Annotated in this window: 46 protein-coding genes and 1 pseudogene (1 of these 47 running past the window's edge); 28 read left to right on the top strand and 19 right to left on the bottom strand. The window is 73.5% G+C overall.

Annotated elements, in window-relative coordinates; genetic code table 11:
- Positions 1 to 112: 112 nt before the first annotated feature.
- Complete coding sequence (locus tag ABZ449_RS00005; RefSeq protein WP_360337439.1) at positions 113 to 1,429, top strand: hypothetical protein; 1,317 nt, start codon at positions 113 to 115, stop codon at positions 1,427 to 1,429.
- A gap of 148 nt (positions 1,430 to 1,577) precedes the next feature.
- Positions 1,578 to 3,629: an NB-ARC domain-containing protein gene (locus ABZ449_RS00010; RefSeq protein WP_360337442.1), complete on the top strand. Its 2,052-nt coding sequence runs from the start codon at positions 1,578 to 1,580 to the stop codon at positions 3,627 to 3,629.
- Between the two features lie 58 nt (positions 3,630 to 3,687).
- On the opposite strand, the gene ABZ449_RS00015 is transcribed toward ABZ449_RS00010, so the two are convergent.
- Together ABZ449_RS00015 and ABZ449_RS00020 are read right to left on the bottom strand one after the other, a co-directional pair.
- A complete protein-coding gene (locus tag ABZ449_RS00015; RefSeq protein ID WP_360337445.1) occupies positions 3,688 to 5,310 on the bottom strand; it encodes a translation initiation factor 2 in 1,623 nt (540 codons plus the stop codon).
- 306 nt (positions 5,311 to 5,616) lie between these two features.
- Positions 5,617 to 6,531, bottom strand: a complete 915-nt coding sequence (locus ABZ449_RS00020; RefSeq protein WP_360337448.1) for a LysR substrate-binding domain-containing protein — start codon at positions 6,529 to 6,531, stop codon at positions 5,617 to 5,619.
- 102 nt (positions 6,532 to 6,633) lie between these two features.
- Here ABZ449_RS00020 and ABZ449_RS00025 point away from each other — a divergent pair, with 102 nt between their 5' ends.
- The 4 genes from ABZ449_RS00025 (at position 6,634) to ABZ449_RS00040 (ending at position 10,037) form a co-directional block, all read left to right on the top strand.
- The gene (locus ABZ449_RS00025; RefSeq protein WP_360337451.1) at positions 6,634 to 7,581 is read left to right on the top strand and encodes a DMT family transporter; all 948 of its coding nucleotides are present in this window, start codon (positions 6,634 to 6,636) and stop codon (positions 7,579 to 7,581) included.
- Between the two features lie 127 nt (positions 7,582 to 7,708).
- Entirely contained in the window at positions 7,709 to 8,965 is a 1,257-nt protein-coding gene (locus tag ABZ449_RS00030) for a sensor domain-containing protein (protein ID WP_360338724.1), read from the top strand.
- Positions 8,950 to 9,606 carry a response regulator transcription factor gene (locus tag ABZ449_RS00035; protein WP_360337454.1) on the top strand — a complete coding sequence of 219 codons (657 nt, stop codon included), beginning with the start codon at positions 8,950 to 8,952 and terminating at the stop codon, positions 9,604 to 9,606. Before ABZ449_RS00030 ends, ABZ449_RS00035 begins: the two co-directional genes overlap by 16 nt.
- A gap of 68 nt (positions 9,607 to 9,674) precedes the next feature.
- Positions 9,675 to 10,037, top strand: a complete 363-nt coding sequence (locus tag ABZ449_RS00040; protein WP_360337457.1) for a hypothetical protein — start codon at positions 9,675 to 9,677, stop codon at positions 10,035 to 10,037.
- Here ABZ449_RS00040 and ABZ449_RS00045 read toward each other — a convergent pair.
- Positions 10,009 to 11,184: a glycosyltransferase family 4 protein gene (locus ABZ449_RS00045; protein WP_360338727.1), complete on the bottom strand. Its 1,176-nt coding sequence runs from the start codon at positions 11,182 to 11,184 to the stop codon at positions 10,009 to 10,011. The two genes, ABZ449_RS00040 and ABZ449_RS00045, sit on opposite strands and share 29 nt — an antisense overlap.
- Complete coding sequence (locus tag ABZ449_RS00050) at positions 11,091 to 12,095, bottom strand: hypothetical protein (RefSeq protein WP_360337460.1); 1,005 nt, start codon at positions 12,093 to 12,095, stop codon at positions 11,091 to 11,093. The genes ABZ449_RS00045 and ABZ449_RS00050 overlap by 94 nt, the downstream gene beginning before the upstream one ends.
- A 398-nt stretch (positions 12,096 to 12,493) precedes the next feature.
- Here ABZ449_RS00050 and ABZ449_RS00055 point away from each other — a divergent pair, with 398 nt between their 5' ends.
- The 5 genes from ABZ449_RS00055 (at position 12,494) to ABZ449_RS00075 (ending at position 19,402) form a co-directional block, all read left to right on the top strand.
- A complete protein-coding gene (locus ABZ449_RS00055; RefSeq protein WP_360337462.1) occupies positions 12,494 to 13,537 on the top strand; it encodes a GNAT family N-acetyltransferase in 1,044 nt (347 codons plus the stop codon).
- Positions 13,530 to 14,324 carry an aminotransferase class IV gene (locus ABZ449_RS00060; protein ID WP_360337465.1) on the top strand — a complete coding sequence of 265 codons (795 nt, stop codon included), beginning with the start codon at positions 13,530 to 13,532 and terminating at the stop codon, positions 14,322 to 14,324. Before ABZ449_RS00055 ends, ABZ449_RS00060 begins: the two co-directional genes overlap by 8 nt.
- A gap of 113 nt (positions 14,325 to 14,437) precedes the next feature.
- The gene (locus ABZ449_RS00065) at positions 14,438 to 15,283 is read left to right on the top strand and encodes an ABC transporter ATP-binding protein (protein WP_360337468.1); all 846 of its coding nucleotides are present in this window, start codon (positions 14,438 to 14,440) and stop codon (positions 15,281 to 15,283) included.
- Positions 15,280 to 17,805 (top strand): FtsX-like permease family protein, encoded by a 2,526-nt coding sequence (locus tag ABZ449_RS00070; RefSeq protein ID WP_360337471.1) that lies wholly within the window; start codon positions 15,280 to 15,282, stop codon positions 17,803 to 17,805. Before ABZ449_RS00065 ends, ABZ449_RS00070 begins: the two co-directional genes overlap by 4 nt.
- 238 nt (positions 17,806 to 18,043) lie before the next feature.
- The gene (locus ABZ449_RS00075; RefSeq protein ID WP_360337474.1) at positions 18,044 to 19,402 is read left to right on the top strand and encodes a DUF2252 domain-containing protein; all 1,359 of its coding nucleotides are present in this window, start codon (positions 18,044 to 18,046) and stop codon (positions 19,400 to 19,402) included.
- 227 nt (positions 19,403 to 19,629) lie between these two features.
- Here the strand turns inward: ABZ449_RS00075 and ABZ449_RS00080 are convergent, their stop codons facing one another.
- Entirely contained in the window at positions 19,630 to 20,778 is a 1,149-nt protein-coding gene (locus ABZ449_RS00080) for a Cmx/CmrA family chloramphenicol efflux MFS transporter (RefSeq protein ID WP_360337477.1), read from the bottom strand.
- Between the two features lie 538 nt (positions 20,779 to 21,316).
- On the opposite strand from ABZ449_RS00080, the gene ABZ449_RS00085 reads away from it, so the two are divergent.
- The 3 genes from ABZ449_RS00085 (at position 21,317) to ABZ449_RS00095 (ending at position 22,583) form a co-directional block, all read left to right on the top strand.
- Positions 21,317 to 21,616: a DUF6342 family protein gene (locus ABZ449_RS00085; protein WP_360337480.1), complete on the top strand. Its 300-nt coding sequence runs from the start codon at positions 21,317 to 21,319 to the stop codon at positions 21,614 to 21,616.
- Between the two features lie 160 nt (positions 21,617 to 21,776).
- The gene (locus tag ABZ449_RS00090; protein ID WP_360337483.1) at positions 21,777 to 22,079 is read left to right on the top strand and encodes a DUF6342 family protein; all 303 of its coding nucleotides are present in this window, start codon (positions 21,777 to 21,779) and stop codon (positions 22,077 to 22,079) included.
- A 198-nt stretch (positions 22,080 to 22,277) separates the two neighbouring features.
- The gene (locus tag ABZ449_RS00095; RefSeq protein ID WP_360337486.1) at positions 22,278 to 22,583 is read left to right on the top strand and encodes a DUF6342 family protein; all 306 of its coding nucleotides are present in this window, start codon (positions 22,278 to 22,280) and stop codon (positions 22,581 to 22,583) included.
- Between the two features lie 96 nt (positions 22,584 to 22,679).
- Here the strand turns inward: ABZ449_RS00095 and ABZ449_RS00100 are convergent, their stop codons facing one another.
- On the bottom strand, positions 22,680 to 23,588 hold the full coding sequence (locus ABZ449_RS00100) for a diacylglycerol kinase (RefSeq protein WP_360337489.1): 909 nt from the start codon (positions 23,586 to 23,588) through the stop codon (positions 22,680 to 22,682).
- Positions 23,585 to 25,153, bottom strand: a complete 1,569-nt coding sequence (locus ABZ449_RS00105) for an FAD-binding oxidoreductase (protein WP_360337491.1) — start codon at positions 25,151 to 25,153, stop codon at positions 23,585 to 23,587. The genes ABZ449_RS00100 and ABZ449_RS00105 overlap by 4 nt, the downstream gene beginning before the upstream one ends.
- Before the next feature lie 74 nt (positions 25,154 to 25,227).
- Here ABZ449_RS00105 and ABZ449_RS00110 point away from each other — a divergent pair, with 74 nt between their 5' ends.
- On the top strand, positions 25,228 to 25,833 hold the full coding sequence (locus ABZ449_RS00110) for a TetR/AcrR family transcriptional regulator (protein ID WP_360337494.1): 606 nt from the start codon (positions 25,228 to 25,230) through the stop codon (positions 25,831 to 25,833).
- The gene (locus ABZ449_RS00115; RefSeq protein WP_360337497.1) at positions 25,830 to 27,422 is read left to right on the top strand and encodes a glycerol-3-phosphate dehydrogenase/oxidase; all 1,593 of its coding nucleotides are present in this window, start codon (positions 25,830 to 25,832) and stop codon (positions 27,420 to 27,422) included. Before ABZ449_RS00110 ends, ABZ449_RS00115 begins: the two co-directional genes overlap by 4 nt.
- A 38-nt stretch (positions 27,423 to 27,460) precedes the next feature.
- Here ABZ449_RS00115 and ABZ449_RS00120 read toward each other — a convergent pair whose 3' ends face one another.
- The gene (locus ABZ449_RS00120; protein WP_360337500.1) at positions 27,461 to 27,898 is read right to left on the bottom strand and encodes a hypothetical protein; all 438 of its coding nucleotides are present in this window, start codon (positions 27,896 to 27,898) and stop codon (positions 27,461 to 27,463) included.
- A 107-nt stretch (positions 27,899 to 28,005) separates the two neighbouring features.
- A complete protein-coding gene (locus ABZ449_RS00125) occupies positions 28,006 to 28,308 on the bottom strand; it encodes a hypothetical protein (RefSeq protein WP_360337503.1) in 303 nt (100 codons plus the stop codon).
- A 114-nt stretch (positions 28,309 to 28,422) separates the two neighbouring features.
- Between ABZ449_RS00125 and ABZ449_RS00130 the strand changes: the two genes are divergently transcribed.
- Both ABZ449_RS00130 and ABZ449_RS00135 read left to right on the top strand, forming a co-directional pair.
- On the top strand, positions 28,423 to 28,839 hold the full coding sequence (locus ABZ449_RS00130; RefSeq protein WP_360337506.1) for a hypothetical protein: 417 nt from the start codon (positions 28,423 to 28,425) through the stop codon (positions 28,837 to 28,839).
- Positions 28,840 to 28,969: 130 nt separating this feature from the next.
- Positions 28,970 to 29,545, top strand: coding sequence for a TerD family protein (locus tag ABZ449_RS00135; protein ID WP_360337509.1), 576 nt, complete (start codon positions 28,970 to 28,972; stop codon positions 29,543 to 29,545).
- A gap of 108 nt (positions 29,546 to 29,653) precedes the next feature.
- Here ABZ449_RS00135 and ABZ449_RS00140 read toward each other — a convergent pair whose 3' ends face one another.
- Positions 29,654 to 30,892 (bottom strand): FAD-dependent monooxygenase, encoded by a 1,239-nt coding sequence (locus tag ABZ449_RS00140; protein ID WP_360337512.1) that lies wholly within the window; start codon positions 30,890 to 30,892, stop codon positions 29,654 to 29,656.
- A 276-nt stretch (positions 30,893 to 31,168) separates the two neighbouring features.
- On the opposite strand from ABZ449_RS00140, the gene ABZ449_RS00145 reads away from it, so the two are divergent.
- From ABZ449_RS00145 to ABZ449_RS00155, 3 genes and pseudogenes are all read left to right on the top strand, one after another.
- Positions 31,169 to 33,211, top strand: a complete 2,043-nt coding sequence (locus ABZ449_RS00145) for an NADPH-dependent 2,4-dienoyl-CoA reductase (protein WP_360337515.1) — start codon at positions 31,169 to 31,171, stop codon at positions 33,209 to 33,211.
- A gap of 29 nt (positions 33,212 to 33,240) precedes the next feature.
- Positions 33,241 to 33,753, top strand: a pseudogene (locus ABZ449_RS00150) (PadR family transcriptional regulator); the annotation flags it as partial.
- Between the two features lie 219 nt (positions 33,754 to 33,972).
- Positions 33,973 to 34,713 carry a hypothetical protein gene (locus ABZ449_RS00155; protein ID WP_360337518.1) on the top strand — a complete coding sequence of 247 codons (741 nt, stop codon included), beginning with the start codon at positions 33,973 to 33,975 and terminating at the stop codon, positions 34,711 to 34,713.
- 91 nt (positions 34,714 to 34,804) lie between these two features.
- Here the strand turns inward: ABZ449_RS00155 and ABZ449_RS00160 are convergent, their stop codons facing one another.
- A complete protein-coding gene (locus tag ABZ449_RS00160; RefSeq protein ID WP_360337521.1) occupies positions 34,805 to 39,085 on the bottom strand; it encodes a LamG-like jellyroll fold domain-containing protein in 4,281 nt (1,426 codons plus the stop codon).
- A 581-nt stretch (positions 39,086 to 39,666) separates the two neighbouring features.
- Between ABZ449_RS00160 and ABZ449_RS00165 the strand changes: the two genes are divergently transcribed.
- The 3 genes from ABZ449_RS00165 (at position 39,667) to ABZ449_RS00175 (ending at position 47,995) form a co-directional block, all read left to right on the top strand.
- Positions 39,667 to 46,677: an RHS repeat-associated core domain-containing protein gene (locus ABZ449_RS00165; RefSeq protein WP_360337524.1), complete on the top strand. Its 7,011-nt coding sequence runs from the start codon at positions 39,667 to 39,669 to the stop codon at positions 46,675 to 46,677.
- Positions 46,678 to 46,710: 33 nt separating this feature from the next.
- Entirely contained in the window at positions 46,711 to 47,139 is a 429-nt protein-coding gene (locus ABZ449_RS00170; RefSeq protein ID WP_360337527.1) for a hypothetical protein, read from the top strand.
- Positions 47,140 to 47,491: 352 nt separating this feature from the next.
- The gene (locus tag ABZ449_RS00175; RefSeq protein WP_360337529.1) at positions 47,492 to 47,995 is read left to right on the top strand and encodes a hypothetical protein; all 504 of its coding nucleotides are present in this window, start codon (positions 47,492 to 47,494) and stop codon (positions 47,993 to 47,995) included.
- Between the two features lie 230 nt (positions 47,996 to 48,225).
- On the opposite strand, the gene ABZ449_RS00180 is transcribed toward ABZ449_RS00175, so the two are convergent.
- Together ABZ449_RS00180 and ABZ449_RS00185 are read right to left on the bottom strand one after the other, a co-directional pair.
- Positions 48,226 to 49,485, bottom strand: a complete 1,260-nt coding sequence (locus ABZ449_RS00180; RefSeq protein WP_360337532.1) for an acetylhydrolase — start codon at positions 49,483 to 49,485, stop codon at positions 48,226 to 48,228.
- Positions 49,486 to 49,642: 157 nt separating this feature from the next.
- Positions 49,643 to 50,599: a phosphatidylinositol-specific phospholipase C gene (locus ABZ449_RS00185; RefSeq protein WP_360337535.1), complete on the bottom strand. Its 957-nt coding sequence runs from the start codon at positions 50,597 to 50,599 to the stop codon at positions 49,643 to 49,645.
- Between the two features lie 198 nt (positions 50,600 to 50,797).
- Between ABZ449_RS00185 and ABZ449_RS00190 the strand changes: the two genes are divergently transcribed.
- Complete coding sequence (locus ABZ449_RS00190) at positions 50,798 to 51,160, top strand: hypothetical protein (RefSeq protein WP_360337538.1); 363 nt, start codon at positions 50,798 to 50,800, stop codon at positions 51,158 to 51,160.
- 93 nt (positions 51,161 to 51,253) lie between these two features.
- Positions 51,254 to 51,520, top strand: a complete 267-nt coding sequence (locus tag ABZ449_RS00195) for a hypothetical protein (RefSeq protein WP_360337541.1) — start codon at positions 51,254 to 51,256, stop codon at positions 51,518 to 51,520.
- A 64-nt stretch (positions 51,521 to 51,584) separates the two neighbouring features.
- On the opposite strand, the gene ABZ449_RS00200 is transcribed toward ABZ449_RS00195, so the two are convergent.
- The 4 genes from ABZ449_RS00200 to ABZ449_RS00215 all read right to left on the bottom strand — a co-directional run bounded on the left by ABZ449_RS00200 (position 51,585) and on the right by ABZ449_RS00215 (position 54,371).
- On the bottom strand, positions 51,585 to 52,097 hold the full coding sequence (locus ABZ449_RS00200) for a DUF6584 family protein (RefSeq protein WP_360337544.1): 513 nt from the start codon (positions 52,095 to 52,097) through the stop codon (positions 51,585 to 51,587).
- A 40-nt stretch (positions 52,098 to 52,137) separates the two neighbouring features.
- Positions 52,138 to 53,004, bottom strand: coding sequence for a methyltransferase domain-containing protein (locus tag ABZ449_RS00205; RefSeq protein ID WP_360337547.1), 867 nt, complete (start codon positions 53,002 to 53,004; stop codon positions 52,138 to 52,140).
- Between the two features lie 69 nt (positions 53,005 to 53,073).
- On the bottom strand, positions 53,074 to 53,763 hold the full coding sequence (locus ABZ449_RS00210; protein ID WP_360337549.1) for a hypothetical protein: 690 nt from the start codon (positions 53,761 to 53,763) through the stop codon (positions 53,074 to 53,076).
- Between the two features lie 146 nt (positions 53,764 to 53,909).
- On the bottom strand, positions 53,910 to 54,371 hold the full coding sequence (locus ABZ449_RS00215; RefSeq protein ID WP_360337552.1) for a ferredoxin: 462 nt from the start codon (positions 54,369 to 54,371) through the stop codon (positions 53,910 to 53,912).
- 125 nt (positions 54,372 to 54,496) lie between these two features.
- On the opposite strand from ABZ449_RS00215, the gene ABZ449_RS00220 reads away from it, so the two are divergent.
- A complete protein-coding gene (locus ABZ449_RS00220; protein ID WP_360337555.1) occupies positions 54,497 to 54,898 on the top strand; it encodes a VOC family protein in 402 nt (133 codons plus the stop codon).
- A gap of 232 nt (positions 54,899 to 55,130) precedes the next feature.
- Complete coding sequence (locus ABZ449_RS00225; protein WP_360337558.1) at positions 55,131 to 55,610, top strand: RICIN domain-containing protein; 480 nt, start codon at positions 55,131 to 55,133, stop codon at positions 55,608 to 55,610.
- Positions 55,611 to 55,677: 67 nt separating this feature from the next.
- Here ABZ449_RS00225 and ABZ449_RS00230 read toward each other — a convergent pair whose 3' ends face one another.
- The gene (locus ABZ449_RS00230; protein ID WP_360337561.1) at positions 55,678 to 56,556 is read right to left on the bottom strand and encodes a DUF3592 domain-containing protein; all 879 of its coding nucleotides are present in this window, start codon (positions 56,554 to 56,556) and stop codon (positions 55,678 to 55,680) included.
- A gap of 22 nt (positions 56,557 to 56,578) precedes the next feature.
- Positions 56,579 to 57,671, bottom strand: partial view of a hypothetical protein gene (locus tag ABZ449_RS00235; RefSeq protein WP_360337564.1) — the 3' portion only. 77 nt of this gene lie beyond the right edge of the window; 1,093 of the gene's 1,170 nt are visible here — the last part of the coding sequence; the start codon falls outside the window, past its right edge; it ends in the stop codon at positions 56,579 to 56,581.

Here is a 57,671-nt window from a genome sequence, read left to right on the forward strand (position 1 = left end):
TGGCCGACCTCGGCCGGGCCGGGTCCGGGGTGGGCGTCGAGGTGGTCGCGGAGCCGTGCGGCCTGGGCGCGCAGCGCTTCGGCGGTGCGTCCGGAACGACGACTACCTGATCGTGCTGCAGACCCGCGCCTACGCCGCCCACCACGACCTGGTCGAGGCACTGCCCGAGCCCGCCGACGAGGTGGCCGAGCGCTTCGAGACGGCCGTCGGCGCCTACCGCCGGACGGCCGTGGAGCTCGGCTCCGAGCGACGGGCCGCCACCTCCCGGCAGTACACCGCCGACGTCGCCGCCCGGAAGGGGCTGCTGGCCGAGGCGGAGGCCGAACTGCGCGAGGTGCTCGCCCGGTTGGACGCCGCCGAGCTGGCCTGGCACACCCCGCGGGTGCTCGGGCTGCTGGGCCAGGTGCTGCTGCAGAGCAGCGAGCCGGGCCAGGCGGTCGAGGTGTTCCACCGGGCGCTGGCGGAGGCCGTGCGCTGGGGCGACGACTCCTACCCGTACGCGCCGACGTACATGATGCTCGGCCACTCCTGCCTCCAGGTGGGGGACCTCGGCGGTGCCGTCCGCGCGCTGTCGGAGGCGGCCGCGCGCTACGACCGCAAGGGCGCCGAGGCGGTCGAGGAGGCCGCCCAGGTGCGCCTGCAGCTGGCCGACGTGCTGCGCGACACCGGGCGGGCGGCGGACGCGGTGGCCGTGCTGGAGTCGGTGCTGCTGGACGCGTCGGCGGCCCGGCTGGACGTCCGGATGCTCGCCCAGACCCGACTGGACCTCGCCCGGGGCCTGTCCGAGCTGGAGGAGCACCGGGACGCCGCCGAGGAGTACCTGCGGCTGGCCGACCAGGTGGCCGGCTGGGAGGACCAGGCGACCCACACCATGGTCGCCTGCGAGGCCACCCTGGCGCTCGCCCGGGCGGAGCGCGGGGACGCCGCCGAGGCGGCGCTGGACCGGGCCCGCGAGGCGCACGGCAAGGCCCCGCAGGTGGACCAGCTGGCCGCCACCCTGCGGGAGCTGGCCCGGCTGACGATGCGGGAACAGGGCGAGGAGGGGCTGGCGGCGGCGCTCGCCCTGCTGGCCGAGGCGGACGCGGTCGGCGAGGCCGCCGAGCGGCGCGGCGACGAGTACAACTCCTGGTACCTGCGCGGCGGTTCGCACTACGAGCGGGCGCGCTCGCTGGCCGTCGCCGGGCGGTACGAGGAGGCGCTGGCCGAGGCCGAGCGGGCCGTCCCGGAGTACGAGGCGGGCGGCGAGCGGGCCGAGTCGCCGCGGGCGGAGTCCGTCCGGCTGGCCGCGCTGATCGAGGGCAGCGACCTCGGTCGCCCCGAGGCGGCGGTGGCCCGGCTGACCGCCGCCGTCGCGCGCTGCGAGGCGGCCGGGCTGACGGAGGCGGCGGAGGTGCTGCTGGAGCTGCGGGAGCGGTTCACCGGGGAGTGACCCGCGCCGTGCCCGCGCGCGGGGCGCCACGAGCGCCCCACGCGCGGCGGTGGTGCCGCGGCCCCGCTGGTGCAAGCACCCGCTGGTACCGCGGCCCCGCTGGGGCAAGCTCCCGCACAGCCGGACGGACAGCCCCTAGAGTTGACGGGTGGCCAAGGAGAACACGAACCGTGTGGACGGGCAGGTGCGCGCCGGAGCCGTCGTTCAGGCGCACACCATCGAGCAGCTGAACCTGACCCACCAGGCGCCGCCCGCCGTCCCCTGGCAGCTGCCGCCCGAGCTTCCCCACTTCGCCGACCGGACCGACGAGCAGGAACAGGTCCTCGTCGCCACCTCCGAGGAGCCGACGGCCGGCGGCCCGCTGGTGTTCACCCTCATCGGCATGGGCGGCATCGGCAAGACCGCCCTCGGCTTCCAGCTCGCCCGCTCCCTGCGCCGGCTCGGCCGCTGCCCGGACGGCATCCTCCACCTCGACCTGGACGACCTGCGGCGCGAGGGCGCCGTCGACCCCGCCGACGCCCTCGGCGAGCTGACCCTCGGCCTCGACCCCGACGCGGTGCTCCCGCCCGGCTACGCCGACCGGCGGCGCCGCTACTGGACCGCCAGTCAGGACAAGCGCCTGGTGCTCGTCCTGGACAACGCCCGCACCGGCGCCGAGGTGCTGCCGCTGCTGCCCTCCTCGGCCGGCGGCATCGTCATCGTCACCAGCCGCGGCCCCCTCCACGACCTCGACACCGCCCGCGCCGTCGAACTGCCGCTCGGCCCGCTCGACGGCGAGGACGCCACCGGTCTGCTGCGGGCCACCGTCTCCGACCCCCGGCTCGCCGCCGACCCGGAGGCTGCCGCCGAACTCGCCCGCCGCTGCGCCGGGCTGCCCGCCGCGCTGCACGTCGCCGGGCGCTGGCTTCGCCGCTACCGTCACCGCGAACTGCGCAGGCTCATCGACGAGTTGACCGTCGAGCTGGACCGGGAGGGGGTGCCCGTGGTGGAGGCCGTCTGGGACGCCGCGTACGCGAGCCTGAGCCCCGGAGCCGCCCGACTGTACCGGCTGCTGCCGCACCACCCCGGGCCGGTGGTCACGGTCGGGGCCGCCGCCGCGCTGCTGGGCGGAGGCGCGGGCGACGCCGAGGACGCGCTGGAGGAACTGTACGAGGCGGGGCTGCTGCTCCCGCGGCCGGACGGGCGGGGGCTGCACGACCTGATCCGCGGGCACGCGGCGCGGCGGGCCGAGGGCGCCGCCGAGGACGTCCCGGCCGCCCGGCGACGGCTGGTCCGCTGGTACCGCCGGCAGGCCGCCCGCGCGGACCTGGTCGCGGCCGGGCCGCGCCTGGTGGTGGCCCGGCCGGTCGTCGAGGAGCCGGGGCTCGCCGAGGCGCCCGACGTGCCGTTCGCCGCCGCGCACGAGGCCCTGCACTGGCTGGAGCGCGAGCACCTCGCCCTGTACGGCTGCGTGCGGATCGCGTACGAGGACGGCCTGGACTCCGACGCCGTCGCCCTGTGCGAACCGCTCTGGACGCACTTCCTCGACCACCAGCACTACACCGACGTGATCGACGCCTTCGGCCTCGGCGTCGCCGGTGCCGACCGCTCCGAGGACCCGCTCGCCGCCGTCCGGATGCGCTGCCAGCTCGCCCGCCCGCTCTGGGAGCAGCGCCGCTACGCGGAGGCCGCCGAGACGCTGCGGGTCGCCGTGAACCGGGCCGAGCTGCTCGGCGCGACCGAGCAGGAGCGCAAACTCCGCGCCTCCGCCGTCGAGTTCCGCGGCAAGCTGGCCTCCGTCCAGGGCGACTGGGCCGCTGCCGTGCCCGACTTCGAGGCGGCCCGGGCCGAGCACCTCGCCATCGGCAACACCTACGGCGCGATGCTCCAGACCTACCTGCTCGGCCGCGCGGCCCTCGCCCTGGGCGATCCGGGCCGCGCCGTCGCGCTGCTCACCGAGGCGCACCAGGTCGCCGCCGATCTCGGCCGGGAGCGCATGACGTCCCGCACCGCCTTCGAACTCGCCGCCGCCCTGCGGGCCGCCGACCGGGCGGACGAGGCCGTGCCGCTGTACCGGGCCGCCCTCGACGGCGCCCGGGCGCGGAAGTCGGCCGCCGACGAGCTGCGGGTGCTGGACGCCCTGGCGGACTTCCACCGGGAGCTCGGCGAGGACGCCGCGGCGGCCGGCTACCGGGCGGAGGCGGACCGCCTGCGGGGGTGAGGGCGGGGGAGCCGCGGGGCCGGCAGGGGTGGCCCGCCGGGCGGCGGGCCCGAGCCGGTCAGACCGGGAGCTCGGCCTCGGCCTCGGTGGGGACCGCCAGCCGGATGCGGTGGGTCGTGCTGCCGAAACGGGCGGTCAGCGTGGCGGGGAGCGTGCCCGGGGCGTCCGGGTGGGCGCCGAGCCAGGCGTGCACGGCGGACAGGGCGGCGGCCGGGTCGGTGCGGCGGACGCGCCCGCCGGAGCGGTCGGGGGCCACGTGGACGGCGACCGGGGCGCCGCCGTCACGGCGCAGCAGGGCGGTGGTGGGGGAGAGGACCACCGCGGCCGTGCGGCAGTTCGGGTACTCCTCGAAGGCCTCGGCCGTCCAGTCGGCGGCGGTCCGGCACTCGTGGTGCCAACCGGTCTCCGCCGGGGTGCCGGCGCGGTGGTAGAGCAGGGCGGAGCTCCGGAGCGCGCGGGTGCCGGCCCGGCCGCACTCGGCGGCGAGGTGGTGGAAGGGCAGCTCCGTCCAGGGCGGGAGCCGCTCGACGGCGACCTCCCCGCCGGCCACCGACGCCCGGACGGCGAACGCGGCCGGGGCGTACGGCGCGCGTTCGGGCAGCGGAAGCGGGCGCGGCCGTACGGGGTAGGGAGGCGGGACGAGGCCGAGGAGCTTGTACAGCTCCGGGCGCAGCGTCTCCAGGCACCGCCCGGTGAGCGCGAAGGCCTGCCCGGCGAACCGGCGGGTGCCGCCCGGGCGCTCCGGCAGGACCGGCGCCGCCGGGTCCAGGCGCGGTACGGCGGCCAGCAGGCGGTCCATCGGGCTGCCGGGGATCAGTTCGTCCGTGCCGTCGCAGGCCGCCACCACCGGCAGGTCCAGGGCGGCGGCGTAGAGCGCCACCGAGCCGTGGTCGGTGACCAGCGCGTCCGCCGCGACCAGCAGCGCCGCCCACTCCTCGTACGGCGCCGCGAGCAGCAGGCCCGCGTCCAGCGCGGGGCGCAGCCGCCGGGCGAGGTCGAAGGCGCCGGTCCGGCTGTACTCGTTGGGGTGGACGATCAGCGCCAGCTGGTACCCGTCGTACGGCAGCCGGGCGGCGAGCTCGGCGGGCAGGTCGGGGTGGCGGGAGAGCAGCGACTGCGGCCCCCAGGTGGAGGAGAGCACCACCAGCCGCCGGCCGCCGGTGCCGAGGGCGGCGCGGACGGCGTCGCGCCGGTCCAGGGACTCCAGGATCCGGTCGAGCGTAGGGTCCCCGGCGACGACGGCGTGCCGCCGGGCGCCGGGCACCCGGGCGGCGAGCTGCTCGACCTGGTCGGGGTGGGCGAGGGCGTGCAGGGCGGCGGTGGGGCGGCCGTCGCTGACCAGGAACGCCGGGTCGAGGCCGGACGGGAGCCCGGGTGAGCCCTCCCGGGCCAGCGCCTTGTTGAAGCCCGCGCCGTGCGGGAGCAGCACCCGCCGGCCGCGCAGGCCGTCGAGCGCGCCCTTGGGGCTGGCGGTGAGGATCAGGTCGTGCGTGGTGGCGAGGGCCTCGGTCCACGGGATGGAGCGGGCCCCGGCGGCGTCCACGGCCGCGAGCGCGTCGGCGGCGAAGTCGGAGCCGGGCACCAGGGTGAAGCGGCAGCGGACCCGGTCGTCACCCTCGAAGACGGGCAGCAGGTCGAGCAGCCGGTGCAGCGCGGCGGCCGAGCGCACGGCGAACAGCACCTCGGCGGGGGAGTCCGGCCCGCGCGCGGGCGTGGCTGGCTGGCTGGCTGGCTGGCTGGCTGGCTGGCTGGCTGGCTGGACCGAGGGTCCGGTAGCACACCTCAGCACCCCCCGTCGAGGGTGCGGCGGCACCGGCTCGGCGTGGTCGGGGTGGTCCTGCGGGGGCATAGGGGCGATGGTAACGGCCGGGGCGCGGAAACGGCGTGGACCAGCGCATTCCGCCCCACCGCTCTCGCTCCCTCCCGCCGGACGCCCCGTCAGCCGCAGCTGAATCTACGTGATCGACTCCGGAGGCATCGCGGCAGGTCAGGCCCCGTCGACGGCGCCCGCCCCGTCGACGGCGCCCGCGCCGGCCCCGGTCGCCACCCCGGCCAGCAGTCCGCCGACCGCGGGGGACCAGGGGCGGCCGGTCGGCCCGGTCAGCGACAGCGTCCGGTGGACGGCGGGCCGGATCGGGACCAGCACGCAGTCGGCCGGAAGCATGGTCAGCGCCAGCGCGGGCATGACCGAGACCCCGACGCCCGCGTTCACCATGCCGATCAGGGTGTTCAGGTCGCGGATGCGGTGCCGGGGCGTGAAGCGGGTGCCGGCCCGCCGGTAGGCCTCGCGGATCCGCCGCTCGCAGCCGCCCTCCGAGAGCAGGAAGTCGTCGTCCTCCAACTCGGCCACGTGGATGGTCGGTTGACCCGCGAGCGGGTGGTCGCGGCGCAGCAGCGCGTGCATCGAGTCGGCGCCGAGCGCGACCGCCCCGGGAGGCAGCGGTCCGGCGTCCACCAGGACGGCGGCGTCCACCGTGCCCGCCTCCAGCCAGGCCGCCAGCTCCTCGTCCTCGCCCTCGAAGACCCGGACGGTCAGCTGGGGGTGCGCCGCCCGCCAGTCCTTCAGCAGCCCTGGCAGCAGTGCCTGGCAGACGGTGGTCGGCGCCGCGAGCCGTACGGTGCCGGTCAGGCCGCCCGAGTGCCGGGCGGCGATCGTGCGGACGGCGAGGGCCGAGGCGACGGCCGTCCGGGCGTGCGGGAGGACCTGCTCGCCGAGCGGGGTGGGGCGGCACGGGCTGCCGCGCCGCAGCACGGGTGCGCCGAGGCTGCGCTCCAGCGCGGCGACGGCGTGCGAGACGGCGGACTGGCTGATGCCCAGCTCGTCGGCGGCCGCGCCGAAGCCGCCGGTGTCGGCGACCGCGACCAGTGCCCTGAGCTGGGCCAGGTTGACGTCCGATGCCATGAGACTTCCTCATCACGAGCGCACTGCCACTTGTTGGACTCATGCTGCGCCGCCGGGTCACGCTCTGTCCAGGAACGCGACAGGAGGACGGAGGTGGTCGGGGTGCGGCGCTGGTTGCCGGGCTTCGTGGCGCTGTCGGCGATCTGGGGCGCGAGCTTCGCCCTGATCAAGGTGGCGGTCGACGCGGGGACGCCGCCGGTGTGGGTGGCGCTGTGGCGCTGCCTGCTCGGTGCCGTCACGCTCTGGGCGGTCCTGCTGCTGCGGGGCGAGCGGGCCCCGCGCGACCGGGCACTGTGGGGGCATTCGGCGGTGGTCGCGGTGCTGCTCAACACCGTGCCGTTCACCCTGTTCTCCTTCGGCGAGACCAGGGTCAGCTCGGTGCTGGCCGGGGTGATGAACGCGACCACCCCGCTGTTCACCCTGCTGTTCGCGGCGCTGACCGTCCCCGAGGAGCGCCGTCCGGACGCCCGTCGGCTCTCCGGTCTCGCGCTCGGCTTCGTCGGTGTGCTCGTCGTGCTCGGGGTCTGGCGCGGCCTCGGCGCCGGGGCGACCACCGGCGCGCTGGCCTGCCTGGCCGCCACCTGCTGCTACGGCGCCGGCTTCGCCTACCTGCGCCGCTTCCTGTCCGGCCGCCCGGAGTCGGTGACCACCCTCTCCGCGCTCCAGATCGGCTGCGCCGCGGCCGAGCTGGCCCTGATCGCGCCGCTCGCCGCGGGTGCCCCGCACTGGCCCGGCCCGGCCGCGGCCGCCGCCCTGCTGGTGCTCGGCGCGCTCGGTACGGGCCTGGCCTACCTGCTCAACCTGGGCCTGGTCCGGTCGGCCGGCGCGACGGTCGCCTCCGCGGTCACCTATGTGACGCCGCTGTGGTCCACCGCGTTCGGCGCCGCCTTCCTCACCGAGCCGGTCGGCTGGAACGCCCTGGGCGGCGGCGCGCTGGTGATCGCGGCCGTCGCCCTCACCAGGCCGCGCCGGGCCCCGGCCACGGCCTCGGCCGAGGGGCCTGCCGAGGGGCCGACGCAGGCCCCGAAGGGCCGTCAGCCGGTCGGTTAGGGTGGACCGGGTGAGCGAGGGGAGCGGTGGCGAGGGGGCCGGCGAGGGGCCCGGTGGCGGCGCCGCTGACGGTGCCGGCGAGGGGAGCCGCGCGGGCGAGCCGCAGCCGACGGCCGTGCGCGAGGCGCTGTGGGCGCACCCGCTGCGCTTCCCGTTCACCCACTGGGTGCCGCGCTGCTGGGCGTACCTGCTGAGCGGCGCGCTGCTCGGGCCGCTGCTGCTGGTGGTCCTCGCGGTGCTGCTGGTGCTCGGTGCGGGCCTGTCGGTGGTCGGCGTCGGGTTGCCGGTGCTGCTCGCCCTGGCGTTGGCGGGCATCCCGACCGCCACCGTGACCCGGTGGCGGCTGCGGCTGGTCGAGCCGGTCCCGCTGCCCGACCCGCACCGCGGCCTGCCCGGGGCGGGCCGCCGGGCCCGGGTCCGCACCCGGCTGCGCGAGCGGGCCACCTGGCGCGAACTCGCCCACGCCGTACTCGCCTCGACGGTGCTGGCCGCCGCCTCGCTGGGCTTCACCGCGCTGCTGGTGTTCTCCGTCCTGTACGTGCTCTCCCCGTTGGTGGTCTGGGCGCTGGCACCGGAGACCGTGATGCTGATCCCCGGGCACGCCGTGCCCGGGCCGCTCGCCGCCCTGCCGTTCAGCGCCGCCGGGCTGGCCGGCCTGCTGCTCTGCGCGTACGGCGGGGCGCTGCTGACCGCCGCCGAGGTCGCGCTGGCCCGCCTCCTACTCGGGCCCCGGGAAGACGACCTCGGGCGTCAGGTGCTCGAACTCACCCGCTCCCGGGCCAGGTTGGCCGACGCCTTCGAGGCCGAGCGGCGCCGGATCGAGCGTGACCTGCACGACGGGGCGCAGCAGCAGCTGGTCGTGCTCAGCATGACCCTCGGGCTCGCCGAGTACGAGCTGCGCGCGCAGGAGGGCCGGGCCGCCGAACTCGTCACCCGGGCGCGCGGCGAGGCCCGGCAGGCGCTGGAGCAGCTGCGCGCACTGGTGCGCGGCATCCACCCGCAGGTGCTCACCGACCACGGGCTCGCCGCCGCCGTCGCCGAGGTCGCGCTGCGGCACCCGATCCCGGTGACCGCCGACATCGAGCTCCCGCAGCGGCTGCACCCCGCCGTGGAGACCACCGCCTACTTCACCGTCACCGAGGCGCTCACCAACGCCGCCAAGCACAGCGGCGCCACCGCGATCACCGTCCACGGGCGGGTCGCGGGCGGCCGGCTGGTCGTCCAGGTGACCGACGACGGCCGCGGCGGGGCGGACCCGGCGGCCGGGGCCGGACTGGCGGGACTCGCCGACCGGGTGGCACTGCTGAGAGGACGACTGATGGTGACGAGCCCGACGGGCGGCCCGACGACGCTGCGGCTGGAGGTCCCGTGCTCAGGGTGGTGATCGCCGAGGACGCGGTGCTGCTGCGCGCCGGACTGGTCGAACTCCTCGCCCTGGGCGGCCACCGGGTGACCGCCGCCGTCGGCGACGCCGAGGCGCTGATCGCGGCCGTCGACGCCGCCCGGCCGGACATCGTGGTCACCGACGTCCGGATGCCCCCCGACCACACCGACGAGGGCCTGCGCGCCGCCCTCGCCCTGCGCGAGCGCCACGCCGGCCTGCCCGTCCTGGTGCTGTCCCAGTACGTGGCCACCCCGTACGCGACCCGGCTGCTCGCCGCCGCCGGTGCCCAACCGGCCGGTCTGGGCTACCTGTTGAAGGACCGGGTCGGTGACGTCGCGGACTTCCTGGACGCGCTGCGGCGGGTCGCCGACGGGGAGACGGTGATCGACCCCGATGTGGTCCGGGTTCTGCTGCGGGCCCAGTCGGCCGACCGCCCGCTGGCCCGCCTCACCCCGCGCGAGCGCGAGGTGCTCGCGCTGATGGCCGAGGGCCTCAACAACCAGGCCGTGGCAGGCCGGTTGAGCATCACCGAGGCCTCGGTGGTGAAGCACTGTGGGAACATCTTCATGAAGCTGGACCTGGACCCGACCGAGGGCAACCGGCGGGTGCTCGCGGTGCTGGCACACCTGCGCGGGCAGTGACCGCAGGGCCGGCCCGTGGGCGATCGACCCCCTTGTCACGGCGGTCGCGGTGCCGGAACGATGGCGTCATGGCAAGGACACGGGAACCGCAGAGCGCGCTCGTCAACCGACTGCTCAAGGGCGAGGCGACCAGGGACGACACCACGACGGCCCAGACCAACTTCCTGCTGTGGCTGCGGCAGGAGTGGTCCGGGGACGGGGACTCGGCGCTGGCGGAGTGCCAGGACGTGCTGACGGCGGCCGGGGGCGAGGAGTGGCGCGGCATGCCGGAGCGTGATCTGTCCGCCCACGTCTGGCTGTTCAGCTTCTCCTGCCCGAGCCGCGACGACCTGTCGGGTCAGGCACGGAACTGGGTGGCGGCGGTGCGCGCCAACGGCGGAGCGGCGGCCATCGCCCGGCTGGTCAGGCACCTGCGGGGGCAGCCGGACTGACGCCGACGACCGCGTCGGGCAGCGGCACGGCCGGGTCGAGCAACTCGGTGAGCCGGCGCGCCGAAGCCTCCCAGGTCCAGTGCTCCTCGACCCGGCGCCGCCCCGCCGCCCCCATCCGGGCACGTTCGGCGGGCGGGGCCAGCAGGAGGCGGGTCAGGGCGGTGGCCACCTCGGCGGGGGCGCGGCCGTCGACGACCGTGCCGGTGACGCCGTCGAGGACGGTGTCCGGGGCGCCGCCGGAGCGGCCGGCCAGCACCGGGAGGCCGGCGGCGGCCGCCTCCAGGAAGACGATGCCCAGGCCTTCGGCCTCCAGGCCCAGCCGACGGGTGCGGCAGGGCATCGCGAAGACGTCCGCGCCGGCGTAGTGGACGGCCGTTCCGGCGTGGTCCAGGCCGCCGGTGAACACCACGCTGCCCGGTTCGGTCAGCCGGCGGGCCAGGCCCCGCAGCCGCTCCTCGTCCGGGCCCCGGCCGACCAGGACCAGGGTGGTCCCGGGCACGGCCCGGCGGATCGCGGGCAGCGCGCGGATCAGCACGTCCTGCCCCTTGCGCGGGACCAGCCGCGCCACGCAGAGCACCACCGGGGCGGCGGACGCGTCCCGGGTGGAGCCTTCGGTGGCTGCGGAGCCTTCGGTGGCCGCGGAGCCCTCGGGGTCCGGCCGGACGTCGGAGGCCGGCATGACGTCGGCGGCCGGGCGGAAGACCGACGGGTCGACCCCCGGCACCAGGCGAACCAGCCGGGCGTCCGGCCCGAGCGCGGGGGCGATCCGGGCGCGGGTGTAGGCGCCGAGGTAGGTCACCACGTCCGTGCCGCGGCCGATCCGGCGCAGCAGGCCGCGGGCGCCCGGGGTGCGGGCCCACCAGATCTCGTGGCCGTGCGTGGTGGCGACCGTTCGGCGGATGCCGGGCGCCAGTCGCCGCAGGCCGGGCGCCATCGCGGCGAGCGGGGCGGCGGCGCCGAACCAGACCCGGTCACAGCCGTGCGCGCGGGCTATCCCGGCGGCCCGGCGGGTGACCCGCGGGGTCGGCAGCAGGGTGCGGGCGGGGTCGCGGATCACCGGATAGGGGAGAGCGGCGTCGTGGCGCTCCGCGCCCGGTTCGGCCGAGGTGTAGACCACGACGTCGTGACCGGGGACGCGGTCGGCCATGGCCCGGACGAAGGTCTCGATGCCGCCCTGGCGCGGCGGGAAGTCGTTGGTGACGACGAGGGTGGTGCCCATGGCAGGCCTTTCGGAGCGTTCGGAGTGTACGGAGTGTTCGGAGTGTTCGGAGTCGAGGGCGCGAGGGGGAGCAGGAGGAGGGCGAGCGGCAGCGCGAGGTAGCCGAACCTCCCGGCGGGCGCCAGCAGGAAGGCCGCCGAGAGCCCCAGGGCCAGCCGGTGCGCCGCGGCGGCCGCGGTGCGGGGCGGGCGGGCGACCAGCGAGGCGCCGACGGCGAGCCCGGCGAGCAGCAGCAGGCCGACGGCGGCGTACCAGCCGGGCGGGCCGAGGTCGGCGAGCAGCCGCCCGGGCAGCGGGCTGGCGGCCGGGGTGGGCAGCCGGCCGCGACTGGTGGGGAAGGCGAACACCTGCTCCACCAGCGGCCCGGGCGCGCGCAGCGCCACCGGCAGCACGGCCACCGCCGCCGCCCCCACCGCGACGGCCGCCCCGCGCAGTGCCGCGCGCCGTCCGGCGGTGGCCGCCAGCAGGGCCGTCACCACGGCGAGCTCGGGCCAGGCCGTCCACTTCAGTGAGCAGGCGGCGGCCAGTGCCAACCCGGCCGCCACCGGCCGCCGTTCGGCGGCGCGGACCAGGGCGAGCCAGCAGAGGCCGATGAGCGGCAGGTCGACCCCGCTGACGCAGAGCGGCACCAGCACCGCCCCGACGGCCGCGACCGCCAGCGACACCTCGCGCCCGCGCCGCCGCGCCAGTGCCGCGGTCAGTGCCGCCGACAGGTACCCGCCGACCGCGAAGGTCCCCCAACTCCGGTGCGGCCCGAGCCCGGACAGCACCGGAAACGCCCCCGCCCACCCGGCCGCGACCACCCAACCGCCGCACCACCACCACGCCCGTTTCGTCACCCCTTCATTGCATCGACGCAGCTCGGCGGGGTCATCACGGCCAAGTCGAGTCCTGTGGTCGGGTTTCCCCCACCCCTGGCCGGAGGGCGGGGGTAGGGGTGCGGGGTCGGCGCGCCTGGGCCCGACATCAGGTCGCGCCTGGCGGGGCCCAGGCGGCTCCGACCCTGCGCGGGCGGGGCGGCGGGACCGCGTGGGGTGGCGTGCCGCCCGGTCGCGCGTCACGCCGGGGCGGCGGCCGAGTGGGCTGTGCGCCGGGTCGTCGGCGGGCGTGGGCGCCGGGGCGGCGGCGCGGGCGCGTCCGCCGGTGGCGTGGAGCCGCTTCCTCCTCCCGGCCCCGCGCTGACGTTCGGTGGCCGGTGGATTACTGATCGTCCCCGGCGCACCGCTATCCTCGCCCTGTGCGGAGGTCGTGGGGTGCGGCGGTGGAGCGGGCGCAGGACCGACTGGCGGCGGGGCCGCGGCTGCGGGTGGCCGGGCCGGGGGAGGAACGGCGGTTCGCGCTCTGGGACTTGGCGTCCCTGGTGGAGGGCGAGCTGGGTGAGCCGGTGGACCCGGACGGGCTGGCGCCGCAGGCGGAGCGCGGGTGGCGGGAGCGGCTGGGGGAGAGCGGGCGGGAGTGGCCGGGCGGGGAGCTGTACCGGCGGCGCTACTGGATCCAGGACGACGCCGGGGCGGTGGTGGGCACCGTCGCGGTGGACAACTGGACCAAGGGGCCGAGCCAGCTCGCCGTCTCCTCCCTCTATGTGACGCCGGCCGCGCGCGGGCGGGGCCTGGCCGCCGCCGCACTGGACGAGGTGTACGCGGCGGCCACCGCCGAGGGCCTGCCGGGGTTCCGGCTGGAGGCGCACTGGACCTGGCAGCCGGCGGTCCGTTACTACCTGCGCCGGGGCTTGTGGGTGGTGGGCTGGAAGCATGCGCTGTCGTTCGCCCGGATGCCCCAACTCCCCCTCCACCGGGTGCGGGAGGAGGACGGTCGACTGCTCCTGCTGGTCGCCGACCGGCGCGGCTGGGTGCCGATACTGGCCGCCGGGCAGGAGGGCCGCTGGTTGCGGCTGGACGAGACGGCGGACTACCGGGGCTGCGACGGCTGGGTGCACGAGTACGCCCGCTCCACGCTGGCCCTGTGCCTGGCGCTGGCCGGCCGACCGCTGGTGCGCGGCCCGCAGTGGTGGGCGGAGGCTTGGCGCTGGTCGGACGCGGGGGAGCCGGAGGGCCTGGCGTACCGGATCGAGGAGTTCGAGCGGGCGGCCCGGACGGCGGGTCGGCGGCTGGTGAGCCCGTACCGCCCGGTGCCGTTGCCGGGCTCCGGACTGCCGGGCTCCGGGATGTCGGGGGCCGGGGAATCGGGGCCCGGGCCGTCGGAGCGGGCCGCGCCGGATCCCGGGCGGCCGGAGCGGGCCCCGTCGGCGTCCCCGCAGCTGGCAGACTCGGGGGATGGCTGAGATCGAGATCGACGGCGTCCCCGCCGACCCGGCGCGGCTGGCCGCGCTGGGGCTGCTCAACTACGGGCACTTCACCACCCTGCGCGCCGAGGCGGGCCGGGTGCGCGGCCTGGCGCTGCACCTGGACCGGCTGGTCCGGGACTGCCGGGTGCTGTTCGGTGCCGAGCTGGACCGGGCGGCGGTGCGGGAGCGGATCGGCGCGGTGCTGCCCGCCGACGGCGCGCCGGTGATCGTCCGGGTCACCGTGTACGACCCGGCGCTCGGCCTGGAGCGCCCCGCGGCCCCGGCCGCTCCCTGCCTGCTGGTGACCACCCGCCCGGCCGCGGCGGCCGCGCCCGCCCCGCTGCGGGTCCGCACCGCGGCGTACCGGCGGGAGCTGCCGCAGGTGAAGCACGTCGGCCTGTTCGGTCTGGTGCACCACCGCCGGCAGGCCCAACTGGCGGGCTTCGACGACGTGTTGCTGGTGGACGAGGATGGCCTGGTGGTCGAGGGCGCGACCTGGAACGTCGGCTTCCTGGCCGAGGAGAAGCTGGTCTGGCCGCAGGGCCCGAGCCTGCCGGGCGTCACCGAGGCCCTGCTGTCCGGCGCGTACCGGGGCCCGCAGTCCCGCGAGCCGGTGCCCGCCGACGGGCTGGACCGCTTCACCGCCGCCTTCGCGGTGAACGCGGGCGTCGGGATGCGCCCGCTGGCGGCCGTGGACGGCACCGCCTTCGACCCCGCCCACCCGGTGCTCGCCGAGCTGGGCGCCGCCTACCTGGGGATCCCCGCCGAACCGGTGGGGGGATAACCCCACCTGCGGTCCGCCGGTGGCCTGCATGGTTCGCGGAGCCCGTCCTCCCTAGGTTGGAGCACGTAGACGACGAGCGCCGCGGAGACGCGGAACCGAAGGAAGGCCCACCCATGGCACGCCGCCAAGACCGCCGCAGGACCGACGAGTTCGGGACGGACCAGTACGGCACCGACGCCTACGGCACCGCCCCGTACGCCCCGGCCCCGCACGCGGCCCCCGCGATCGAGCTGCGCGGGGTGCGCCGCACCTACGGGCGCGGCGAGGCGACGGTGCACGCGCTGCGCGGGATCGACCTGGCGCTGGCCCACGGCAGCTTCACCGCGGTGATGGGCCCTTCCGGCTCCGGCAAGTCCACCTTCCTCCAGTGCGCGGCGGGCCTGGACCGCCCGGACTCCGGGCAGGTCCGGCTCGGCGGCGAGGACATCACCGCGCTGAACGAGAACCGGCTCACCGAGCTGCGCCGCAGCCGGATCGGCTTCGTCTTCCAGTCCTTCAACCTGCTGCCCTCGCTGACCGTCGAGCAGAACGTGATGCTCCCGCAGCGTCTCGCCGGGGAGCGCCAGGACCGGGGCCGGGCGAGGGAGCTGCTGAGCCGGGTGGGCCTCGGCGAGCACGGCCGGCGCCGGCCCGGGCAGCTCTCCGGCGGTCAGCAGCAGCGGGTGGCGATCGCCCGCGCGCTGATCACCCGCCCGGACGTGGTGTTCGCCGACGAGCCGACCGGCGCGCTGGACACCCGGACCGCGCACGAGGTGCTCGCCCTGCTGCGCCAGGCCGTGGACTCGCTCGGCGCGACCGTGGTGATGGTGACCCACGACCCGGTGGCCGCCTCCTTCGCCGACCGGGTGCTGTTCCTGGCCGGCGGCGCGATCGTGGACGACCTGCCGCACCCGAGCCCGCAGACCGTCGCGGACCGGATGGTCGCGCTGACCGCCCGCCCGGTGGGAGCGGCGGCATGACGAACGGACTCGCGCGCTCCTCGGTGCGCTTCCGGCCCGCGTCCTTCGTGGGCACCCTGGTCGCCCTGGTGCTGGGCGCCGCCGTGGTGGCGGCCTGCGGCGTGCTGCTGCAGACCGGCCTGACCGCGAGCCTGACGCCCGCTCGGTACGCGCACGCCCCGGTGGTGGTCGCGGCCGATCAGGCGGTGAAAATCCAGAAGAAGGTCGCCGACGACGTCGAGACCGTGGAGCAGGCCACCCCGGAGCGGGCCCGGACGGACGCCGCGCTGGTCGGCCGGCTGGCCGCGCTGCCCGGCGTCGCGGCCGCCCGCCCGGACACCGCCTTCCCGCTGCCCGCCACCGGCCGGACGCCGGCCCTGACCGGCCGGGGCATCGCCGCGCTCGGCATCGCCGGCCCCGGCGACACCCTGGTCGAGGGCCGCGCGCCCGGTGCGAACGAAGTGGTGCTGGACGCCGAGACGGCGCGCGCCGCCCACCTCGCGCCCGGCGCGAGCCTCGCGCTCACCGCGCCCGGCGGTACCGCGAACTACCGGGTCTCCGGCCTGGCCGCCGTCCAGCAGGCGGGTCCCACCGCCTGGTTCGCCGACGCCACTGCCGACCGCCTCTCCGGCCACCCCGGCCGCGTCGACGCCATCGCCGTGCAGCCCCGCGAGGGTGTGACCGCCGCCGCGCTCGCCGCGCAGGTCCGCCAGGCGGTCGGCGGCGACGCCAGGACCTTCACCGGGGACGGCCGCGGCACCGTCGAGCACCCCGCCCTCGGCGGCGCCCGCACCATGCTGATGGCCCTCGGTGGCACCTTCGGCGGCTACGCCACCATGACCGCGGTCTTCGTGGTGATGAGCACCGTCGCACTCGCCACCGGCCAGCGCGCCCGCGAGTTCGCCCTGCTGCGCGCCATCGGCGCCACCCCGCGCCAGATCCGCCGCACCATCGCCGCCGAGGCGATGCTGGTCGCGCCGCTCGCCGCGGCGCTCGGCATCCTGCCCGGACTCGCCCTCGCCCGCTGGTGGTTCGGCCAACTGGTCGAGCGCGGAGCCGTCCCCGCGGACATCCGCCTGGACGTCGGCCCGCTGCCGATGATCGCCGCCGTCCTCGCCTGCACCCTCGCCGCGCTGACCGCCGGCTTCCTGGCCGCCCGCAGGCCGTCCCGGATGCGGGCCGCCCAGGCGCTCGGCGAGGCCTCCGTCGAACCGCCCCGCCCGGGGCGGGTGCGCACCGTCCTCGGACTGCTCTTCGCCGCCGGAGGCTGCACGGCCGCCGGCGTCGCCAGCGCCCTCGACGGCGACAAGGCCGCCCAGGTCGCGCTCGGCGTGGTGATGTGCCTCATGGTGGCCGTCGCCCTGCTCGGCCCCTGGCTGGCCCGGGCCGCCGCCGTGGTCCTCGGAGCCCCGCTGCGGGCCGGTGGCGCGCCCGGCTCGCTGGCCGCCGACAACGCCCGTGCCAACGCCCGCCGGCTGGCCTCCGCGATCACCCCGATCGTGCTGGTCACCGCCTTCTGCGGCACCCTGCTGATCCTGCAGAGCACCGTGCGCCACACCACCGGCGAGAACGTCCGGGCCGGCGTCACCGCCGACCACGTGATCGGCGCCACCGGCCCCGGCCTGCCCGCCGGAACGGCCGAGCGGGCGGCCCGGGTGCCCGGCGTGGACACCGCCGTCGGCCTGCTGCGCACCGGAGTCGTCTACGAGAACGCCGGCCAGCTGGGCTCCGCCCCCGTGCTCGGCGTCGACGGCGACCCGGCCAGGCTGCCGAAGGTGCTCGACCTCGGCGTGCGCAGCGGCACCCTCGCCGACCTCGGCCGCGCCCCCGACACCATCGCGCTGAGCGCCACCCTGGCCGACGCGTTCGGCGCCGAGGTCGGCGACCGGGTCCCGCTCTGGCTCGGCGACGGCACCGCGGCCCGGCCCGCCGTGGTCGCGGTGTACGACCGCGGGCTCGGCGTCGGCCAGGCGCTGCTGCCCCGGGACGCGGTGGCCGCGCACGTCACCGCCGGGTACGACAGCCAGGTGCTGGTCGCCGACGCGCCGGGCGCCGACCGCGCCGCGGTGGCCGCCGGGCTGGGCGGGCTGGCCGGGGCCGCCGTGACCGACCGGGCCGGGTTCGTCGCCCAGTCCGACAAGGACCTGGAGCTCAGCGGCTGGGCCAACACCGTGATGGCCGCCGTGCTCGGCGGGTTCGCCGCCGTCAGCGCCGCCAACACCCTGGTGATGACGGTGCTGGACCGGCGCCGCGAGGTCGCGCTGCTGCGACTGGCCGGCACCACCCGGCGCCAGGTGCGCGGCATGATGCGCTGGGAGGCGCTGCTGGTGGCCTCGACCGGCCTGGCGGTCGGCACCGCCATCGCCGGGGCCACCCTGGTGCCGGTCGCCCGGGGCGTGGCCAACTCCGCCCCGTACGTGCCGCCGACGCTCGCCCTGCCGCTGGTCGGCGGAGTCGTGCTGCTCTGCCTCGCGGCGACCGGGGTGCCGGTCCGGGCGCTGCTGCGGACCCGGCCGGCGGCGCTGGGCGCGGCGCGGCAGTAGCGGGCCGAGCAGGGCAGGGGGTGCTCTCGAGGACGACTCGAGGGCACCCCCTTCCTCCGGGTGAGGACGACCTTCGGGTGAGGACGACGGCCCGGGTGGGGGGTTCGCGGGGACCCTCATGACGTCCGAGGGCTGCTTCACCCGGACGGTGGAATGCCGGAGGGCGTGCGCTGCGCTCTGCGGCACTCCTGTCCTAGCGTCGCCGGAAGAGGACCCCGCCGATGCCCGGAGCCGCCGCATGACCACCCCCGCCGAACGCCGCCGGAACGGCCGGGCCGCCCGGGAGCGGGTCTCCCGCTCCGCCCACGGCCGGTGGATCCCCGCCGCCGACCGGCCCGACCCGCTCGACGTGCTGGAGCGGCAGGGCGAGGGCCGGGTCGCCTCGCTGCTGCCGATCCGCCGTGGGCGGATGGCGGAGAGCCCGTTCGCCTTCCTGCGCGGCGCCGCCGCCGTCATGGCGGCCGACCTCGGCGCCCTCCCCGACACCGGCCTCACCGTCCAACTCTGCGGTGACGCGCACCTGGTGAACTTCGGCCTGTACGCCTCGCCGGAACGCGCGCTGCTCTTCGACGTCAACGACTTCGACGAGACCTTCCCCGGCCCCTTCGAATGGGACGTCAAGCGGCTCGCCGCCAGCGTCGCCGTCGCCGCCCGGGACAACGGCCAGGACGGGGAACGGGCACGCCGCGCCGCCCGCGTCGCCGTCGAGGGCTACGCGAGCGCGATGCGACAGCTGGCGGGCCTGGGTGAACTCGACGTCTGGTACGCCCGGGTGGACACCGCGCAGTTGCTTCCGCTGCTGAGCAAGCCCCGGCAGCGCCGACGTGTCGAGGCCGAGCTCGCGCGTGCCCGGCGCCGCACCAGCCTGCAGGCCGTGGGCAAGCTCACCGAGGAACGGGACGGGCGGCGCCGGATCATCAGTTCACCGCCGCTGATCGAGCCGCTGAAGAAGGACGAACTGCGCGCCGTCGGCAAGGTGTTCAGCGACTACCGGGCCACCCTCGCGGAGGACCGCCGGGTGCTGCTGGACCGCTTCCGGTTCGTCGACGCGGCGACCAAGGTGGTCGGCGTCGGCAGTGTCGGCACCCGCTGCTTCATCGTGCTGCTGGAGGGCGGGAACGGCCGCGACCCGCTGTTCCTCCAGATCAAGGAGGCCGACCGGTCGGTCCTGGAGGACCACCTGCCGCCGCTGCGGGTGGACGCCGAGGTCGCCGCCCACCACGGCGGCCGCCGGGTGGTCACCGGCCAGCACCTGATGCAGGCCGCCAGCGACATCTTCCTCGGCTGGACCACGGGCCCCGCCGGACGTCACTTCTACGGCCGCCAACTGCGCGACATGAAGGGCTCGGTGGAGGTCGCCGATCTGAAGCCCCCCGGCCTGCGAGCCTACGCCGACCTCTGCGGCCGCACCCTCGCCCGCGCCCACGCCCGCACCGGCGACCGCCTCGCCATCGCCGGCTACCTCGGCGGCGCCGACACCTTCGCCGAGGCCGTCGCTGAGTTCGCCGTCCGCTACGCGGAACAGACGAAGGTCGACCACGGCGAACTGGTGGCGGCGATCGCGGACGGCCGGCTGGAGGCGACCCGGGGCGTGTGAACCCGGGCTGCCGGATGGGGAGTTCACGCCACGGCGGGCCGGCCGGGAGCGGGCCCGACACGATGGCCGCCGTGGCGGACGAGACCTGCGCGGGCCGGAGCCGGAGCACTGCCCGCTGCCGGAGGGACGGTCCGCCCGCTTCCCGCGGTCGCCGCCGGTCACCGGGTCGGAACCCGCGCACCGGTGGTGCACCGGGTTCCGGAGGCCCTGGAACGGAGGCCGGCAGGTCAGCGGACCCGTGGCCGCACCGCCGCGACCAGCAGCGCGGCGCCGACCAGCAGGCCGCCGGCATAGAACGGCCCGAGGCCGCCGGCCGCGGTGCCGAGAGCGGCGGCGGCGAGCAGGGGGCCGAGGGTGGCGCCGAGGTTGAGCGCGGCGGTGGCGTAGGCCCCGGCCAGGGTGGGGGCGCCGGCCGCCTCGTACAAAACCCGGGTGATCAGTGTGCCGGCGACCGCGAAGGAGAGCGCGCCCAGCAGGAACACCAGCGGCAGCAGCGCGCCCGGTGCGTCCGAGGCGATGGCGAGGGCCGGCCAGCCCACCAGCAGCAGCGGTCCGCCGACCGCGAGGACCAGGCCGGGACGCCGGTCCGCGAGCCGCCCGGCGACGGTGACCCCGGCGAACGACCCGGCGCCGAACAGCACCAGCGCGACCGGCACCCACAGCTCGCCCAGCCCGGCGCGGCCGGTCACCACGGGGGCGAGGAAGGTGAAGGCACCGAAGGTGGCCGCGTTGACCAGCGCGGCGAGCAGCATCGCGCGGAGCAGTCGGGGGCGGCGCAACTCGGCGACCTCCGAGCGCAGTTCTGCCGTCGCGGGCCGGTTGGCCGAAGCGGCCGGAGACGGAAGGCACTTGGCGATCCCGGCGGCGGCCGGCAGGCAGAACAGCGCGACGGCCCAGAACGCGGCGCGCCACCCGAACAGCGCACCCAGCACCGCTCCGCCGGGGACGCCGGCCACCGTCGCCACCGTCGTGCCCGCCAGCAGCACGGCGATCGCCCGCCCCTTGCGGTCCGCCGGGACCAGCGCGGCGGCGGTGGTCAGGGCCACCGCCAGGAACCCGGCATTGGCGAGTGCGGCCGCCACCCGGGTGGCGAACAGCACCGGGAAGCTCGTGGTCACGGCTCCGACGGCGTGCGCCGCCGCGAAGGCCAGGGCGAACCCGAGCAGGCTGCCGCGCCCCGGCCGGTTGCGGACGAGCGCGGCCGTCAGCGGCGCGCCGACCGCCATCCCGACCGCGAAGGCCGAGGTCAGCCCGCCGGCCGTACCGACGGTGACACCGAGGTCGGCGGCGAGGCCGGGCAGCAGCCCGGCGAGCATGAACTCCGAGGTGCCCATGGCGAACACGGCCAGGGCGAGCAGATAGAGGGGGAGGGGCATCGAGGGGCTCCGAAGAGGGTGGAGGGAACGAGGACGGGACGTCTCGTCACCGCGCGCTCAACCCCCGGGCGGCGCAGGCGCGGCGCTCGCTCGGACCTCGGTGGTTCCAGGCTCTCCGGGGATCAGGGGGCTGACGGCGCGTGACCGAAAGCCCCCACCCTGGATGCCTCAGGGCTCGACATGCCCGCAGGCTACCGGACCGCCCGCCGTCGGGTCACCCAGTTGCCCGACTGGTCTCACCGTTAAGTGATCGAACGTCACATATGCGTCGAACAGAAGTATTTGGCGGGATCGGCGTGGCGACGTAGGGACTGGCGATCAGCTCTGTGCCTCCATGGTGGCAAATTCGGTCAATTGCTGTTCGCTTTTGACTGGTTCGGAAACTTTTCGAACCGGAGGTTCCGGTTCCGTGGCTGAGCCGTGTAGGTTTCCGATCGGTTCGGGCGGTCAAGTGCGCCACCTGACACCGAAGTTGTTTCCAATGGAGTGCGGGCGTGCCCTGGTGGGCTCCCCGCGGGATCGAAGGGGGAGGGCCTCCATGCCTGACATCGACCTCGGCGTGGCGACGGACTGGGACGACGGTGACACGCACGCCCGCGTCAAGCTGGAGCAGAACCGGATCGGCCAGTCCCCGGCCAAGAAGGACGTGCTCGTCACCTCGCCGATGAGCATCGAGCTGTCGGTGAACACGAACCTCAGCAGCAGCCAGGAGTCGGACAAGTTCTACTTCACGACCTACCGCGGCGGCGTGAAGAAGATCATCGCCGTGCTGGACTCCAACGGCAACCTGTCCATCGCCGGCCAGGTGTTCACGGGCCAGGGGAACCTGACGTACTAGGCCCTGTTCGAGCGGTGCGGTACCCGGGCCCGTGCGCTCACCGGAGTGTGCGGACCCTCCGTCAGGTGACCAAGTGCTCCACCTGGCAGTGAAGTTGTTTCCAATGGAGTGCGGGCGTGCCCTGGCGGGCTCCCCGCGGGATCGAAGGGGGAGGGCCTCCATGCCTGACATCGACCTCGGCGAAGCGTCCGACGTGAAGAACGGCGACTGGAACGGTCGCGTCAAGCTGCGGCAGAACCAGATCTACCTGAACGAGCCGAAGAAGAAGGACGTGCTCATCAGCGGTCCGGAGAGCATCGAGCTGGTGGTGAACACGAACCACTCCACCAGCCAGGAGGCGAACAAGTTCTACTTCACCACCTACCACGGCGCCACGCGGAAGATGCTCGCGGTGCTGGACTCCGACGGCAACCTGTCCGTCGCCGGGCGACTGATCACGGGCCAGACGAACCTGACCTACTAGGACGGGTGGATCCGGTCGTTCCTCCCCGGCGTGGTGGCCGGAGCGGAGCGCCCGGTGCGGTACCCGGGCCCGTGTGCTCACCGGAGTGCGCGGACCTCCGCCGGGTGACCAAGTGCTCCACCTGGCAGTGAAGTTGTTTCCAATGGAGTGCGGGCGTGCCCTGGCGGGCTCCCCGCGGGATCGAAGGGGAGGACCTCCATGCCTGACATCGACCTCGGCGAAGCGGACAACTGGACGCAAGGCGACTGGCACGGTCGCGTCAAGCTGCGGCAGAACCAGGTCTACCCGGGCACGCCGAAGAAGGACGTGCTCGTCAGCGGTCCGGACAGCATCGAGCTGTCGATCAACACGAACGTGGAAGTGGACCACGCGAAGAACAAGTTCTACTTCACGACCTACTGGGGCGGCATGAAGAAGATCGTCGCGATCCTCGACGCGGACGGCAACCTGTACCTCGCCGGCAATGTGACCGAGGTCAAGTACCAGCGCGACCTGGACTACTAGGCGGCTGCGCGTTCCACACGGCCCCGAGGTCCGCGCACTCTCCGGAGTGCGCGGACCTCCGTCGTCCCGGCGGACCGGACCACGGCGTCGCCCTTCTCACGGCACCAGGATCCGCAGGGCGTCCCTCGCCACCGCGACGTCCACCGGGAGCCGGGTGATGAACTCCCCGTCGGCGTAGGCGGTGATGCCGGGGGACTCGATCCGCAGGGACTCGGTGCGCAGCGTGGTGACCTCCGGGTAGCCGGTGTGGGTGCCCTTGAAGACGGTCGGGAAGAACCGGGCGATGCGCAGCCGGGGCATGGCGTCGACGAGGGTGACGTCGAGCAGGCCGTCGTCGGGCAGGGCGGCGGGGCACATCAGCATGCCGCCGCCGTAGCTACGGGTGTTGCCGACGGCGGCCAGGGTGAGGTCGCGTTCGACGATGGTGCCGTCGGCGAGGGTGATGCGGAACGGCAGCGGGCGCAGGTTGGCGAACTCGGCGAGGATGGCCAGGTTGTAGCGCATCCGGCCGCGCGGCCAGCGCAGCCGGTTGGCGCGGTCGCTGACCAGCGAGTCGAAGCCGGTGGCGAGGACGGAGCCGTACCAGCGGACGGCGCCGTCCGGACCGGTGACCCGGCCGAGGTCGACGCCGCGGGTGCGCCCGGCGGCGATGACGTCGGCGGCGTCCTCGGGGGCGCCGAGCGGCAGGCCGTACTCGCGGGCGTGGTCGTTGCCGGTCCCGGCGGGTATCACGCCGAGCGGCACGGGGGTGCCGGCCAGGGCCTGGAGGGCGAGGTTGATCATGCCGTCGCCGCCGACCACGGCCACCGCGTCCACCCCGTCGGCCGCCGCTTCGCGGGCGAGGCGGACGGCGTCCTCGGGGGAGCGCCCGGCGTGCGGCTCGACCTCGATGCCGAGGGCCCGCAGCCGGGCGGTGGCCCGGTGGGCGGCGGGCTCGGCATGGCCGACGCCCGCCGCCGGGTTGGTGAGAACGGCGACCCTGCGGACGGTTCTCACCTCGTTCACGGGATCAACTTGCCGGGGTTGAGGATGCCCGCCGGGTCGAGTTCGGCCTTGACGGCGCGCAGGACGCGCACGCCGAGGTCGCCGATCTCCTCGGTCATCCAGGGCCGGTGGTCGGCACCGACGGCGTGGTGGTGGCTGATGGTGCCACCGGCGCCGAGGATGGCGTCCCCGGCGGCGCGCTTGGCGGCGCCCCAGCGGGTCAGCGGCTCCTCGCCGAGCGCGGCGACGACGGTGAAGTAGAGCGAGGCGCCGGTCGGGTAGACGTGCGAGATGTGGCAGAGCACGAGGGAGCCGGGCAGGGCGCCGGTGAGCGCCTCGGTGACGGCGGCGCGCAGGGCCGGCAGCCGGCTCCAGCTCGTCGCGGTCTCCAGGGTCTCGCACAGCGCGCCCGCGCTGAGCAGGGAGTCGCGCAGGTAGGGGGCGTTGAACCGGCCGTGTTCCCAGGTCCGGGCGGGGGCCTCGCCGAGCGAGGTGCCGCCGGCGGCGAGCAGGGCGTCGCGGGTGAGCTGCTGCCGGGCGGCGACCTGGGCGGCGCCGCCCTCGAAGACGGTGACGGCCAGGCAGCCGGTGACCGCAGGGGCGCCGCCGATCTGTTCGGTCATGGCCAGGTTGATCATGGTCTCGGCCTCGTCGGAGAGCCGGATCACGGTCGGGCCGGTGCCCTGCTGCTCGACGGCGCGCAGCGCGGCCGTCCCGGTGGCGAAGTCGGGGAAGCTCCACGCCTCGTACGCCTTGACGGCGGGCAGCGGGTGGACGCGCAGCCGGACGGCGGTGATCACGCCGAGGGTGCCCTCGGAGCCGAGGAAGAGCTGGCGCAGGTCGGGGCCGGCGGCGGAGGCGGGGGCGCGGCCGAGGTCGAGGATCCCGGCGGGGGTGACGACGCGCAGCCCGCGCACCATCTCGTCGAAGCGCCCGTACCCCGCGGAGTCCTGGCCGGAGGAGCGGGTGGCCGCGAAGCCGCCGATGGTGGCGTAGCGGAAGCTCTGCGGGTAGTGGCCGAGCTCCCAGCCGCGTTCGGCGAGCAGGGCTTCGGCGTCGGGGCCGGTGAGGCCCGCGCCGAGGACGGCTTCGCCGGAGGTCTCGTCGAGGTCGAGCAGCTGGTCGAAGCGGCGCAGGTCGAGGGAGACGACGGCGTCGAAGGCTCCGCGCTCGGGGTCGAGGCCGCCGACCACGCTGGTGCCGCCGCCGAACGGGACGACGGCGATGCGGCGTTCGGCGCAGACCGCGAGGACGGCGGCGACCTCCTGCTCGCTGCCGGGCAGCACGACGGCGTCGGGGGCGTCCTGCGGGTCGCGGCTGCGGCGGCGCAGCAGGTCGGGGGTGGACTTGCCGCCGGCGCGCGGCAGCCGGTCGGCGTCGGCGGCGCTGACGTGCGCCTCGCCGACGGCGTCGGCCAGCGCCTTGAGGTCCTCGGCGGAGATCCGGGACGGGTGCAGCACGACCTCGTCGGCGGTCGGGCCGGGGGCGGCGTCGCCGGTGACGCCGAGGGCGGCGGCGAGCAGTCCCTTGATGTCGGCGGACAGTTCCTTGGCCAGGGCCGGGTCGCCCCAGGCGTCCCACTTCATCGGGGGGAGCGGAAGTGCGGCGCCGGCCGGTCCCGCTTGCGTCTCAGGTGCCATGCGTTACAGTTTCACACATCATGTCAAGTAGTAACGCCGAGCCCCAGACGCCGTCCCCGACCGGGGAGCGCAGCACCGACGACGCGATCCTGGACGCCGCCGCCGACCTGATCGTCCACCTCGGCGTGCGCCGGACCCAGTTGTCCGAGATCGCCCGCCGTGCCGGGGTCAGCCGCCCGACCGTCTACCGCCGCTGGCCGGACGTCCGGGCGGTGATCGGCGCGCTGCTCACCCGCGAGATCCTGACCACCCTGGACGGCGCCGGACTGGACGTCCACGACCGGGAGACCCTCGTCGAGCGGGTCGTGGAGATCGCCGTCCGGCTGCGCGACCATCCGGTGCTCGGCGCGCTGCTGCACTCCGACGACTCCGACCTGCTGCTCCAGTACGTCGTCGAGCGGCTCGGCACCAGCCAGCGCGGCCTGCTGGAGGCGCTGCGCGCCGGCATCGAGCAGGGGCAGGCGCACGGCTCGATCCGGTCCGGCGAGCCGCTCGAACTGGCCGCCATGGTCCTGCTGATCGCCCAGTCCACAGTCCAGTCGCACCGCATGGTCGCCTCCCTGCTGCCCGAGGCGGCCTGGCGGCGCGAACTGGCCAGAGCACTGAACGGATACCTCGCGCCATGACCTCCACGGCAGGCCCCCACCAGAGCCCGTACGCGAGCCCGTACGCGGGCACCGGCCGGCTCGACGCCACCCGCCGCACGCTGGAACTCGAAGCGCTCGGCGACGACCCCCGGATCGACCTCCTGGTCATCGGCGGCGGCGTCACCGGCGCCGGAGTGGCCCTGGACGCGGCCGCGCGCGGCCTGCGCACGGTGCTGGTCGAGTCCCGCGACCTCGCCTTCGGAACCAGCCGCTGGAGCTCCAAGCTGGTGCACGGCGGTCTGCGCTACCTCGCCTCCGGGCGGATCAAGGTGGCCCGGGAGAGCGCCGTCGAGCGCGGCGTGCTGATGACCCGCACCGCCCCGCACCTGATCCGGGCGCTACCCCAACTGGTGCCGCTGCTCCCGGACCTGCTGCGCCCGGGCCAGGCCGCGCTGATCCGCACGGGCTTCCACGCCGGGGACGCGCTGCGCCTGACGGCGGGCACCCCGGGCACGCTGCTGCCCCGGGTGCGCCGGGTCGACGCCGACCGGACCCGCCGGCTGGTGCCGGGCGTGCGGACGGAGGGACTGCGCGGTTCGCTGGTCGCCCACGACGGCCAACTCGTGGACGACGCCCGGCTGGTGGTCGCGCTGGCCCGGACCGCCGCGCAGTACGGGGCGAGCGTGCTGACCAGGGTGCGCGCCGAGCAGGTCACCGGCACCTCGGCCCGGCTGGTCGACACCCTGACCGGGCAGGAGCTGGCCGTCCGGGCCGGCGCGGTGGTCAACGCCACCGGCGTCTGGGCGGGCGAGGTGGACACCTCGATCAGGCTCCGGCCCAGCCGCGGCACCCACCTGCTGGTGGACGCGGCGGCGCTCGGCAACCCGACCGCCGCCCTCACCGTGCCGGTGCCCGGCTCCACCAGCCGGTTCGTCTTCGCCCTGCCGCAGCAGCTCGGGCGGGTCGCGATCGGCCTGACCGACGAGGACGCCCCGGGGCCGATCCCGGACGAGCCGCAGCCCACCGAGGCCGAGCGCACCTTCCTCCTCGACACCGTCAACGCCGCCCTCGCCACCGCCCTGACCACGGCGGACGTGCGCGGCGCGTACGCCGGGCTGCGCCCGCTGATCGACACCGGGGACGGCAGCACCGCCGACATCTCCCGTGAGCACGCGGTGCTGGAGAGCCCGTCCGGCGTGATCACCGTGGTCGGCGGCAAGCTCACCACCTACCGCAAGATGGCCGAGGACGCGGTGGACACCGCCGTCCGGCTGCGCGGCCTGCCCGCCCGCGCCTGCTGGACGGCCCGGCTGCCGCTGATCGGCGCCCCCGGCCACCGGGACAGCCGCCCGCAGGCCTCGGGGGAGATCCCCGCCTCGCTGCTGGCCCGCCACGGCGGAGCGGCCCACGAGGTGCTGGCAGCGGGGGAGTCGGCGCCGATCGCGGAGGGCGTGGACGTGACCCGCGCCGAGATCGCCTACGCCGTCAGCCACGAGGGCGCGCTGGACGCGGCCGACGTGCTCGACCGCCGCACCAGGATCGGGCTGGTCGCGGACGATGCGGAGCGGGCCCGGAAGGCGGTCGAGGAGATCGTGGCCGAGAGCCTCGGGGACGTTCGGGAGGGCTGAGGCGTCGTGCGGGCCGACGCCTCGGGTGGGTCGGCCCGTCAGGCCGCGGCCCGGGGGAAGGGGGCGAGGTCCGGCTCCACCCAGGCGGTTCGGGCCTGCTCGCTCGCGAGCGTCTGCGGACGGTAGTGGCGGGCGAGCAGGTCCTTGTCGAGCAGGTCCGGGTGCCGGGCGGCGAACCGCTCGAAGTCCGTGCCCGTCGCATCCGTGTCCGTGTCCGTCGTGTCGTCGCCGGCGTGGAGGGCCACCAGCTCGACCCAGGCCCGGGTCATGGTGACGTGGAACTTCTGCGGCGCGCCGGCCCTGGTGGCGGTGCGCAGGATGCCCTCGCCGACCAGGTCGAGGGCGGCGGTGGCGCCGTGGCGGCGCACGGCGAGCCAGGTGAGCCGGACGTGCTGGCGGTGGCCGAAGCGCTCGGCGTCGGCCATCACCTCGCGCAGCAGGTCGTCGAAGGTGTCGGGGGTCGCGGGGGTGGTCATGCGCAGGCCTTCGTCGTGGGGGCCGGCCGGTGGGTCCGGCTGTGGGGTCCGACCCATGATCGTACGATTTCCTGCTCTTTATGGGCAAACCACCCGAACGGGGTGTTTCAACGTGCGGTGCGCTCGGGCATCGGGTGCTCGGCGCCGGACAGCTCCAGGACGCAGGAGAGCGGGTGCTCGGCCCGGCCGGTGCGGTCCAGCCGGACCGCGAGCGGCTCCGGCGGCTTCGGCGGCTCCTCGGCGACCTGCGCGGCGAGGGTCAGCGGGTACTCGCCGTGCCCGTGGACGCGGTGGAAGCCGCACTCCTTGCCGTCGACCAGCAGCTCGGTCTCGGTGATCCAGCCGGACCGGACGTTGACGGTCACCGAGTGCCCGCCCTGGTCGAGGTGGAAGCTGTACCGCTGGCGCATCGGGACCTCCGGCGACGGGGCCTGCGACGGGGGGACGTGCGAGGGAGGAACGGAGGAAGGAGCGGACGGAAAGCCACTGCCAGTCTAGGGCGCGCGGTCGTTAGGGTGCTCGGCATGCGGAGCACGACGGGTGGCCTGCGGCCGTACGGGCCGGACGACGAGGTGGCCGAGGACGAGTGCGTCCTCGGCCTGTACCGGGTGCCGGTCAAGGCGAGGACGGGACGCAGGGCCGGCCCGGCTCCGCGGCTCGGGCGGCTGGAGGCCTGGGCGGACGGCGGCGCGCTGCGGGCCGTCCTGCGCCGCCTGGGCGCGCGGACCCTGCCCACCCTGGCCCGCCACGAGCCCGACCTCGACTTCAGCAGCAGGATCCGGCAGCCGTCGACGGCCGCGCTGGTCCGGGAGATCGAGCAGGTGGACCTGGCCCGGCTCCCGGCCGCCGAACGCGCGGTGCTGCGCCTGCTGCTGGACTGGGGCCGCAGGGCGACGGCCGAGAACGGCGCGCTGCGGATCGGGATCGACGCCGGGCAGTGACACCGGTGGCCGGCCGGGTTCCCGTCCGCGACCCGGAGAAATTCCCGGGGCGGGCCCACCTGCAGACGGATTCTCGTGATCTCTACAGTGTTGTAGATTCGTCCACAGGGAGAGATCCGAGGAGGGCATTGTGGGAGTTTCGCTGGCCAAGGGCGGCAACGTCTCGCTGAGCAAGGAGGCGCCCGGTCTGAGCGCCGTGATCGTCGGTCTCGGCTGGGACGTGCGCACCACCACCGGGGCCGACTACGATCTGGACGCCAGCGCGCTGCTGTGCAACGCGCTGGGCAAGGTGGTCTCGGACCAGCACTTCGTCTTCTTCAACAACCTCCGCAGCCCCGAGGGTTCGGTCGAGCACAGCGGCGACAACCTGACCGGCGGCGGGGACGGGGACGACGAACAGATCAAGGTCGACCTGGATCGCGTCCCGGTCGACGTGGCCAAGGTGGTCTTCCCGGTGTCGATCTACGACGCCGACGCCCGGCTGCAGAACTTCGGCCAGGTGCGCAACGCGTTCATCCGGATCGTCAACCAGGCCAACGGCCTGGAGATCGCGCGCTACGACCTGACCGAGGACGCCTCGACCGAGACCGCGATGGTCTTCGGCGAGCTCTACCGCAACGGCAACGAGTGGAAGTTCCGCGCCATCGGCCAGGGCTACGCCTCCGGTCTGCGCGGCATCGCGACCGACTACGGCGTCAACGTCTGACATTCCGCCACGAGGTGACGGGGGTTCGGCGGTCTTGATGGCTTCGGCGGTTTCGGCGGCGCCGGTCTCGGTGGCGCTGGTCTCGGTGCTCCGGCCCGGGCGGGCCGCTCAGCCGGTGCGGCCGAGCGCGTGGCCGCCGAAACCCCCGCCGGCGGTGAACTGGTGCTGCCACCAGGCGGTCATGGCCGGCTCGTCCATCGCCGACCAGTCCGGCGCCCCGGCGACCTGGGCCCGGCCGAGGGTGCGGCCCAGCTCCACCAACTCCCGCCCCGACGCCGTCCGTTCGCGGTCGTAGGCGGCCAGCAGGGCTGCCCAGGAGCCGGCTTCGCGCCCCGCCAGCTCGAAGGCGTGGGCGTCCTGCACCGCCTTCACCACACCGCTGGTGTTGTGCGGGCGCACCACGGTGGCCGCGTCCCCGCCGATCAGCAGTCGGCCGGCCGTGCGGCACGGGGCCGCCAGGTCGTAGATCGGCTGCAGGAAGGTCCGTTCGCGCGGAGTCAGGGTGACCAGCGCGGCCCAGTACGGCGGCAGGTGCCGCTCGGCGAGCTGCCGCAGCTCGTCCAGCTGCCGGTCGCCGAGGCTGCCCGCCGGGATGCTGGTCGGGCCGTCCAGCCGCAGCCAGGCGGGGGTGGGGGCGTAGAAGACCCAGTTCACCTGGGTGCGGCCGGGTTCGACCCCGGGGATGCGGTAGATCACCACCTGGCCGCCGGGGTAGCAGGCGGTGATGCACTGGTCCTCCGGCCAGGGCGCCGCGCCGCCGGGCAGCTCGGCGAGCAGGGCGGCGTCGTAGCTGCCGCGCCAGCACACGTACCCGGCGTACTCGGGTTCGGCCTGGGCGCAGACGGCCGCGCGGACCACCGAGCGGTAGCCGTCGGCGCCGATCACCAGGTCGTACGACTCGCGGTGGCCGTCCGCTTCGGTCCAGGCGCCGTCCGGCCCGTTGCCGACGGCCGTCACGGTGGTGCCCAGCCGGAACTCGACCTGCCCGGGCGTCCGTTCGCGCAGCGCCTGCCAGAGCACGCCCCAGTGGTGGGAGTGGAAGGCGAAGGGCTGGGCCCAGAGCAGCCGTCCGCAGCCGTCCGGTCCGTCGCCCTCGCCGACCGCGCCCCGGGTCACCCAGCGGCGGACGGTGAGGCGGTGGCGGCGGGTGTCCGCGTCGAGGTGCCCGGACCGGACCAGTTCGTCGAAGCGGTCGTCGTGGGTGCACAGCCCCACGCCGCGGTCCTCCAGCCGGCCGGGGCTGCGCTCCAGCACCACCACGCGTTCCGCGCCGAGCCGGGCCGCGGCGCCGGCGAAGGCGCTCCCGGCGATGCTGCCCCCGACGACGGCCACCGAGCCACCCTGCACGGTCGCTCCTCTCCCGAGCTCGCGATGTCCCTTGAGATGTCCGGGACACGACGATACGCCGCCGGGCGGGCTCCGGCGGGGTGTTCGAAGCATCCGGGGGCCGTTCGGCAGGCCGACGTGGCAGGGGGGTGCGGCAGGGGTTGCGGGTGGGGCCGGCGGGTCCGACAGGCCCGTCCGGTAGGCCCGTCCAGCCTTATGCAACTAGTTGCATATCCTCTTGCCCGTCCCCTATCCTGCGGTAACAGCGACCCCCAGCCCGCGCCCCAGGAGACGTCGATGAGCGCCCACCCCGGCAGCAGCCGCTACCCGCACCTGCTCAGCCCGCTCGACCTCGGCTTCACCACCCTCCCCAACCGCGTGATCATGGGCTCCATGCACGTCGGCCTGGAGGAGGCCCCCGGTGGCTACGAGCGGATGGCCGCCTTCTACGCCGAACGGGCCCGCGGCGGCGTCGGCCTGATCGTCACCGGTGGCATCGCGCCCAACGAGGCCGGGCGCCCCTGGGAGGGCGGCGCGATGCTGACCACCGAGGAGGAGGCCGACAAGCACCGGACGGTCACCGACGCGGTGCACGCCGCCGGCGGGAAGATCGCCCTCCAGATCCTGCACTTCGGCCGCTACGCCTACCACCGCGACCTCGTCGCCCCCAGCGCGATCCAGGCCCCGATCAGCCCCTTCACGCCCAACGCGCTCACCGCCGAGCAGGTCGAGCAGACCATCGAGGACTTCGCCCGCTGCGCCGAACTCGCCCGCCGCGCCGGGTACGACGGCGTCGAGATCATGGGCTCCGAGGGCTACCTGATCAACGAGTTCATCGTCGCCGCGACGAACCACCGCGAGGACGAGTGGGGCGGTGCCTACGAGCGGCGGATGCGCTTCCCCGTGGAGATCGTCCGCCGGGTCCGCGAGCGGGTCGGCGAGGACTTCATCATCGTCTACCGCCTCTCCATGCTCGACCTGGTGCCCGGCGGCTCCACCCTGGACGAGGTCGTCCGGCTCGCCCAGGCCGTCGAGGCCGCCGGGGCGACCATCATCAACAGCGGCATCGGCTGGCACGAGGCCCGCATCCCCACCATCGCCACCTCGGTGCCGCGCGGCGCCTTCGCCTGGGTGACGAAGAAGGTGATGGGCACGGTCGGCATCCCGCTGGTCACCAGCAACCGCATCAACACCCCCGAAATCGCCGAGAGCCTGCTCGCCGAGGGCAGCGCCGACCTGGTCTCGATGGCCCGCCCGCTGCTCGCCGACGCCGACTTCGTCGCCAAGGCCCGGGACGACCGCGCCGAGGCCATCAACACCTGCATCGGCTGCAACCAGGCCTGCCTCGACCACACCTTCAGCCTCCAGATCACCTCCTGCCTGGTCAATCCGCGCGCCTGCCACGAGACCGAACTCGTCCTCGGCCCCACCCGGTCGCGCAAGCGGATCGGCGTCGTCGGGGCCGGCCCGGCCGGCCTCGCGTTCGCCGTCTCCGCCGCCGAACGCGGCCACGACGTCACCCTGTACGACGCCGCCGAGACGGTCGGCGGGCAGCTGAACATCGCCCGGCGCATCCCCGGCAAGGAGGAGTTCGACGAGACGCTGCGCTACTTCCGCACCCGGCTGGCCGAGTTGGCCGTCACGCTGCGGCTCGGCGCCACCGTCACCGCCGACCAGCTGGCCGAGCAGGGCCACGACGAGATCGTCCTCGCCACCGGCGTCACCCCCCGAACTCCCGTCGACATCCCGGGAATCGACCACCCCAGCGTGCTCGGCTACCTCGACGTGCTGCGCGACGGCGCGCCGGTCGGCGAACGGGTCGCCATCCTCGGCGCGGGCGGCATCGGCTTCGACGTGGCCGAGTTCCTCACCGACCCGGGCGACGCGGCCAGCCTCAACCCGCCCGTGTTCCAGGCCAAGTGGGGCATCGACCCGGACTACCGCGAGCGCGGCGGCCTGCGCGCCCCGGAGCGGCCCAAGCCCCCGCGCAGCGTCCACCTGCTCCAGCGCAAGACCACCAAGGTCGGCGCCGGCCTCGGCAAGACCACCGGCTGGATCCACCGCACCGAGCTCAAGCACCGCGGCGTGGTGATGGTCCCCGGCGTCACCTATGACCTGATCGACGACGCCGGCCTGCACCTCACCGTGGACGGGGAGCGCCAGCTGCTGCCCGTGGACACCGTCGTGCTCTGCACCGGCCAGGAGCCGCGCCGCGACCTGTACGAGGCGCTGCGCGAGCGCGGCGTGCCGGTGCACCTGATCGGCGGCGCCGACGTGGCCGCCGAACTGGACGCCAAGCGGGCCATCAAGCAGGGCACCGAACTGGCCGCCGCCCTCTGACCTGCCCGTACCCCTCTAGGATCGACGGCATGTCGCTGCCGCACGCCATCCTCACCGCCCTGCTGGAGAAACCGTCCTCGGGGCTGGAGCTGACCAGGCGGTTCGACAAGTCGATCGGCTTCTTCTGGCCCGCCACCCACCAGCAGATCTACCGCGAACTGGGCCGGCTGGAGGCCTCCGGACACATCCGGGCCCTCCAGCCGGAAGCGCCGGTGCGCGGCCAGAAGAAGGAGTACGAGGTCCTGCCGGACGGCCGCGCCGAACTCGCCCGCTGGACCGCCGAGGGCGCCGAGCCGCGCGCCGTCCGGGAGCCCCTGCTGCTGCGCCTGCGCGCGGCCGCGGTGGTCGGCGCGGACGGGCTGGCGGCCGAGCTGGAACGCCATCTCACGCTGCACCGCGAACAGTTGGCCGGCTACCGGGAGATCGAGCGGCACGACTTCCCGGCCGAGCGGACGGACGCCGGGACCCGCCTCCAGCACGCGGTGCTGCGGGCCGGCATCGGACTGGAGACCTTCTGGGTGCAGTGGCTCGCCGAGACCCTCGACACCCTGGAGACCCTCGAAGCCCCTCCGCCGGCTGCCCCCGCTCCCTCCGCTCCCTCCGCTCCCTCCACTCCGCCCGCTTCGCCCGCTTCGCCCGCTTCGCCCACCGACCCCGCGAACGGCTCCTGACCTGCGGAGATCGCCGCCCGCGCGCCCCGCCCGGCCCCCGGTGGGACACTGGTGGCTCGTCCCTGCCCGAACTCTCGACCGGGGGCCCGCATGCCTCGTTCCAGGCCCATCCACGCCCTCACCGCCGCGGCCGTCGCCGCGGCGGTCGCCCTGGGCCCGTCCGCCCTGTCGGCGTCGGCCGCACCCGCCCAGGACGCCCAGCCACTGCCCTCCGCCGACCAGCTGAAGTCGGCCCTGCTGACCGCGGCCGACCTCGGCCCCGGCTACACCGAGATCCCGGTGACGCAGAGCCCCAGCCCCGGTGAGAACCCGACCCCGGTGACGGGCTGCGCCGCGCTCAACGCCCTGATCAACATGCGCGCCACCCAGACCGGCACCGATGTCGCGCACGCCGCGGTCGAACTCGACGGCCCGGACGGCAACCCGATGACCACCCAGGTCCTCGCGGCCGAGGCACCCGACCGGCTCACCGCCGACTTCAACACCGTCGCCGACGCGCTCAAGACCTGCCACAGCATCACCTTCAACGGCGGCACCGAGGACGAGGTCACCTTCACCGTCACCCCGGTCACCCTCGGCGACCGCAAGGAAGCCCCGGCCGTCCACCTCGACGGCAGCCTGGCCGGCGTCCAACTCAACGGCTACGTCGGCATCGAGCGCTTCGGCACGGTGGCCATGGCCTTCGGCTTCTTCGAACGCCAGGGCACCTCCGAGCAGGCCGCCTCCATGCAGTACCGCACCGCCGTCGCCAAGGTCGAACGCACCCTGGGCACCCAGGCGGGCAGCACCACCGCCCCCACCGTCACCCCCACCGAGGGCCAGCCCGTCTGACCCGCGGCCGGACAACAGCGCGGCCCCTTCCCGAACGCCCTGCGCGTTCGGGAAGGGGCCGCACCGATACACCGCCCATCTGGCGGTCGGGCTACACGCCCGCGAGGGTCTGGTTGTCGAGGATCCAGTGCTGATTCGCCTGGTCGGCGCACTGCCGGACACCCAGTGGGGTGGCATTCTGGGTGTTGGAGGCGGGCAGCTCCAGGCACTTGTTCGACGCCGGGTTGTAGAGCGCGCCGTCGTAACGGCGGATCCACGTCTGGGCAGCGGAGTTGGTGCACGCCTGCGATACGACCGGGGTGCCGTCGACGACGTTGGCGTCCCGGGTGCCCAGACAGAGCCCGTTCGGCACGGTCTTGAGCCGGCTGTCCCGGGTGGTCGAGAAGTGCTGCTTGTCACCGTTCCAGCAGTCGTAGATCACCACCGGCGAGCCTGCGGTGTTGCCCCAGTTGTCCAGGCACTTGTGGGAGTTGACCGCGCTCCGGATGTGGACGATGGACTGCGACGTGGCGACGACGTTCACCTGGGGGTCGGTCAGGGCGTACGGGTAGACCCGAACGTCGCTGATCGCGCCGTTGACGAAGTCGCTGGGCGATTTGCCGTTGAACGTGGCACCACCGATGTTGAGGCTGCCGGCCGGTGGCTTCCACGCGGTGCCCACCTTGGCCGAGCCGACGGCGAGGCCGTTGACGTACAGGGTGGCCAAACCGGTTGCGGCGTTGTAGGTGCCGGTCAGGTGGGTCCACTGCCCGACGGTCGTGGCGGTGCGACCGTCCCTGTCGTACGCGGAGTAGTACTCGGGCGAGGTGACCGAGTCGCTGCTCGGCAGGACGAAGGCCCAGTTGTTGTAGGCCTTCGAGTACTGCAGGTAGAACGGGCTGGCCTGGTTGCCGGTCAGCGAGACCGCGGTCTGGTAGCTGTCGGTGTTGTTGAGCTTCACCCAGGCCGAGACGCTGTAGCTCTGGGTGGTGTCCAGCCCGGGAGAGGTGGCCCCGGCGCCGACCGGCGCGGTGGTGCGGTAGACGGTCGCGCCGTCCAGGGCGGTCGCCTTGTTCGCCGCGCGGTTGTGGTCGGTGGTGAGTGCGGTGCCGGTCGGGTAGGTGGTCTTGGGGTCGCCGCCGTTCTTGTACAGCGTGTTGGTGCTGCTGCTGTCACCGGTGCCGTCGAGTGCCCACCACTGGGGGGCGACCGAGATGTTTCCGATCGGGGTGCCACCGGCCAGCCAGGTGTAGCCGGCCGACGGGTTGCCGGGGGTGGTGGGCTGGCCCCACCAGATGTCGAGGGAGCCGTCGGCCTTCCTGCCCCAAAGGCCCGGATTGCCGTTGCCGGTGAGGTCGCCGTCCGAGCCGAGGGTCGGGTAGGCATCGGTGGAGACCCAGCCGATCCGCTGGCCGACCGGCACCATCTGGGTCAGCGTCGGGACCAGCAAGGGCTTGCCGCTGCCGTCGGTGATCGGAGCGCCCTGGTTGTCGATGGCGGTGACGGTGCCGGTGGTGAAGGTGTAGGCGAGGACGTCGTCCTTGGGCCCGTCGGCGGCGGCTGCGAGGTTACGGGCCCACAGGCCCGGGTGCCCCTGCTTGGCCCAGTCGCCGGGGGTGATCAGCTCCTTGTCCTTCCAGCCGGACGCGGCCAACTGGACGGGCTTGCCCAGGGTGTTGGCATTGGTGGCCGGGTAGTACCAGAGGGCCGCGTCAGCGCCGTTGCCGGTGCTCTCGACGCTGAGCAGACCGGTCTTGTTCTTGAAGCCCAGCTTGGGGTCGAGGTCGGTGGTGACCGGGTCGCCGAGGGCGGCGATCCGCAGCGTGGTGGACCAGTCGACGGCGTTGTAGCCGGCGGCCTTCAGCCAGGCGCAGTCCTCGGACGCGGTCGGGAGGCACTTCGGCTTGGTGATCGGCACCGAGTTGTCGATCCGCCCGTAGACGCCCGTGTTCCCGGGGTTCTGGTAGAGCCTCAGCAGCGGGTCGCCGGGCGCGTGGGCGAACACGTCATCGATGTTGTTGCCCCCGCTGAGCGTGCCGCGGTGGGCGAGCTGGACGGTGTTCCAGCCCTTTCCGCCGGGCGCGTCGGCCGGGGTGGCGACAGCCGCCACCGCCGGGGCACGGACCTTGGAGTTGCCCGGCGCGTTGTAGGCGCGCAGGTAGCCGGCCTGGTCGGGCTGAAGGATGTCGGGGGCGCCGTCGCCCGTGACGTCGCCGAAGACCGGCGGCGGGCCGTCCGGGTTCCACGGCACGTAGAAGGAGTACTGCGCGATCGGCGAGACGTTGCGCGCGTTGTCCATCACCTGCATGTAGAGGACGTTGGTGCCCCAACGGCCCGGAGTCACGACGACACCGTTCGTGGGGTAGTCGTTGCCGCAGACCCAGCCGGCGCCGGCGAGCTGCGGATCCCAGGACCAGCGGGCGCAGACGACGCCGGAGGCATTGCCGCCCGGGGCCGGGTCGGCCGCGGTGAACGGCACCACGCCCTGCTGGTCGAGGTGCTTCTTCGTCACCTGACCGTTCCCGGAGGGTGGGAACGTGTAGTCCAGCTGCCCCTCGGGCAGCAGGGTGTTGACGTCCGGGACGGAGATGGTCGGCGGGGTCAGGTCGACGCCGAAGCGGCAGGCCGGGGTCCCGGCGGACCGCTGGACCAGCCCGTCGGTGGCCATGGCGTCCCAGCCGTACACGTGGCCGTCCTGGAGCAGACCCTGCTTGACCTGGAACGCGGCCACACCGCCGTTGATCGTCAGGGGGGTCTGGCCACTGTCGGCGCGGCTGGTGTCGGCGTAGTCCCAGATTCCCATCCAGCCGTAGAGCGACTGCTGGACCGGGCTGCCGACCGTCGCGTTGAGGGTGACGGAGCCGTTGAAGCCGGACGCCGAGTTCATCCACCCGATCGAGTTGCCGTTGCAGCCCTGGTTCTCCGCCCACGGCACGGCCGTGGTGGGTGCGGGCGAGGCGTACGTGTCGGTCGGCACGTTGGGAACGCGGTCGTACTCGATCTCGACGGCGGCGCCGTAGTCGAGCCGCTTGAACGCCATCGCGTCGGACTCGTTGCGGGCGAACACCCCGAAGGTCATCGTGTCGTTGCTGGTGGCGTAGGTCTGGTAGGCCCAGGTCACGTCGTAGCCGAACTGGTACTTGTCGCCGCAACCTTGGCGGCCTGCGCCGGGCACCGAGGCTTCGGCGAGCCGGCCGCCCACGATGCCGGGCGGGTTGTTCCAGGTGGTCTGGTTGCTGATCGGACCGGTGGCGTAGAGGTCCACGGTGTACTTGTCGGTGCAGGAGTAGGCCGAGGACTCCGTCTCCCACATCGACATGATCGCCTTGTTGATGACGGCGCCCCGGTACCAGTGGGTGTCGAACTGATAGTACGAGCGTTCGATGCCCTTGGTGGTCCGATAGCCCTGGTAGCCGACTCCGGGGTGAGCGTACGGGTCGTTGGCGTTGCTGACCGTCCGCCCGATGTTGGCCGTGTCCGGATAGCCGGACTGGGTCCAGGTCCAGGCGTTGGAGCCGTTGAGGTCCGGGATCCAGGCCGGATCGATGAACCAGGGCCCCTGGCCCTTGCCGAGCACGGAGTCGTCGGTGGTCAGCTCGACGGCGTCGCCCGTGACCGTGACCGGCATGTCGGTGACCTTGGCGCCGTCGCCCGGACCGTCGGAGGTGCTGCGGTGCCCGGACGCGGCCAGCGGGGCGTCGGCAGCGGAACCGTTCGGGGCCTGGGCCGACTTGGCGGGCGCCGCCGGGGCGGCCGAGCTGTCCCACATCCGCGGTGTGGGCGCGTGCCAGCGGGACTTGCCGTCGACGGTCTCGGCGGTGAGCCTGCCGGTCCTGTCGGCCCGGACGGTGACGCCCTTGCCCTTGGTGCCGAAGCGGACCTTCTTCAGCGCCGGGTTCTTCGCCGCCTCCGCGGTCTTGACGACCAGGACGGTGGAGAGCCCGCCGAACTTGGAGACGGTCACCTTGAGGTCGATCCCGGGGGCGACCTCGGGGTAGAGCAGTGCCTCGCCCGCCGGGTCGAGCGTCGGCTTGGTCAGCGGGAACGGCGAGTCGATGGTGAGCGTCTCACCGTCCGCGCTGGTGAGGGTGCCGAGCGGACCCTGACCGCCGCCGGACAGGTGCACCCCGGACAGGGCGGTCTTCGGGCGGTAGCCGCCCTGCCCGTCCGGGACGAGCATGCCGTCGAGCGGCGCCCAGGTTCCGTTCTGCTTCACCCGCTGCGGCTCGACGTGCTCGGTGCGCTTGAGGTGGCCAGCCGGAGTCGCAACGGTCTCGCTCACCCCGTCGGTCAACTCGGCGACGGGGACCGGCTTTCCGGTCTTCGCCGCCTCGGCGATCGCCCTGTCGGTCGGACTGATCAGGGGCCGGTCACCGGCGCGCTTCGCATCCACCGCGGCCATCTGTGCCGCGAGGTCCGGTGGGATGGCCGAAGGGTCGACGGACGAGGCCCCGGCACTGACTGACGGGCTGTCGGCAAAGGCGATCGGCGTGATCGACGTCAGCGCAAGAGCGAGTCCGACTGCGGTGGTGACGGCGGCCCGTGACGGATATCTGGAACGGCGTGCGCCGGATGTGGCTCCGAGCGGAGCGGCAGGCATGGTGAAGTCCCCCCACGAGAGATGTCCTGATCCGATAAAGCGGCCAGGGATCTGACTCTGCGAAGCTCGCGTGCAGAGTTGGTCAGCAAACTACCGTTGCCAGCAAACGGCCCGTCAACTGCATATCGCCACAAGCCTGTCCGGTTTGGCCCAGCGGTTCCTGATTCGGAAGAACTGTGATGCTTGTCACTTCCCTCATCGGCTTGGTTCGACCTAGACCGGTGGCGATACCCCGCTTTACTCTCCGCCGGGATGTCATTCGTTCGCGCTGTGCACGGATGACGAAACGTTATGAAACCTGGGGGGTAGTGATGTTGGTGAGTCATGTCCGATTCCGTCGAATGATGGGCCGGGAGGGGCCACCTTCGACACGAGTGAAGTCCCGGACCGCGGTGGTGAGTGCGCTGGCGGTCCTGGGATCCCTGCTGTCGCCGCTGGCGCCCGCCTTCGCGGCACCGTCGGGCGACGGCAAGGACAAGATCTGGACACCGCCGAACACGCCGCTTCAGCGGACGGCCTCGGTCCCGGGGAAGGCGGACAAGCCCCAGGCGGCACCGCTGCCGACCGGCTCGCCGAACTGGGTGCCGCCGAAGACGGCACCGCAGCCGAAGCACGGGAAGGCCGTGGTGGCGCTCGACGCTGCACCGGCGGCCTCGAGGAACGCCGCGGCGTCGGACGGCCGGAAGTCCGCCTCCGGTGCCTCCAGGCAGGCGGGCGACCTGCCGGTGTGGCTCGCGCCGATCGCCGGGGCGGCGCCGGCGGCCTCGGTGCAGGTGCAGGTAGCCGACCCGAAGACCGCCGCCGCCGCGGGCGCGCCGGGTGCGCTGATCTCGCTCTCGCGCGGCGACGGCGCGGAGGAGCCCGGAAAGGTCCAGGTCGGGCTCGACCTCGGGTCGATCGGCTTCGGCGGTGACTTCGCCCACCGCGCCCGGCTCACCGTCCTGCCCGAGTGCGCGCTGACCACGCCGGATGCCGACGGTTGCCGGACCGGCACGCCGGTCGCCGCGCACTACGACGAGCAGGCCAAGCGACTGGTCGCGGACGTCGAGTTGGCGGCCGCGAGCGCGGCCAGCGCACAGCAGCGGTCCGAGGCGGCCTCGGCCGGAACCGCGGCGGCCGCGCCGCAGCTGTTGCTGGCATTGGACGGAGCCCCCCAGAGCGGCACCGGTACCTACAGCGCCACCTCGCTCTCGCCGAGCCAGGCCTGGGCCGCGGGGAGCTCCTCCGGTTCGTTCACCTACTCCTACCCGATCGTGGTCCCGCCGGCCCTGGGCGGCACGCCGCCGTCCGTGTCACTCGGCTACGACTCCTCGGCGGTGGACGGCAAGACGGCCTCCACCAATGCGCAGGCCTCCTGGATCGGCGACGGCTGGGACCTCGGCGGTGGCTTCGTCGAGCGCGGATACCGTGGCTGCGACAAGGCGGGCATCCCCGGGTCGGGTGACCAGTGCTGGGGCGGCCCGAACCTGACACTGTCGCTCGGCGGCCACTCCGGTGAGCTGGTTCCGGACGACGCCTCCTGCGTGTCCGGCAATGCCACCGACGAGCTGTCGAAGTGCACCTGGCGCCTGAGGCGGGACGACGGTACCAAAGTCGAGTTCCTCACCGGCGCCGACAACGGCACCTGGAACGGCTCGTACCTGAAGGTGACCGACACGACCTCGGGCACCGTCTTCTACTTCGGCCTCAACCAGCTCCCGACGGCGAACGGAACGCCGGCCAAGGTCGGCCCGGAGAGCAAGTCGGCCTGGTCGGTGCCGGTGTACTCGCCCAACCCCGGCGACCCGTGCTACGAGGCGGCTAAGGGCAAGGGCTCCTGGTGCCAGACCGCTTGGCGCTGGAACCTGGACTACGTGGTCGACTCGCACGGCAACCTGACCACCTACTCCTATACCCCCGAACTCAACCGGTACGCGCGAGGCGGCGCCCAGAACGGCGGCAAGGGCGAGCTGACCCCGTACACCCGAGGCGGTGTCCTCGCCACGATCGGTTACGGCCAGCTGCTGTCCGACCAGCTCGGGGCGAACGGCGCGTTCCAGCCCGCCGCGAAGATCGACTTCACCGCCGGTGAGCGCTGCAAGTCCGGGGCGATCTGTGATCCGGCACAGCGCACCACGGCGAACGCGGCGAACTGGCCGGACGTGCCGATGGACAAGCAGTGCCTGGAGACCGGCGCGTGCGCCAACTACACCCCGACCTACTGGTCGACGCTGTGGCTGAACTCCATCACCACCTCGATCCGCTCCGGCGGGACCTACCGCCCGGTGGACCAGTACGACTTCGTCCATGAGTTCAAGACACCGCAGAACGCGACCGACAACGCGCCGATCGCCTGGCTGCAGTCAGTGAAGCGCACCGGAAAGGACACCGCCAACGGCCAGTCCGAGCAGGCGTTGCCGGAGGTGACCTTCACCGACGAACTGTTGCCCAACCGGGTGGACGGCCTGGTGCCGGCGCGTCCGCGCTACAACCGTCCGCGTCTGGCGGTCATCAGCACCGAGACCGGCGGCACGATCCTGGTGTCGTACGCCAAGGAGTCCTGCTCGCGCACGGCAGGGAGGATGCCGACCTCTGCGGACAGCAACGACAAGAGCTGCTTCCCGGTGAAGTGGTTCGACACCGGCGTGCAGACCACGGTGGACGACTGGTTCCTGCGGTACCCGGTGGAGACGGTCACCGTCGACCCGAACGCCAAGCTGATCACCGGCGCGGTGTCGATGACCACCTCGTACACCTACGGACCGGCGGCCTGGCACCGCAGCGACGGTGCGCTGGTGGAGTCGGACTACCGGACCTGGGACCAGTTCCGCGGCTACGCAAGCGTCACCACGGTGACCGGCTCCGGCAAGGACGGGGCGCAGGCGAAGTCGACCACCAGCTACTACCAGGGCATGAACGGCGACATCAAGGCGAACGGGAGCGCCAAGGCGGCGTCCGTCGCCGGGGTGAAGAGCGGTAGCAAGCCCGACGAGGAGTGGCTGTCCGGCCAGGTCCTGGAGAAGGACACCTACGCAGACGCCGCGGCCCCTGTGGGCGCGCCGGTCGCCTACACCGTCAACTCCTACGAGCGCAGCGCCGGCCTGAAGCCGACCGCGACCCACAAGCGCACCGGGCTGCCGGACCTGGTAGCCAACTACCTGGCCACCACGTCCACCTCCGTCACCACCTCGGTGACGACCACCGGGACCCGGAGCACCTCGACCGTCACCACGACGGACCCGGGGAACAACAACCGGATCACCATCTCGCTGAGCACCGCCGACGGCACGCCCGACGTCTGCACCCGGTACCGCTACGTGTCCTCCCCGGGCCAGGTGGTGACCGGGCGGGTGTCTGAGGTGTACGTGATCTCCGGCCCCAACGCCTGTACTGCGGACGCGTCGTCGGCCAACACGGTCTCCGGCGCCCGTACACTCTACGACGGCCAGGGCTTCGGAACCTCGGACGCCAAGGGCGACGTCACCGAGACCCAGGTGCTGGACCGCTACGACGCCAATGGTGCCGCGCAGTACGTGACCAAGGCGACCGCCGCTTTCGACGGGTACGGGCGAGTCACCTCCGCGACCGATCCGACCGTCAGCGACGCCGCCAACCCGGACGGCGCCGTCGTCACCACCGCGTACAGCTCCGCCAATCCCGGCGAGCTGCCGAACAAGATGGTCACCGGCACTCCGGCCCCGGTCGGCGCGCCGGATGCCGGCAAGCCCCGCGCGACCACCGTCACGTTGAACCCGGCCCGAGCCCTTCCGATCACCTCCGAAGATCCCAACGGTCGGAAGACCATCGAGAGTTACGACGGATTGGGTCGGCTGAAGGCCGTCTGGATTCCCGGACGCGACACTGCGGCGGGTGCCAACTTCACCTACGACTACACGGTGAACGCGGCCAAGTCGCCGAGCACCGTCACCACCACATCGCTGCGATCGGGCGGCAACAGCCACAGCACGTCCACCCAGATCCTGGATGGTCTGGGCCGGGTGGTGCAGACCCAGGACGATCCGGCGGTCTCGGCGTACCACGGCCGCCTGATCACGGACACGTTCTACGACTCGCAGGGCCGGGTCAACCGCAAGTACAACACCTACTACGAGGACACCACCGCTCCGAACACCATCCGGTGGATCCCCGAGGGTGCGAAGGTGCCCAACCTGAGCGTGATCGAGCTCGACGGCCTGGGACGTCCGGTCAGCATGCAGTTCGTTGCTCTCGGCAAGCTGCAGACCACGACCACCACGGCGTACCCCGGTGCGGATCGGGTCGATGTGTCGCCGCCGACCGGTGCGACCGCCACCAGTGCTGTCACCGATGCCCGCGGCCGCACCATCGAGCTGTGGCAGTACCGGAAGCCGACAGCGACCGGAACCCCGGCCGACGCCGACGTGTCCCGCTACACCTACACCCCCGCCGGCCAGACGGCTTCACGCGTCGACGCCGCCGGGAACACCTGGAGTTACGCACACGACCAGCGCGGTCGCCAGGTGAAGGCGGACGATCCGGAAACCGGGATCTCGACCGTCACCTACGACACGGCGGGCCGGGTCGCGGCCACCACCGACGCGCGCGGTCAGGTCATCTCGTACACGTACGACCTGCTGGGCCGGAAGACCGGAACCTACAACGGCTCGGTCGCCGCGATCAACCAGCTGACCGCCTACACCTACGATACGGTCGCCAAGGGCCAGCCCGCTGGCTCCACGCGCTACGTCGGCGGGGCGAGCGGTGCGGCGTACAGCAAGAACATCACCGAACTCGACACCGCCTACCGCCCGACGAAGACGAACCTCTCCATCCCCGGCGAGGAGATCGGCAAGACCGGGCAGACGACGTTCGACTACAGCGCCGCCTACGACCCGATCACCGGCGCGATCGTCGCCGACGGGCGCGCCGCAGCGGGTGACCTGGCGCAGGAGTCGGTCAACTACAACTACGAGACGTACGGCAAGCTCAACGACATCAGCGGCGCTGGCATCACCTACCTTCGGCAGGCGGACTGGGACGCCTACGGGCGGAACATCCGCGCCACGATGAACCCGTGGGGTTCCCAGATCGTCGCGACGAACACGTACGACGAGCCGACCGGGCGTCTTCTGACCCAGTACGTCGACAAGCAGACCGGAGGTACCGGCACCGTCCAGAACACCACCTACGCCTACGACCCGGCGGGCCAGATCACCGCGATCCGGACGATCCCGAACAACAACCCGGCCGCGACCGATCTCCAGTGCTTCACCCACGACTACCTGGGCCGGATCACCTCGGCATGGTCGGACACCGGCCGCTTGGAGCAGCCGACCCCGTCGCTCGCCGGACAGGGGGCGTGCGCCAACACGACGCCCACCAGCGGCGCCGTGGCGCCGGCGAAGACGACGGTGGGTGGCAGCGCGCCGTACTGGCAGGACTACACCTACGACGCCGTCGGCAACCGCACCAAGCTGGTCATGCACAACCCGACCGGCGACATCTCGAAGGACCTGACCATCGACCAGGTGTTCCCGACCCCGGGTACCCGCAACACGCCGACCACCGCGGCCGGTACGGGCGGTGGCACCGGCGGTCCGCACGCACCCACGACGGTGAAGTCCACCTTCCCGAACAACGGCAGCGCCCCCGGCGCCAACCAGTACGACGCCGCCGGGAACACCACCAAGATCGCCAACCCGGGAGGCAACAAGACCCTGGGAGCGGGCTTCGTGCTGAAGGCTGGCGAGTCGGTGCGCTCCAACTCCACCCAGCTGACCATGCAGGACGACGGCAACCTGGTGCTGACCTCTTTGCGGACCGGCCTGGTGACCTGGTCGACCAACACCCAGAACCATCCGGGTGCCTGGGCGACCATGCAGGACGACGGCAACTTCGTGGTCTACGACCCGCAGCGCGTCCCGCTCTGGTCCTCGCAGACCTGGATCGGTGCGGGTAGCAAGTACTTCGCGGTCGTCCAGGACGACGGCAAGTTCATCGTCTACGCGCCGGGCTGGGTGTCCAAGTGGGGCACTCCCACCTGGAACGCGGTGGACGCGGCCAACGGCACAGAGCTGGTCTGGGACGTTGAGGGCAAGCTTGCCTCGATGAAGCAGGGCACCGCCACCACCGGCTACCTCTACGACGCGGACGGCAACCAGCTGATCCGCCGCAACCCGGGCAAGGTCACGGTCAACCTCGGTGGCGGGGACGAACTCGTCTACGACACCGGCAGCAAGACCAGCACCGGCACCCGCTACTACACCATGCCCGGCGGCATCACCCTGGTCCGCCAGGGCCCGACCAAGCTCACCTACCAGTTCTCCGACCACCACAACACCGGCACGCTCTCCATCGACTCGGCCGGCAGCACGGAGACCCGCCGCTGGACCGACCCGTTCGGCGTCGTGCGCGGCTCCGGCGCTGCCAACTCCTGGGCCGGCGACAAGGGCTTCGTGGGCGGCCTGAAGGACGACAACACCGGCTTCACCAACCTCGGCGCCCGCCAGTACCAGCCGAGCACCGGCCGCTTCCTCAGCCCGGATCCGCTGATCCTCCCCGGAGACCCGCAGCAGTGGAACGCGTACGCCTACAGCAACAACAACCCGGTGGACAAGTCTGACCCCACCGGCATGGCGCTGGAGGAGTGTGCGAGCGGCTTCGCCACCTGCAGCAACATGGGCACTAAGGTGATAAATGACAAGGGCCCGAACCACGACACTATCGTCGCGGAAATCCAGGCCGGGGAACCGGCCCGGAAGGCCGGGTACGTGGCGTTCATGATCGCCAAGAAGCTCCCGCTGGGCAATGGCTGGTCCGGCAGCGTCCCGGACGACCTGCAGGCTGAAAAGCGGGCCGCGCGTCGGGCCTACGGGCTGCAGTTGGAGGCTGAGTACAAGAAGAACACCAACTTTAAGTATGAGACGGTGCCTGGACAGACGGTGATTCCAGGGGCGCAGCCGTACGACTCGATCGTCCTGGGTAAGGCCAAGAGGTCGGAGCTGATGGCCTGTGCCTACACGGCTGCTGTGCTCGATTGTCTAGACGAGAAGCGAATCTCAAGCTGGGCCGCGGAGTTTGCGGTGGCGGAGTACCCCGAGGACGTGAAGGCCTACAAGGGTAGCGACCCGCCCCGGGTTAATGCCTTCAGGCACTTCGCCTGGCAGGCCATGATCACCGCCAAGTACGGCCGACAGAACGCCGAGATGTTGGCAGATGCTCACGAGGCCTATGGGGCTAGGGAAGGTCACGAATACCACGACCACATCTCGGATCTGGTGAACAATGAGTACGGCTGGAAGGTGGGTGAGAAGATCGGCGCGGCGAACCCGGGTGCTTCGGATGCACAACTCAAGGCCTTGATCCTCGGTGAAGCGAGGAAGTACGTTGCGTCGGACGACTTCGCTCGCCCAAGTGATTTCGAGTAGTGGCGCGTTGAGATATTCGGAACGGAGGATCGGGTGATTGGGGCTCTGGGGATGGGCTGGGAGCGGGCTCGGCATGGGGCGCGTGTTCTGGTTGCCTCCCTGATCGGCACCTTGCCGCTGGCGGCTTCGTGCGCGGTGGGGAAGGCGCCCGACCCGGCTGTCATTGGGACCTGGAAGGCGGGCGTCTCCTCGATCCAGTTCCTGGAAGGCGGCAAGCTCGGAGAGGTTCTTCTGCTGCCCGCCATGTGTCGTGGAAAGTCGTCGCCGACGGTAGTGAAGTTCACCGGCACGTGGAAGTACGGGAAGCAGGAAGACGCTGGGTCCGGTGCAGTCGCCCAACTCACTTCTGTAGACGGTTATATGACGTGCGATCGCTACTTCCAATATGTTAAAGACGAAGAGGGGGACGCACTGATTCTGACCGGTGTGGACACCCGCCAAGGGCCGTTCCTCCGGCAGTAGTTCGGGGCTCCTGTAGTCTCGTTGAGTTGGCGTCGGGAGCGCCTCATCCGTTCGTGGGATGGGACGCTCCCGACGTTCGCTGTAATGGGATGATCGGCTCATGGATCGCCCGGTTGAGAAGAAGCGCTCAAGCCCCTGTGTCGCGCTGCCTGATCAGCCGATCGCCCCGGCCGCCTTGTTGCCGACGCTGGCCTCCTGCGCGGTGGGGGAGACTGAGGCGCCGGTGGGCGCGGGGTCTGGCGGTCGGAGCAGCTTGGTTCGATTGAGTTCCTGGAGGCTGGGAAGCCGGGGGAGGTGGCCCTGTCTGCCTGCGGCGTGCCAGGCAGACAGGGCCACCGAGTTGGCGCCGGGGGTGAAGCTCACCGGTACCCGGAGGCATGGAGAGGTCGAGGAGGTCGGGTACGGCGCTTACGTCCAACTGACATCTGCCGGCGGTGTCCTGAAGTGTGAGGAGTACCTCCAGTACAGCAGGCGCGACGGCGTGGAGGTGTTGGAGATGAGCGATCTAGAGAGCTGCGGTGGCTTCCTGCGGGTCGGCGCAGACCTTTCGGCAGGGCCTCACGATGCCGACGCCGAAGCCGGAACCAACACCGGTGATCCGTATGGACGTCGATCCGTTGTACCGCCGCCTCCCGGACGTCGGTGCGCTGTCAAAGGCGCGGTGGATCGGTGCCGTCCTGGCGGGACTTCGGATCCCCGGCCGGTGGTGTCGGGGCCGACCTACGTGACGGTGGACGGCTTCGCCAAGGCCAATCCGGCGAAGCTGACGGCCATTATGTCGACCGACGCCTGGCAGGAGGAGCGCATCCTGTGCCAAGTCCCGCCGGAACTCACCGGCGAACTGGGGAAGGACTGAGACTGGCTGCACAGGGAGGCGTAAGACCGGTCGGTCGCCCGAGGCCAGTACTCGGGGCGATTCTACTTCGAGCGGGAGACCAGCCGGGTCTTCTTCTGCACCACCAACCCGAACGTGTGGGGCGCTGCTGGTGGAGCTGTACCGGACGGGTGCGGTGCTGGCGGGGCACCGGTAGGGGCGGGCGGCCGCACCCCCGTGGCGGCCGCCCGGTGTCCTTCCGTCGTACCGGTCTACGGGTGGTAGACGACCTCGGGGAAGGCCTTTGACGGGCCGTCGAGCAGGTTGCCGCAGTGGCGGCCGCGCAGGTGGAGGTCGAAGAAGGCGCGCGGGTAGGCCTGTTGGATGCGGACGCCGCGGTCGGGGTCGAGGGTGCCGACCTGGGACTGGATCTGCTGCTCGGTCATGCCGAGCAGCCGGCCCGCCTGGGGGATCAGCGTCATGTTGTCGCCGTACGAGCTGTGCATGGCGCCGGTGGCCTGGATGTCGAGGCGCCAGCCGCGCAGGTGGCCCCAGAAGGTCTCGGCGTACGGGTTGACGGCCCGGGCGAAGTCGGCGGTCATCATCATGAAGGGCCGGTCGATGTCCGTGGTGATGGCGGGATTGGACGCCATCGGTCCGTCCATGGAGAGGCCGGCGCGGATGCGCCGGTCGGCGACCATGGCGAGGGCGGTGGCGGTGCCGCCCTTGGACCAGCCGCAGGCGCCGATGTTCCGCGCGTCGAGGCCGCCGAGCAGGCCGGTCGGCAGGGTGCGGCCGTCGACGTCGGGGTTGCGGCCGTTGGCGAGGTCGACGACGCGGTCGAGGAGGAAGAGCAGGTCGGCGGCGTAGTCCCTCGGGTACAGCCCTGGGGCGACACCGTCCCGGGTGACGACGGTGCCGTCCGGGAACTCGGTGAACCCGTCGTGGGTGTGGTCGACGGTGACGACGGCGAAGCCGTGGCTGGCCAACTCCTGGACCACGATGGTGTGGTCGGCGCGGTGGCTGCCCGCGCCGTGCGAGTAGAGGACGACGGGCAGCGGCCGGCCGGCCCGGTGGACGGGCGCGCCCCGGTGGCCGGCGGTGAGCGGGGCGAGCGACAGGGGGAGCGGGAAGCCGGCGTCGTCGAGGAAGGCCTTCAGGGCGCCGTCGGTCATCCAGGGCGCGAGCGGGTACGCGTCGGCGTCCGCGGACGCGTACCGGGCCGGGTACCAGACGGTGGCCATCAGCTCGCGGTACTTCCCGGGCCGGGCGTTGGGGTCGAGCCGGGACTCGTCGCGCAGGTGCAGCGGCACCATGCCGACCGGGAAGGGGCCGGTGGGTGCCGGCAGGGTGAGCCGCGCGGGGGAGGCGGGAGCGGTGGGCGAGGCGGAAGCGGTGGGCGAGGCGGGAGCGGGAGCGGCCGAGGCGGCGCGGGCGAGGCCCAGTGGCGCGACCGCGCCCAGGGCGAGCGCGGTGCCCAGCATGCGGCGGCGGGTCGGTCCGGTGTGGCGGGCGGTCGGCGTGGTGTCCATGCGCGGAACGCTGTCACGCGGGGCGTGCGAGCGGCATCGGCCCACGGATTGATCAGCCGTCACATCGCATCGGCCCAGGGATTTACATCCCCGGGCCGATGCGGAAGGCGGTCGGATGAGGTTCACCGACGGCTTGCCGCCCGCCGCGCCCGCCCGCTCAGACGAAGTTCTTGTCGATCAGCATCTGCAGCACGTTGACGTGGAAGTCCGGGAAGTCCATCGGCACGATGCCGAAGCGGGCGCGCTGCTCGGTGCGGGCGCTCAGGTACGGGTGGATCGTGCGGTCCATCAGGGCCTGCGAGCTGGTCTTCGGCCAGTAACCACCGGCGTAGGAGAGGAAGTTGACGAACATCTTCGGATGGCCCGGATTGAGGAAGGCCTTGTCGAACTGGGCGACGATGCGCTGGCCCTTCGTGCCCAGCGGGTCGAGGCCGCCGGTCTGCCAGAGGTCCTGGGTGTCGAACCAGCCGTTCTCGCCGCTGGACCAGTCGATCAGGCCCCACGGGTTGGCGAAGTCGGCGATCAGGACGACCTTTCCGCGGGCAGTGGCGAGGGTCGGCCATCCGTAGAAGTGGAACAGGCCGCGGTAGCCCAGGTCGTCGAGGTAGTGGTTGACCCGTCGCATGAACTCGGCGTCGTCGAGCGACTGGCCGCCGGCGCGCTCGTTGCGCAGGCGCATCAGGACGGTCTCGCCGGGGTGCGACCGGAGGAAGGACCGGCACTGGTCGAGCACGTCCTGGAGCCGGATGTGCTGGTAGGCGTCGGAGTGGTAGATGCCGAGTTCGTCGGGCGCGCCCTGGAGGCCGTTGCAGCGGATGTCGAGGAAGCGGACCCCCTCGGTCAACTGCTGGGGTATTCCCCAGTTCTGGGTGTGCGACCACTCGGTGCCGTAGGCGGGGTTCTGGCAGCAGGAGTCGTGGGTGCCGGGGATGGTGAGGCCGAGCAGGGGGAGGCCGTCGTCCAGTCGGCTCATCCAGCTGTCCGTCGGCAGGCCGCGCGGGGTGGTGGCGCCGGCGGCCGCCCACGCGGAGCCGGGCAGGGCGAGGACTCCGAGGGCGGCGGTGGCGCCCATGCCCGCGCCCCACCTGAGAAGTTCACGACGTGCGATGCCCATGGTGCGGCTCCTTGGGTCCGGTCGGTCGTCCGAAGTGCGCTGCCATCCTGGCGCACGCGTCCACTGCTTCGACAGGCCCACGACGCCACGATCCCGACGTGCGTGGGCGATTCGGCCGTCCCCGGGGCGCGGGAACCGGACGGGCCCGTGGGGCGTGTGTGTCCTGAACGGGAGCACTGAGGAGAGGGTTGAGCGCGGATGGCATCGACGGAGGACGCAAGAAGAGGCGGCTGCGTGTGGCTCCTCGCCGGGCCCGCGCTGGCGGCGGTGATCACCTGGTCGGTCGCAGCAGTGGTCGGGCAGAGGTGGGCGGACTGCCCGCGTGGGATGGACACACCGCACCGTGCGACGATCGGGCCGATCATGTGGATGGCCTGGGTCGGCATGACCGCGCTGCTGTGGGTCCTCCAGGGTGCGCTGGCAGTGGTGCTGCCGAAGGGGGTCGAGCCGGAGGTCAAGTGGGTGGTGCTGATCGTGGCGGCCGTGGTGCTGTTCATCCTGTTCGGCGTCGCCATGGGCTCCCCGGACGCGTCGCCGGGCGGCCCCTGCTACCGCGACTAGCTGCCCGGCCTGTCGGGATCCCGCCCCGGCCGAACCCGTCGGCGGGGTGAAGATCGAAATGCGCGGACGGCCGCCGCCCGCCACGGTGGGACCGTGGCTGCGATCGTCGTCCTCTTCGAAATGGCCCCGGACCAGGCCCTCGGCCCCGAGGGCGTCGGCCCGGGCGTGGTCGCGGTGCACGCCGCCGGCCAGGATCCGGACGTCCCGGAGGACCCGCAGGCGCGCACCCTCTGCGGGCTGGACACCGCCCCGATGGAGCACTCCCACTACCGTCCCGCCCGGCCGGGCGAGCCGTGGTACCCGCCCGAGCTGGAGCAGCAGCGGTGCCGGCTCTGTGAGGCGGCGCTGCACCGGCTCTGAGCGGAGAGCCGAGAGCGGAGAGCCGAGAGCGAGAGCGAAGGGCCGTGGCCGGAGAAGGGCCGCGTCAGAGCCACCAGCTGACGAAGGTGACGACGCCGAGCACCGCGAAGCCCAGGAGCACCAGACCGGCCAGCACGAGTCCGGCGCAGGCCAGCGGCCCGGCCGAGTCGTCCTGGACGGGGTGCCGGGCGCGGTCGTGGACGTGCTGCCAGTGGACGGGGCGGCCCGCGTGCGCGGAGGCCGTCTCGCGGAGCTCGGCCAGCCTGGCGCGGGCGGTCTCCGTCTGCGCCGACCGCTCTGACCCGCGCCAGGCGAGGGCCACCATCCGGTCGAGGGGATCGGGGTGGCGGGCCTCGAAGGCCGCGGTCTCGGCCGGGTCCCGGTCCGCGTCGAGGTACGCCCAGCGGCCCGCCTCGGCCGGCTCGCCGTACAGGCGGTAGACCTCGGCCAGCCGCCGCCGCACCGTGAGGTCCGCCGGGTACGAGGCCACCAGGCCGCGCAGGCGTAGGCGGGCGACGGGTATGCGGCCGGCGCGAAGGTCCGCGTCGACCTTCGCCAGGGTGGTCTCAACTGTCACCGGAGCATGGTGGCGGAGGAAGAACTGCTGGTCAAAGGACTTAGCGGCTCCTCGGCGGCCGGTCAGCCGGCGCGGTCCGCGGGGCCGGTCCGGCGGGCCGGTGGGCGACCGCGCCCAACATCGCCACCGACAGGTGGAACGTCCCGTGCGCGGCGGCCGCGTCGAGGTCGGCGTAGAGCCGGTCGCGCTGCACCTCGGTGATCAGGCCGCGCCCGACGGCTGCCGCGCCGATGCCGCGGACGATCGGCTCGCTGACCGTGCGGGAGTCGTGCAGCAGGACGTCGGCGCCGAGGTGGTCGACGGCCAGTCCGGCCTCGACCAGCAGGCCGGCGAGGCGGCGCCCGGCGTCCGGGGTGGCGGCGGTGCCCTCGGCGACGGCGGCCAGCGCCGGGCGGACCTCCGGGGCGGCAGGGTGGAGCACGAAGGTGGCCCAGTCGGTGTCCAGCAGGGCGACCCGGCCGCCAGGGCGCAGCACCCGGGCCATCTCGGCGACGGCCTTCGCCGGATCGGTGAGGTGCTGGAGGACGCGCTCGCACCAGACGACGTCCGACTCGCCGTCGGGCAACGGCAGTGCGAGCGCGTCGCCGTCCAGGAAGCGGGCAGCGCTGCCGGCCTCGGCGGCGCGCTGTTCGGCGACGGCCCGCAGCCCGGGGTGGGGTTCGATGCCGACGGCGCGGCCCTGGGCGCCGACCGCCGCCGCGAGCACCTGGGTCTCCGAGCCGGTGCCGGCGCCGACGTCCAACGCGCACTCTCCGGGGCGCACGGCGAGCTGCGCATGTGCCCACGCGCGCAGCCGCCGTACCCCGGGGTTGGTGGCCTGGGCGTCCAGTGCGGCGATCAGCCGGTCGGTGAGCGCCGGGTCGATGTTGGCGGCGTGAAAGGCCGAGGTGGGGCGCGGGTCGCTCATGGCCGTCACCCTAAACGGACAGGACGGAAGATCCGCAGATGTCGCACCCGGGCCCCGGGGGTCGCGGGGTCAGTGGAGCTTGTTCACGGCGGCCCGGACGGTCTCCTTGAACGCGGGGACATCGGGCTGGGTCGAGTTGCTCTCCCATTCGACGATGGCGACGGTGTTGCCGTCCCGGCCCACGCCGTACAGGACGTTGCGGTAGCCCTGCCAGGCGGGGACCTCCTGTTCGTGCACGCCGCCGACGGTCGCACCCTCCTCGACGTCGACCGTGCCGTGGTCCTGGGCGGTCACCACGTCGTGCGGGTAGTCGGCCTGCATCCGGCCGGCGCAACCGGCGTAGTGCAGGCGGGCGGAGTCGGCCAGGGCGATGGCCTCGGCCTCGGTCGGCAGCACGTAGACCCGCTCGTAGGCGGCGGCCGTCTCGGACGTGAAGAAGTCCGCGGTCCAGATGTTCTCCTCGGGGACGTCGGGGCGGTACCAGCCGGCGAGGCAGCGGGTTTCGAAGCTATCGCCGGGCTGGTCCGACGCGTGGCCCTGCCAGGTGAGGGGATCCGGCGGCAGGTCCGCGGTGGTGAGCATGCCGGGGCGGGGCGCCTGTGCCAGGTCCTGGTCCTGGGCCTGCCTTTGGGCCTGCGCCTGTACCTGCGCCGTCGGCTGCGCCTGCGCCTGGGTCGCGGCCTGGGCGGTCGCCGCGGCGACCAGCAGTGCGGCCGCCACCACGCGCACTCGGGCCCGGCTGTCGAGCCTGATCCTCATCCGTCCACCTCCGGGTGTCGTCAGTTGCGCTCAGGATCGGGGACGGCGACAGCCCGTGTGGGGACGGACACGAACGGAGGCCGGAACACCGCTCCCAGGGCGCCGGATCCGTCCGAAATCCGTACCATCGGGCCGCGCACGGCACGTCAGAGGTCCGGCAGTGCCTCGCCGGGACGCGGCTCGCGGCCCTCGACGAGCCAGAACAGGTAGCCGCGCAGGTAGGCCTCCAGCCCGCCGTCCAGGTGGGCGGCGTATTGCCGCAGGGCCTCCGGCTCGTTCCGGCCCTCCTCACTCAGGTCCAGTTCGCGCCCGATCCAGGCCCGGACCTCGTCGCGGCGCGACCACCAGTCGCGCACCGCCTGCGGGGTCCAGTGGCGGTCGCCGTCCCAGGCGTAGCCGCCCAGGGGTTCCCCGTGGGCGATCTCCACCAGGGCGGCCACCTCGCGCGGGTCGGCGGGCTGGCGGTGGACGAACTCGCAGTGCTCGTCGTCGGAGAGCACGTGCTCGGGGAGGTAGTACGGGCCGTTCAGCCCGCTGTCGGTCCGGCCGGCGTAGAACGGCCCCGGAACGTTCAGTCGGCTGCGCTCCTGCCAGCGGCCGTGGCCCACGGAGATCGACGGACGGCGCCGACCCGCGGGGAGCCGGGGACAACCCGCGGGGAACGGGCCCGACCCGCAGGGAGCGGGCACAATCCGGTGGCGTCCGGGGACCGGGATCGGGGAGACTCGCGCGCATGGTTTCGGTATTGCAGAACGTGGCGATCGACTGCGCGGACGCCTATGAGCTGGCGCGGTTCTGGAGCGGTGTGACGGGTCGGCCGCTGGATCCCGACTGCCGGCCGGGGGACCACGAGACGCAGGTGCTGCTGGCGGAGGGCCCGATCCTGTACTTCAACCAGGTGCCCGAGGCGAAGACGGTCAAGAACCGGGTCCACCTGTGCCTACGGCCCGAGACCTCGCGCGACCAGGAGGTGGAGCGGCTGTTGGGCCTCGGCGCCACCCTCGTCGGCGATCACCGGTACCCCGACGGTTCGGGCTGGGCGATCCTCGCCGATCCCGAGGGCAACGAGTTCTGCGTGCTGCGCAGCGATTCGGACCGGGCCGCTGTGAACGGCGGTGTCGGCGTTCAGCCGTAGTGGCGCCGGCGTTCAGCCGTAGGAGTGCGGGCCGCTGCGTGGGCGGGACCGGAGTTCGGTCGTACGAACGACCGCCGGTGGTCCGGGGCTGGGCCGATCGAGTGAAACGCGGGACACCGTCGAGGGAACCCGCTTCACATCCCATGTCCAACCTCCTTTGCCTGCCCGTAACTTCGTGGCGGAACGATGCCGATCCGGTCGGCTCGCGAACCCCCTCGAACCAGGAGCAGCAGTGCGCATCTCCCAGAAGGTCGGCGCCATCGCTACGGCCGTCGCCTCCCTCGCCGGCGTCGCCCTCCTCGACACCGGCACCGCGACCGCCGCCGACAGGATCGCCTATGCCATCCAGGTCGTGGCCGACGACTCCAACCTCGACGAGTACGACGGGCGTCAGATCTGGACCCGCGATCCCGTCCTCACCTTCCAGGACTGGGCGATCACCCGGCTCCGGGACGGCAGCTACACGATCCAGGGCACCCACTACGGCAAGTGCATCGTGGCCAACGGGCCCGGGAGCAGCGTCGCCCAGAAGAACTGCAACCCGGGTGACCTGGCCCAGCGTTGGAGCCTCAACCCGGAGTCGCGACAGACCCAGATCGAGAGCGTCAAGTACCCGGAGTACGTCCTCCAGTCCCACGGTCAGGACACGACCGTCACCCTGGAGGCGGACACCTCCAGCGAGCACGACCGGTGGATCTTCTACACCAAGTAGCGCGGACCCCCGCGCCGCTTCGCGGGGATCCCCGCGCCACTGCGCGCGGGCCCCGCCCGGAGCCGGCTCAGTCCGCGGCGGACAGGCAGAGCAGGACCACTCCCGCGACCGTCGCCGACGCCGTGACGCCCAGGGCGGCGACCGCGCAGCCGACCCCGCCCCGGTCGGAACGGCGCTCGGCCGCGAGGTCCGGCGTGAAGTCGGCCGGGTCCCCGGGCGGGTAGTGGACCGTGAGGTCCTGACCGTACGTGACGGCGGAGTCCGGCAGGCCCGAGGGGTAGTAGGCGGTGACGGCGGACCCCTCGTGGGTGGTGAAGGCGACGACGGGCGTCCGGCTGCTCCGGACGTCGCCGTCGGCGTCGGTCTCGACGGTCCTGAGGACGGCGATGACGCGGCCCGGTACGGGCACCGCGGCGGCCAGGACGTCGAGACGGCTTCTGGCACGCCGCCGATCCCCGGGCAGGGCGCGCGCGGTGGCGACGGCGGCCGGGCCGCCGAAGCCGACCAGGGCCCACGGCCAGCCCCGGTCGATCGCGGCGGTGACCACCAGCCCGCAGTAGACCAGGAACACCGCGAAGGTCGGCGGGCCGAGCCCGCGTCGGCCCGCCTGGAGGTCGTCGGTGAACCGGAAGAGGTGCGGCCGTCCGGGCGGGTAGTGGATCCCGACCTCCCGGCCCACCCAGGCCGTGGTGATCCGGTCGCCGCAGTCGCCGTCGTTGGTGACGGTGAACTCCTCGCCGGAGGAAGGGTCCTGGAAGCGGACGACCACCGCGATCCCGTCCTTCTCGGAGCCCCCGTTCCGCGGCTCGCGCACCCGCTCGATCCGCCCCGTCACCCGCACCGTCCGCTGCGCCCGGGTCATGCCGGCCAGCGACCGCCCGTACCCGACCAGCGCCAGGAGGCCGAGCGCTCCGCACCACAGTGCCGGAATTCCGTGCCAGTTCACGCGTGTCCGCTCCTGTCCTCGGTCAGCTCGCCGGGGTGCGCCGCAGCACCCGGCCCTCGACGTCCGCCTCCAGCAGGCCGGTGCCCTCGGGCCCGGTCACGCTGATCCTGATGCTGAGGGAACCGGCGAGGCGGTCGGCGACGAGCTGCCAGCTCTGCGGGGCGTGGACGCCGAGGCTGCTCCTCGCCTCCTCGATCAGGGCGGGGATCCGCTCGTACGGCAACTCCAGCGGATCGAACTCCGGGGTCTTCCCGCCGGTCGGGGAGAACGCGACCGACAGCAGGTCCTCCTGCGCCACCAACGCGATCGCCGAGCGCGGATCCCTCTCCGCCGTCAACGAGTCGATCGCCCGGCGCAGCTCGCCGTCGGAGCGGAACGACTGGCCGGCGCCGAGCACGATGACACCGGACCCCGCTGACACCACCCTGGTCGACCACGTCGAGGAAACCGTCGGCGTCGCGGGAGCGGGAGCGGGAGCGGGAGCGGGAGCGGCTCCGGCCCCGGCCCCGACTCCGGCCCCGGACCCGGAAGCGGAAGCGGACGGCGGATCGGCGGCCCCGCGCTCGAACAGGTCCACGCGGAACAGGAGAACGACGGCCGCCACGCCGAGCAACAGGCCCAGGAACCCGACGAAGCCGACGCCACGGACCTCGGCGGGCGCGCTCACCCGGGCCGCCCCGGGCGCCGCGTCCGGCCGCGCCCCGGCCGCCCGCTCCTCCCACTCCGGAGTCGGCCGCTTCACGATCCTCATCAGCCACGGCCGGTCCGGCGGGTACCGGACCACCAGGACGCCGCCCGGCCGGTAGTCGGGGAGGTCGACGACGTTGATGTCCTGGGTGAACTCGACCCGGAACGCCGGTCCTTCGTCCGGCGTGACGGTGAGGTCGAACCGCACCGGCCGCTCGCTCATCGCGCTCTCGGCGACGTGCAGGCCCTCGACCGCCGCGAGTGCCGTACGCGGGACGACGGCCGCCTCCCGGGCCCGCCGCGGCCGGCCGGCGAGGAACAGCAGCAGGCCGTAGACGAAGGGGAGGCCGAGCCCGGTGACGAACAGCGGCACCTTCCCGACGACGACGCCGACGATCAGCGCGGCGAGCGCCCCTCCGGCCACGCCT

Origin of the sequence: Kitasatospora sp. NPDC005856, assembly GCF_040629945.1 — a bacterium.
Taxonomy (GTDB): Bacteria; Actinomycetota; Actinomycetes; order Streptomycetales; family Streptomycetaceae; genus Kitasatospora.

What these genes read in the sequence shown, in the direction of transcription:
- ABZ449_RS00220 (WP_360337555.1), top strand. Translation starts at nt 54,497, where the DNA reads ATGGTTTCGGTATTGCAGAACGTGGCGATCGACTGCGCGGACGCCTAT.
- ABZ449_RS00205 (WP_360337547.1), bottom strand. Translation starts at nt 53,004, where the DNA reads ATGAGCGACCCGCGCCCCACCTCGGCCTTTCACGCCGCCAACATCGAC.
- ABZ449_RS00155 (WP_360337518.1), top strand. Translation starts at nt 33,973, where the DNA reads ATGCCTCGTTCCAGGCCCATCCACGCCCTCACCGCCGCGGCCGTCGCC.
- ABZ449_RS00020 (WP_360337448.1), bottom strand. Translation starts at nt 6,531, where the DNA reads ATGGCATCGGACGTCAACCTGGCCCAGCTCAGGGCACTGGTCGCGGTC.
- ABZ449_RS00130 (WP_360337506.1), top strand. Translation starts at nt 28,423, where the DNA reads ATGCGGAGCACGACGGGTGGCCTGCGGCCGTACGGGCCGGACGACGAG.
- ABZ449_RS00125 (WP_360337503.1), bottom strand. Translation starts at nt 28,308, where the DNA reads ATGCGCCAGCGGTACAGCTTCCACCTCGACCAGGGCGGGCACTCGGTG.
- ABZ449_RS00145 (WP_360337515.1), top strand. Translation starts at nt 31,169, where the DNA reads ATGAGCGCCCACCCCGGCAGCAGCCGCTACCCGCACCTGCTCAGCCCG.
- ABZ449_RS00045 (WP_360338727.1), bottom strand. Translation starts at nt 11,184, where the DNA reads ATGGCCGACCGCGTCCCCGGTCACGACGTCGTGGTCTACACCTCGGCC.
- ABZ449_RS00095 (WP_360337486.1), top strand. Translation starts at nt 22,278, where the DNA reads ATGCCTGACATCGACCTCGGCGAAGCGGACAACTGGACGCAAGGCGAC.
- ABZ449_RS00210 (WP_360337549.1), bottom strand. Translation starts at nt 53,763, where the DNA reads ATGAGGATCAGGCTCGACAGCCGGGCCCGAGTGCGCGTGGTGGCGGCC.
- ABZ449_RS00080 (WP_360337477.1), bottom strand. Translation starts at nt 20,778, where the DNA reads ATGCCCCTCCCCCTCTATCTGCTCGCCCTGGCCGTGTTCGCCATGGGC.
- ABZ449_RS00110 (WP_360337494.1), top strand. Translation starts at nt 25,228, where the DNA reads ATGTCAAGTAGTAACGCCGAGCCCCAGACGCCGTCCCCGACCGGGGAG.
- ABZ449_RS00075 (WP_360337474.1), top strand. Translation starts at nt 18,044, where the DNA reads ATGACCACCCCCGCCGAACGCCGCCGGAACGGCCGGGCCGCCCGGGAG.
- ABZ449_RS00180 (WP_360337532.1), bottom strand. Translation starts at nt 49,485, where the DNA reads ATGGACACCACGCCGACCGCCCGCCACACCGGACCGACCCGCCGCCGC.
- ABZ449_RS00040 (WP_360337457.1), top strand. Translation starts at nt 9,675, where the DNA reads ATGGCAAGGACACGGGAACCGCAGAGCGCGCTCGTCAACCGACTGCTC.
- ABZ449_RS00060 (WP_360337465.1), top strand. Translation starts at nt 13,530, where the DNA reads ATGGCTGAGATCGAGATCGACGGCGTCCCCGCCGACCCGGCGCGGCTG.
- ABZ449_RS00120 (WP_360337500.1), bottom strand. Translation starts at nt 27,898, where the DNA reads ATGACCACCCCCGCGACCCCCGACACCTTCGACGACCTGCTGCGCGAG.
- ABZ449_RS00105 (WP_360337491.1), bottom strand. Translation starts at nt 25,153, where the DNA reads ATGAAGTGGGACGCCTGGGGCGACCCGGCCCTGGCCAAGGAACTGTCC.
- ABZ449_RS00085 (WP_360337480.1), top strand. Translation starts at nt 21,317, where the DNA reads ATGCCTGACATCGACCTCGGCGTGGCGACGGACTGGGACGACGGTGAC.
- ABZ449_RS00070 (WP_360337471.1), top strand. Translation starts at nt 15,280, where the DNA reads ATGACGAACGGACTCGCGCGCTCCTCGGTGCGCTTCCGGCCCGCGTCC.
- ABZ449_RS00090 (WP_360337483.1), top strand. Translation starts at nt 21,777, where the DNA reads ATGCCTGACATCGACCTCGGCGAAGCGTCCGACGTGAAGAACGGCGAC.
- ABZ449_RS00185 (WP_360337535.1), bottom strand. Translation starts at nt 50,599, where the DNA reads ATGGGCATCGCACGTCGTGAACTTCTCAGGTGGGGCGCGGGCATGGGC.
- ABZ449_RS00065 (WP_360337468.1), top strand. Translation starts at nt 14,438, where the DNA reads ATGGCACGCCGCCAAGACCGCCGCAGGACCGACGAGTTCGGGACGGAC.
- ABZ449_RS00190 (WP_360337538.1), top strand. Translation starts at nt 50,798, where the DNA reads ATGGCATCGACGGAGGACGCAAGAAGAGGCGGCTGCGTGTGGCTCCTC.
- ABZ449_RS00115 (WP_360337497.1), top strand. Translation starts at nt 25,830, where the DNA reads ATGACCTCCACGGCAGGCCCCCACCAGAGCCCGTACGCGAGCCCGTAC.